General features: G+C 65.8%; 57 protein-coding genes and 1 tRNA gene. 38 read left to right on the top strand and 20 right to left on the bottom strand.

Going from position 1 to position 53620, the window contains the following annotated elements; all coding sequences use genetic code 11:
* From DK254_RS26440 to DK254_RS26400, 9 genes are all read left to right on the top strand, one after another.
* On the top strand, nt 1-797 hold a 797-nt coding region (locus DK254_RS26440), incomplete at its 5' end, for a MaoC family dehydratase (protein WP_109937306.1).
* A gap of 48 nt (nt 798-845) precedes the next feature.
* On the top strand, nt 846-1154 hold the full coding sequence (locus DK254_RS26435) for a MazG-like family protein (RefSeq protein ID WP_089390131.1): 309 nt from the start codon (nt 846-848) through the stop codon (nt 1152-1154).
* Nucleotides 1147-1899 (top strand): methyltransferase, encoded by a 753-nt coding sequence (locus tag DK254_RS26430; RefSeq protein ID WP_109936204.1) that lies wholly within the window; start codon nt 1147-1149, stop codon nt 1897-1899. The genes DK254_RS26435 and DK254_RS26430 overlap by 8 nt, the downstream gene beginning before the upstream one ends.
* A gap of 58 nt (nt 1900-1957) precedes the next feature.
* Nucleotides 1958-2548 carry a DUF4136 domain-containing protein gene (locus tag DK254_RS26425; RefSeq protein WP_109936203.1) on the top strand — a complete coding sequence of 197 codons (591 nt, stop codon included), beginning with the start codon at nt 1958-1960 and terminating at the stop codon, nt 2546-2548.
* 131 nt (nt 2549-2679) lie between these two features.
* Entirely contained in the window at nt 2680-3243 is a 564-nt protein-coding gene (locus DK254_RS26420; protein WP_109936202.1) for a DUF4136 domain-containing protein, read from the top strand.
* Nucleotides 3240-3725 (top strand): GNAT family N-acetyltransferase, encoded by a 486-nt coding sequence (locus tag DK254_RS26415; RefSeq protein ID WP_109936201.1) that lies wholly within the window; start codon nt 3240-3242, stop codon nt 3723-3725. Before DK254_RS26420 ends, DK254_RS26415 begins: the two co-directional genes overlap by 4 nt.
* Nucleotides 3712-4086, top strand: a complete 375-nt coding sequence (locus DK254_RS26410) for a DsrE family protein (protein WP_109936200.1) — start codon at nt 3712-3714, stop codon at nt 4084-4086. Before DK254_RS26415 ends, DK254_RS26410 begins: the two co-directional genes overlap by 14 nt.
* On the top strand, nt 4083-4547 hold the full coding sequence (locus tag DK254_RS26405; RefSeq protein ID WP_109936199.1) for a glycine cleavage system protein H: 465 nt from the start codon (nt 4083-4085) through the stop codon (nt 4545-4547). Before DK254_RS26410 ends, DK254_RS26405 begins: the two co-directional genes overlap by 4 nt.
* 71 nt (nt 4548-4618) lie before the next feature.
* The gene (locus DK254_RS26400) at nt 4619-4825 is read left to right on the top strand and encodes a hypothetical protein (RefSeq protein ID WP_109936198.1); all 207 of its coding nucleotides are present in this window, start codon (nt 4619-4621) and stop codon (nt 4823-4825) included.
* Between the two features lie 7 nt (nt 4826-4832).
* On the opposite strand, the gene DK254_RS26395 is transcribed toward DK254_RS26400, so the two are convergent.
* Nucleotides 4833-6458, bottom strand: a complete 1626-nt coding sequence (locus DK254_RS26395; RefSeq protein WP_109936197.1) for a methyl-accepting chemotaxis protein — start codon at nt 6456-6458, stop codon at nt 4833-4835.
* A gap of 191 nt (nt 6459-6649) precedes the next feature.
* Here DK254_RS26395 and DK254_RS26390 point away from each other — a divergent pair, with 191 nt between their 5' ends.
* The 4 genes from DK254_RS26390 to DK254_RS26380 all read left to right on the top strand — a co-directional run bounded on the left by DK254_RS26390 (nt 6650) and on the right by DK254_RS26380 (nt 8992).
* Complete coding sequence (locus tag DK254_RS26390) at nt 6650-7324, top strand: M15 family metallopeptidase (protein WP_109936196.1); 675 nt, start codon at nt 6650-6652, stop codon at nt 7322-7324.
* A 379-nt stretch (nt 7325-7703) separates the two neighbouring features.
* Nucleotides 7704-7868: a hypothetical protein gene (locus tag DK254_RS34220; protein ID WP_158546444.1), complete on the top strand. Its 165-nt coding sequence runs from the start codon at nt 7704-7706 to the stop codon at nt 7866-7868.
* 64 nt (nt 7869-7932) lie between these two features.
* On the top strand, nt 7933-8529 hold the full coding sequence (locus tag DK254_RS26385; protein WP_109936195.1) for a GrpB family protein: 597 nt from the start codon (nt 7933-7935) through the stop codon (nt 8527-8529).
* Between the two features lie 133 nt (nt 8530-8662).
* Entirely contained in the window at nt 8663-8992 is a 330-nt protein-coding gene (locus DK254_RS26380; protein ID WP_043268778.1) for an excalibur calcium-binding domain-containing protein, read from the top strand.
* Between the two features lie 180 nt (nt 8993-9172).
* On the opposite strand, the gene DK254_RS33925 is transcribed toward DK254_RS26380, so the two are convergent.
* Complete coding sequence (locus tag DK254_RS33925; protein WP_146219652.1) at nt 9173-9418, bottom strand: hypothetical protein; 246 nt, start codon at nt 9416-9418, stop codon at nt 9173-9175.
* Between the two features lie 72 nt (nt 9419-9490).
* Entirely contained in the window at nt 9491-9760 is a 270-nt protein-coding gene (locus DK254_RS34935; protein ID WP_109936194.1) for a hypothetical protein, read from the bottom strand.
* A 137-nt stretch (nt 9761-9897) separates the two neighbouring features.
* On the opposite strand from DK254_RS34935, the gene DK254_RS26370 reads away from it, so the two are divergent.
* The 11 genes from DK254_RS26370 to DK254_RS26320 all read left to right on the top strand — a co-directional run bounded on the left by DK254_RS26370 (nt 9898) and on the right by DK254_RS26320 (nt 19723).
* Nucleotides 9898-10113 carry a hypothetical protein gene (locus DK254_RS26370; protein ID WP_064584545.1) on the top strand — a complete coding sequence of 72 codons (216 nt, stop codon included), beginning with the start codon at nt 9898-9900 and terminating at the stop codon, nt 10111-10113.
* 271 nt (nt 10114-10384) lie between these two features.
* Nucleotides 10385-10612, top strand: a complete 228-nt coding sequence (locus DK254_RS26365) for a hypothetical protein (RefSeq protein WP_146219651.1) — start codon at nt 10385-10387, stop codon at nt 10610-10612.
* Nucleotides 10613-10645: 33 nt separating this feature from the next.
* Nucleotides 10646-10972: a hypothetical protein gene (locus tag DK254_RS26360; RefSeq protein WP_146219650.1), complete on the top strand. Its 327-nt coding sequence runs from the start codon at nt 10646-10648 to the stop codon at nt 10970-10972.
* 492 nt (nt 10973-11464) lie between these two features.
* Nucleotides 11465-11797: a hypothetical protein gene (locus DK254_RS26355; protein ID WP_109936191.1), complete on the top strand. Its 333-nt coding sequence runs from the start codon at nt 11465-11467 to the stop codon at nt 11795-11797.
* An 830-nt stretch (nt 11798-12627) separates the two neighbouring features.
* Entirely contained in the window at nt 12628-12948 is a 321-nt protein-coding gene (locus tag DK254_RS34930; RefSeq protein ID WP_256595961.1) for a hypothetical protein, read from the top strand.
* A 15-nt stretch (nt 12949-12963) separates the two neighbouring features.
* Nucleotides 12964-14439, top strand: a complete 1476-nt coding sequence (locus DK254_RS33920) for a hypothetical protein (protein WP_146219649.1) — start codon at nt 12964-12966, stop codon at nt 14437-14439.
* Nucleotides 14440-14441: 2 nt separating this feature from the next.
* Nucleotides 14442-14813, top strand: coding sequence for a DUF5455 family protein (locus DK254_RS26340; RefSeq protein ID WP_109936189.1), 372 nt, complete (start codon nt 14442-14444; stop codon nt 14811-14813).
* 8 nt (nt 14814-14821) lie between these two features.
* The gene (locus DK254_RS26335) at nt 14822-15910 is read left to right on the top strand and encodes a zonular occludens toxin domain-containing protein (RefSeq protein WP_109936188.1); all 1089 of its coding nucleotides are present in this window, start codon (nt 14822-14824) and stop codon (nt 15908-15910) included.
* Nucleotides 15911-15919: 9 nt separating this feature from the next.
* Complete coding sequence (locus DK254_RS26330) at nt 15920-17305, top strand: type II secretion system protein GspD (RefSeq protein WP_109936187.1); 1386 nt, start codon at nt 15920-15922, stop codon at nt 17303-17305.
* A 94-nt stretch (nt 17306-17399) separates the two neighbouring features.
* The gene (locus DK254_RS26325; protein WP_109936186.1) at nt 17400-18683 is read left to right on the top strand and encodes a hypothetical protein; all 1284 of its coding nucleotides are present in this window, start codon (nt 17400-17402) and stop codon (nt 18681-18683) included.
* Nucleotides 18683-19723: a tyrosine-type recombinase/integrase gene (locus tag DK254_RS26320; protein WP_109936185.1), complete on the top strand. Its 1041-nt coding sequence runs from the start codon at nt 18683-18685 to the stop codon at nt 19721-19723. The genes DK254_RS26325 and DK254_RS26320 overlap by 1 nt, the downstream gene beginning before the upstream one ends.
* Nucleotides 19724-19750: 27 nt before the next feature.
* Here DK254_RS26320 and DK254_RS34215 read toward each other — a convergent pair.
* From DK254_RS34215 to DK254_RS26280, 8 genes are all read right to left on the bottom strand, one after another.
* A tRNA-Sec gene (locus DK254_RS34215) sits at nt 19751-19846 on the bottom strand.
* Between the two features lie 93 nt (nt 19847-19939).
* The gene (gene selB, locus DK254_RS26315) at nt 19940-21856 is read right to left on the bottom strand and encodes a selenocysteine-specific translation elongation factor (RefSeq protein ID WP_109936184.1); all 1917 of its coding nucleotides are present in this window, start codon (nt 21854-21856) and stop codon (nt 19940-19942) included.
* On the bottom strand, nt 21853-23259 hold the full coding sequence (selA, locus tag DK254_RS26310) for an L-seryl-tRNA(Sec) selenium transferase (RefSeq protein WP_109936183.1): 1407 nt from the start codon (nt 23257-23259) through the stop codon (nt 21853-21855). The genes selB and selA overlap by 4 nt, the downstream gene beginning before the upstream one ends.
* Before the next feature lie 109 nt (nt 23260-23368).
* Nucleotides 23369-24301: a formate dehydrogenase accessory protein FdhE gene (gene fdhE / locus DK254_RS26305; RefSeq protein WP_109936182.1), complete on the bottom strand. Its 933-nt coding sequence runs from the start codon at nt 24299-24301 to the stop codon at nt 23369-23371.
* 189 nt (nt 24302-24490) lie between these two features.
* Nucleotides 24491-25117, bottom strand: coding sequence for a formate dehydrogenase subunit gamma (locus tag DK254_RS26300; protein ID WP_109936181.1), 627 nt, complete (start codon nt 25115-25117; stop codon nt 24491-24493).
* Nucleotides 25118-25169: 52 nt separating this feature from the next.
* On the bottom strand, nt 25170-26102 hold the full coding sequence (fdxH, locus tag DK254_RS26295) for a formate dehydrogenase subunit beta (protein ID WP_109936180.1): 933 nt from the start codon (nt 26100-26102) through the stop codon (nt 25170-25172).
* Nucleotides 26099-29194 (bottom strand): formate dehydrogenase-N subunit alpha, encoded by a 3096-nt coding sequence (gene fdnG, locus DK254_RS26290; protein WP_146219648.1) that lies wholly within the window; start codon nt 29192-29194, stop codon nt 26099-26101. Before fdnG ends, fdxH begins: the two co-directional genes overlap by 4 nt.
* Nucleotides 29195-29364: 170 nt before the next feature.
* On the bottom strand, nt 29365-29559 hold the full coding sequence (locus DK254_RS26280) for a hypothetical protein (RefSeq protein WP_109936177.1): 195 nt from the start codon (nt 29557-29559) through the stop codon (nt 29365-29367).
* A 198-nt stretch (nt 29560-29757) separates the two neighbouring features.
* On the opposite strand from DK254_RS26280, the gene DK254_RS26275 reads away from it, so the two are divergent.
* Nucleotides 29758-31785: an NADPH-dependent 2,4-dienoyl-CoA reductase gene (locus DK254_RS26275; RefSeq protein WP_109936176.1), complete on the top strand. Its 2028-nt coding sequence runs from the start codon at nt 29758-29760 to the stop codon at nt 31783-31785.
* Between the two features lie 381 nt (nt 31786-32166).
* On the opposite strand, the gene DK254_RS26270 is transcribed toward DK254_RS26275, so the two are convergent.
* The gene (locus DK254_RS26270) at nt 32167-32601 is read right to left on the bottom strand and encodes a polyketide cyclase (protein WP_109936175.1); all 435 of its coding nucleotides are present in this window, start codon (nt 32599-32601) and stop codon (nt 32167-32169) included.
* A gap of 89 nt (nt 32602-32690) precedes the next feature.
* Between DK254_RS26270 and DK254_RS26265 the strand changes: the two genes are divergently transcribed.
* From DK254_RS26265 to DK254_RS26250, 4 genes are all read left to right on the top strand, one after another.
* Nucleotides 32691-33140: a DMT family transporter gene (locus tag DK254_RS26265; protein ID WP_109936174.1), complete on the top strand. Its 450-nt coding sequence runs from the start codon at nt 32691-32693 to the stop codon at nt 33138-33140.
* Nucleotides 33141-33221: 81 nt separating this feature from the next.
* Nucleotides 33222-33623: a YkgJ family cysteine cluster protein gene (locus tag DK254_RS26260; protein ID WP_109937304.1), complete on the top strand. Its 402-nt coding sequence runs from the start codon at nt 33222-33224 to the stop codon at nt 33621-33623.
* 52 nt (nt 33624-33675) lie between these two features.
* The gene (locus tag DK254_RS26255; RefSeq protein ID WP_109936173.1) at nt 33676-35025 is read left to right on the top strand and encodes an MATE family efflux transporter; all 1350 of its coding nucleotides are present in this window, start codon (nt 33676-33678) and stop codon (nt 35023-35025) included.
* Between the two features lie 114 nt (nt 35026-35139).
* Complete coding sequence (locus DK254_RS26250; RefSeq protein WP_109936172.1) at nt 35140-35598, top strand: DUF2214 family protein; 459 nt, start codon at nt 35140-35142, stop codon at nt 35596-35598.
* Here DK254_RS26250 and DK254_RS26245 read toward each other — a convergent pair.
* Complete coding sequence (locus DK254_RS26245) at nt 35595-36428, bottom strand: arylamine N-acetyltransferase (RefSeq protein WP_109936171.1); 834 nt, start codon at nt 36426-36428, stop codon at nt 35595-35597. The genes DK254_RS26250 and DK254_RS26245 overlap by 4 nt on opposite strands.
* Nucleotides 36425-37183: an NAD-dependent epimerase/dehydratase family protein gene (locus DK254_RS26240; protein WP_109936170.1), complete on the bottom strand. Its 759-nt coding sequence runs from the start codon at nt 37181-37183 to the stop codon at nt 36425-36427. The genes DK254_RS26245 and DK254_RS26240 overlap by 4 nt, the downstream gene beginning before the upstream one ends.
* Nucleotides 37184-37367: 184 nt before the next feature.
* On the opposite strand from DK254_RS26240, the gene DK254_RS26235 reads away from it, so the two are divergent.
* Nucleotides 37368-37928, top strand: a complete 561-nt coding sequence (locus tag DK254_RS26235) for an NADPH-dependent FMN reductase (protein ID WP_109936169.1) — start codon at nt 37368-37370, stop codon at nt 37926-37928.
* A gap of 382 nt (nt 37929-38310) precedes the next feature.
* Here DK254_RS26235 and DK254_RS26230 read toward each other — a convergent pair whose 3' ends face one another.
* Together DK254_RS26230 and cbpA are read right to left on the bottom strand one after the other, a co-directional pair.
* On the bottom strand, nt 38311-38613 hold the full coding sequence (locus tag DK254_RS26230) for a chaperone modulator CbpM (protein ID WP_109936168.1): 303 nt from the start codon (nt 38611-38613) through the stop codon (nt 38311-38313).
* Nucleotides 38610-39560, bottom strand: a complete 951-nt coding sequence (gene cbpA, locus DK254_RS26225; protein WP_109936167.1) for a curved DNA-binding protein — start codon at nt 39558-39560, stop codon at nt 38610-38612. The genes DK254_RS26230 and cbpA overlap by 4 nt, the downstream gene beginning before the upstream one ends.
* A 124-nt stretch (nt 39561-39684) precedes the next feature.
* On the opposite strand from cbpA, the gene DK254_RS26220 reads away from it, so the two are divergent.
* Complete coding sequence (locus tag DK254_RS26220; protein ID WP_109936166.1) at nt 39685-41103, top strand: PLP-dependent aminotransferase family protein; 1419 nt, start codon at nt 39685-39687, stop codon at nt 41101-41103.
* A 240-nt stretch (nt 41104-41343) separates the two neighbouring features.
* Here DK254_RS26220 and speA read toward each other — a convergent pair whose 3' ends face one another.
* From speA to DK254_RS26200, 4 genes are all read right to left on the bottom strand, one after another.
* Complete coding sequence (gene speA / locus DK254_RS26215) at nt 41344-43257, bottom strand: arginine decarboxylase (protein WP_109936165.1); 1914 nt, start codon at nt 43255-43257, stop codon at nt 41344-41346.
* Between the two features lie 232 nt (nt 43258-43489).
* Nucleotides 43490-43861, bottom strand: coding sequence for a translation initiation factor Sui1 (locus tag DK254_RS26210; RefSeq protein ID WP_109936164.1), 372 nt, complete (start codon nt 43859-43861; stop codon nt 43490-43492).
* Nucleotides 43862-44174: 313 nt separating this feature from the next.
* Nucleotides 44175-44711, bottom strand: coding sequence for an NUDIX hydrolase (locus DK254_RS26205; protein ID WP_109936163.1), 537 nt, complete (start codon nt 44709-44711; stop codon nt 44175-44177).
* Nucleotides 44711-45778: a DUF2333 family protein gene (locus tag DK254_RS26200; RefSeq protein WP_109936162.1), complete on the bottom strand. Its 1068-nt coding sequence runs from the start codon at nt 45776-45778 to the stop codon at nt 44711-44713. The genes DK254_RS26205 and DK254_RS26200 overlap by 1 nt, the downstream gene beginning before the upstream one ends.
* Before the next feature lie 249 nt (nt 45779-46027).
* On the opposite strand from DK254_RS26200, the gene DK254_RS26195 reads away from it, so the two are divergent.
* The 7 genes from DK254_RS26195 to DK254_RS26165 all read left to right on the top strand — a co-directional run.
* On the top strand, nt 46028-47641 hold the full coding sequence (locus DK254_RS26195) for a PleD family two-component system response regulator (RefSeq protein ID WP_109936161.1): 1614 nt from the start codon (nt 46028-46030) through the stop codon (nt 47639-47641).
* A 456-nt stretch (nt 47642-48097) separates the two neighbouring features.
* The gene (gene dsbD, locus DK254_RS26190) at nt 48098-49954 is read left to right on the top strand and encodes a protein-disulfide reductase DsbD (RefSeq protein ID WP_109936160.1); all 1857 of its coding nucleotides are present in this window, start codon (nt 48098-48100) and stop codon (nt 49952-49954) included.
* A gap of 141 nt (nt 49955-50095) precedes the next feature.
* Nucleotides 50096-50539 (top strand): type II 3-dehydroquinate dehydratase, encoded by a 444-nt coding sequence (aroQ, locus tag DK254_RS26185; RefSeq protein WP_009613296.1) that lies wholly within the window; start codon nt 50096-50098, stop codon nt 50537-50539.
* A 25-nt stretch (nt 50540-50564) separates the two neighbouring features.
* On the top strand, nt 50565-51029 hold the full coding sequence (accB, locus tag DK254_RS26180) for an acetyl-CoA carboxylase biotin carboxyl carrier protein (RefSeq protein ID WP_109936159.1): 465 nt from the start codon (nt 50565-50567) through the stop codon (nt 51027-51029).
* Nucleotides 51030-51046: 17 nt separating this feature from the next.
* Nucleotides 51047-52396, top strand: coding sequence for an acetyl-CoA carboxylase biotin carboxylase subunit (gene accC, locus DK254_RS26175; RefSeq protein WP_109936158.1), 1350 nt, complete (start codon nt 51047-51049; stop codon nt 52394-52396).
* Nucleotides 52397-52549: 153 nt separating this feature from the next.
* Nucleotides 52550-53428 (top strand): 50S ribosomal protein L11 methyltransferase, encoded by an 879-nt coding sequence (prmA, locus tag DK254_RS26170; protein ID WP_109936157.1) that lies wholly within the window; start codon nt 52550-52552, stop codon nt 53426-53428.
* 75 nt (nt 53429-53503) lie between these two features.
* On the top strand, nt 53504-53620 hold a 117-nt coding region (locus tag DK254_RS26165; RefSeq protein ID WP_146219680.1), incomplete at its 3' end, for an MJ0042-type zinc finger domain-containing protein.

Below are 53620 nucleotides of genomic sequence, written 5' to 3'. Positions count from 1 at the left end.
CCGCCGTACACCGCGGCCTGCGCGGCCGCAGCCTGCCCACCCGCGGCGTGCGCGCGCCGGTGATGGTCGATGCCCGGCACCTGGAGCGCTATCGCCAGGTGTGCGGCTTCAGGAACGACCACCTGCTGCCGCCGACCTACCCGCACATCCTCGCCTTCGGCCTGCAGATGGGCCTGCTCACCGACGCCCGCTTCCCCTTCCCGCTGCTGGGCCTGGTGCACCTGGAGAACCGTATCAGCGTATTGCGCCCGCTCGGCGGCCTGGGCCCGTTCCAGGCCAGCGTGCGGGTGGCCGACCTGCAGCCCCACGACAAGGGTGTGACCTTCAGCCTCATCACCCAACTGCACGACCAGCTCGGCCTGCTGTGGGAAGGCGACAGCCGCATCCTGTTCCGCGGCATGCGCCTGGAAGGCACGCCGCCGGAACGCCAGGAGCCACCCGAACTGCCGCTGGAGCAGATCGACCACTGGCTGTGCCCGGCGGACATCGGCCGGCGCTACGCCCGGGTGGCCGGCGACTACAACCCCATCCACCTGTCGGCGGCCAGCGCCAGGCTGTTCGGCTTCCCCCGCGCCATCGCCCACGGCCTGTGGAACAAGGCGCGCAGCCTGGCGGCCCTGGGCGAACGCCTGCCGGCGGCCGGCTACCAGGTGGAGGTGCGCTTCCAGAAGCCGGTGCTGCTGCCCTCCAGCGTCACCCTGCTGGCCAGCGAGGTGGCCCCGGCCGGGCAGTTCGCCCTGCGCGGCGAGGACGGCCTGCCGCACATGGCCGGCGCCTGGAAACCGCTCGACGCTTGATGCGGCGCCGCCGAAGCCGGAAGCTATGGGGCTCTCAAGGAGCCCCCGATGAACCTCGACGAACTCACCGCGCGCCTGCACGCGATCCGCGACCACAACCACTGGAAGCGCTTCCACAGCCCGAAGAACCTGGCCATGGCCGCCAGCGTGGAAATGGCCGAGCTGGTGGAAATCTTCCAGTGGCTGAGCGAGGACGAGTCGCGCCGCCTGCCGGCCGACAAGCTCGCCCACGCCGGCCAGGAGGTCGGCGACATCGTCCTCTACCTGCTGCTGCTCTGCGCCGAACTGGGCCTGGACATGGACCAGGTGGTGCGCGCCAAGCTGGCCGACAGCGAAAGGCGCTTCGTGCATGGCTGACCGGCATTTCGACGAACTGGCCACGCGCTTCGCCGAGAAGATCTACGGCGGCGCCAAGGGCGCCATCCGCCTGGCCGTGCTGCAGGCCGACCTGGCCGAAGCGCTGCCCGAGCACCCGCTGCGCGTGCTCGACATAGGCGCGGGCCTGGGCCACATGGCGCTGTGGCTGGCCGAGCGCGGCCACCAGGTGACCCTCGCCGAACCCGCCGCGCCCATGCTCGAAGGCGCCCGCCAGCGCTTCGCCGAGGCCGGCCGCGCGGCCACCTTCATCGAGGCGCCCTGGCAGGAACTGCTAGGCCAGCTGGACGAGCCCTACGACCTGGTGCTGTGCCACGCCGTGCTGGAATGGCTGGCCGAGCCCCAGGCCATCCTCCCCGTGCTGCACCAGCTGACCGCCCGCGACGGCTGGCTGTCGCTGGCCTTCTACAACCGCGACGCGCTCATCTACCGCAACCTGCTCAAGGGCCACTTCCGCAAGCTGCGCAAGCAGCGCTTCGCCGGCGAGGGCCAGAGCCTGACGCCGCAGCAGCCGCTGGACCCGCGCGAGCTGGAAGCGGCCATGGCCGCCAGCTGGAACATCGAGGCGCGCAGCGGCGTGCGGGTGTTCCACGACTACATGCCGCAGGAGTTCCAGCACAAGGCCGAGCCCCTGGACCTGGTGGAAATGGAACTGGCCTACCGCCGCCACCCGGCCTTCGCCGGCCTGGGCCGCTACCTTCACTGGCTGTGCCGCCCGCGCGAATAGGTGCACAATCGCCGCATCACCGTCGTCGCCCGTGCCCCGGCGCGGGCGGGAGCCCCGCATGTCGCCACGCCTGATCCTGCTGCCGCTGCTCGCCGCACTCGCCGCCTGCCAAAGCCAGAACCCCTACACCAGCCAGTCGCTGCCGCCGCCCCCGGTGCCGGCCCAGGCCAGCGCTCCGGGCTTCGACCCCGGCGCCTACCCGGCCGCGCCACCGGACTACGGGCGCTACCGCTCGTGGAACTGGACCGGCGCGCCCAGCGGCGCCACCACCTATGGCAGCTCGCTGCAGGATGCGGTCAGCGAGGGCCTCGACCAGGTCGGCCTGCGCCCGGCGCGCCCCGGCGCCGCGCCGGACCTGCGGGTGAGCGCGCGGGTCAGCAGCGAGCAGCGCACCCGCCAGGTCACCGACTACTATGGCGGCGGCTACTACGGCGGCTGGAACGATCCCTGGTACGGCGCCTCCATCCCGGTGACGCGGACCTACGTGGTACAGGTCAACGTGGTGCGCATCGAACTGTACGACGCCCATGACAACCACCCCGTCTGGGACGCCTCGGCCGAATACGAGCCCAGCGGCAACCAGAGCGAGCAGGCCCGGGGGCTGCGCGAGGCGGTGCGCAAGGCATTGTCGGGCTACCCGCCGCACTGACCGGACACCGGCCGCGCCGTCCGGCTTTGTTGCCAGAAAACTGCGGAATAGGGCCGTTTCGAGACATTTCGGCACTTGCCTTTGCCGACACTCTGAGCTTCGATGAAGACTCTGTCTGGAGTATGCCGACCATGATCCGCCGCCTGCTGTTGCTGGGCCTGCTGCTGGGCCTCGCCGCCTGTGAGACCGTCAACCTCAACCGCGACTACGATTCCAGCCGCGACTTCGCCATGTACCGCAGCTGGGCCTGGGCGCAGCCGGCCTTCGAGTACCGCCCGGACGACCCGCGCATCAAGAGCGACCTCACCGAGCAGCGCATCCGCTCGGCGGTGGCCGACCAGCTCGACCAGCGCGGCCTGCGCCCGGCCCAGGCCGGCGCCGCGCCCGACGTGACGGTGCGCACCTACCTGATCGTCGACCAGCGCCAGGACCAGGTCACCACCTACACCGGTGGCTACTGGAACGGGTACTGGGGTGGCTACTGGGGCGGCCCGGCGATGGCCGAGTCGCGCACCGTGACCTACAAGGTCGCCACCATCCAGGTCGACCTGCTCGACGGCAAGGACGGCAAGCTGGTGTGGCGCGGCAGCGGCGAGCAGATCATGCGCAGCAGCCCGCCGACCCCGGCCGAGCGCGAGGCGGCCATCCGCGAGACCGTGCAGAAGGTCCTCGCCCAGTACCCGCCGCGCGGATGAGCCTGCAGCACCGCCCGGTGGAAGCCGGCGACCTGGCCGAGGTGGCCGGCTTCGTGCGTGACGCCGACGAGCTCTTCTACGCCTACCCCAAGGCGCAATGGCCGTTCAGCGTCGAGCAACTGGCCGCCGCCGTGGCCGAACGCCGCGCCAGCACCCTGGCCCTGCTCGACGGCCGCGCCGCCGGCTTCGCCAACTTCTACCAGAGCCTGCCGGGCGAATACTGCGCCCTGGGCAACATGATGGTCGCGCCCTGGGCCCGCGGGCACGGCGTGGCGCGCTACCTGATCGGCGTCATGGAAGGCCTCGCCCGGCGCGACTACGCTGCGCCGCTGATGAAGATCTCCTGCTTCAACGACAACGCCGGCGGCCTGCTGCTCTACGCCGGCCTGGGCTACCGCCCGGTGGGCATCGTCGAGCGCCAGGCGCCGGACGGCCGCCGCGTGGCCCTGGTGCAGATGGAGAAAGCCCTTGAACCCGCCTGACCCACAGCGCGTGCTGATCATCGTCAGCAGCGGCCCGAGCACCCCGGCGCGCTGCGCGGCGCCCTTCTACACCGCCACCCTGCTGGCCTGCATGGACGCCGAGGTGACCCTCTTCCTCAGCGGCGAGGGCGTGCAGCTGGCGCGCCAGGACGTGGTGGACAACCTCTACGCCGCCCCCGGCGGCGAGCCGCTCAGCCACTTCATCCAGCAGGCCAAGGAAGCCGGCGCGCGCTTGCTGATGTGCCGCGCCCCCGGCGTGCCCATCGACGAAAGCGCGCTGATCGACGAAGTCGACGAAATCGCCAGCGGCGGCGAGCTGGCGCGGATGATCCTCGAATACGACCGGGTGCTGACCCTGTGAAGCTGCACGACCTGGACTTCCCCGACGACCTGCTCTACGCCCCGGACTACAACCTGTGGCTGCGCGAGGAGCCCGACGGCGCCGTGACCCTCGGCCTGAGCGCCTACGGCTGCGCGCTCTACGGGCAGATATTCGCCTTCACCCCCAAGCGCGACGGCTGGCACGTCGAGCGCGACCGCAGCTTCGGCGTGGTCGAGTTCGCCAAGGCCGCCTCCTCGGCGCGCAGCCCGCTGGCCGGCACCCTGCTGGTGAGCAACGAGGAAGTGCAGCGCCGCCCCGGCCTGATCAACCTCGACTGCTACGGCGAAGGCTGGATGGTGCGCCTGCGCCCGGACGACTGGGCCGCCGCGCGCACCGGCTTCGTCAGCGGCCAGGCGGCGCTGGACGCCTTCGCCGAACGCATGCGCCTGGACGCCTTCGACCCCCGGGGCGACGACGTCCAGGCCCTGCGCCGCGACTGAGCTTAAGCAAGCCATAAGCATCGCCGGCCTAGCCTGGGCGATCGCAAGCTCCCCCACAGAAGGAGTCCGCCATGCCCCGGCTTCCCGCCCTCGTTCTCGCTCTACTCGCTCTCTCCGGCTGTGCCGGGCAGAGCAGCTACAACCTCGGCGCCATCGAGTCGCCGGTGAAGGAATCCTTCGGCCTCGACGACCTCGAACGCCAGCCCATGATGGGCGTGCAGTTCCAGCAGCAGGGCGGCTTCTCGTCCCAGCAGCAGCGCCTGCTGATGGGCCCGTGAGCGCGCCCTAGTCCACCCGGAAGCCCGCCAGCTGCTGCTGTTGCTCCACCGCCAGGCGGGCCAGCTCCAGGCTCGCGGCGGCGCTCTGTCCGGCGTTCTCCACCACGCTCTGGATGCTGTCGTTGAGCTGGGTGATGTTCTGGCTGATCTCGTGGGCCACCGCGGTCTGCTCCTCGGTGGCGGTGGAAATCTGCGCGTTGCCGTCGGCGATGCGGTCGATGGCGTTGGCGATGTGCCGCAGCGCCTCGCCGGACTCGCGCGAATGCCGCACGCTCTCCCCGGCCCGCTCGCGGGACTCCTGCATCACCCCCACGGCCTGGCGCGCGCCGTTCTGCAGCGCGTCGATCATGCCGCGGATCGACTCGGTGGCCTTCTGCGTATTGCTCGCCAGGCTGCGCACCTCGTCGGCCACCACGGCGAAACCGCGCCCGGCCTCGCCGGCCCGCGCCGCCTCGATGGCGGCGTTGAGCGCCAGCAGGTTGGTCTGCTCGGCGATGCTCTGGATCACCCCCAGCACGCTGCCGATCTCGTCGCTCTGGCTGTGCAGGCGGTCGATCACCCCGGCGCTCTCCTGCACCGCCTGGGACAGCCGCTCGATGGCCCCCAGGTTGGCCTCCACCAGCTCGGTACCCTGGTGCGCCTCGCGGCGCACGTCCTCGGCCACCCGCGCCATGTCCAGGGCGTTCTCCGCCACCTGCTGCACCGCGGCGCTCATCTCGTGCACGGCGGTGGCGACCATGGCGGTCTGCTCGCCCTGGCCGTTGGCGGCATCGCTGACCTGGGCGCTGATGGCGCTCATCTGCTCCGAAGCGCTGGCCAGCTGCACGGAGGCGCCGCCCAGGTGGCGGATCAGCCGCTGGAAGTGCTCGAGCATGGTGTTGAAGGCCCGGGCGGTCTGCGCCAGCTCGTCACGGCCCACGGCCTCGGCGCGCAGGCTCAGGTCGGAATTGCGCTGCACCGTGGCGATCACCCGGCTCAGCTGCTCCAGCGGGCGGTTGATGGAACGGCTGACCAGCAGGCTGAACAGCAGCATGCCGACCAGCACCACCACGGCGATGACCACGAAGCTGTGCTTCATCGCCTGGTAGCGCGCGGTGGAGGCCTGGTTCAGCGCATCGCCCTCGCGGACCTGCAGTTGCGCCAGCTCCTCCAGCGCGTCCCCCAGCGGGTCGAAGGCCGCATACAGGCGCCGCACGAAGCTGCCGTCGCTCTCGCTGCGCAGGCTGCCGTCGGTCTGCCCCAGCAGCGCCTCCACCAGCTTGTCCACCTCGGCCATGCGCGCGCGGATGCCGGCCACCATCTGCCGCTCGGCATCGGTCATCTTGCTGCCCTGGACGATGCCCCAGGAATCCTCGATGCTCGTACGCGCCTCGCCGATGGCGCCACGCAGCGCCTCCACGTCGATCACCCCGGCGCGGTACTTGTGCAGCGCATCCACCATGTTCACCGCATAGGCGTTGGAAATCAGGTTGAGCCGGTTCACCGGCCGCATGCGGTCGCTGAACAGCTCGTCGAAGTCATCGTTGAGCTGGCCGGCGTTGTAGGCCGCCAGCGCCATCACCCCGGCCAGCACCAGCAGGGGCAGGAACGCCAGCGACAGCAGGCGGGTACGTACGCGGAACTGGTTGAGCATCGCATCTCTCCTGGGCTGCTCGAACTCGTGCGCGGACCACGCCACCGCGATCCGCTCGTCTCGGCGAATGGATCGGCCTTCCAGGGGAGAACTGGACCTGAGGGTTAAGTAGGAAACATCCCTCCATTTCGAGAGACGCTTCCCAGGAAAGGGCTGCTAGGGTGAAAGAAACCCCACGCCCGGGAGGCCGGATGCTCCGCCAAGCCCTCGCCCTGCTCCTGCTGCTGGCCAGCCTCGGCGCCAGCGCCGACCAGCCGGCGCAACCCGGCTTCGTCTACCTCGACCAGGTCCTGAAGAACGCCCGCTACGAAGCGCGCTACTACAGCGGCGACAACTTCGTCGGCACCCGCATCGACGGCTACGAGAGCCCGCGGGTGATCCTCACGAAAGAAGCGGCCACGGCCCTGGCCGACGTGGAACGCGACGTCGCCCTGAGCGGCCTGCAACTGAAACTCTTCGACGGCTACCGCCCGCAACGCGCCGTGGCCCACTTCCAGCGCTGGGCCGCGGACCTGGCCGACACCCGCACCAAGGAGCGCTATTACCCGCAACTGGACAAGGTGGCGCTGTTCCGCGACGGCTACATCGCCAGGAAGTCCGCCCACTGCCGCGGCAGTACCGTGGACCTGACACTGGTCGACGCCAGCACCGGCCAGGAACTGGACATGGGCAGCCACTTCGACTTCTTCGGCCCCATCTCCCACCACGGCACCGGCCTGATCACCGTGCAACAGACACGCAACCGCGAAACCCTGCGCAGCGCCATGCAACGCCACGGCTTCGAGCCCTACGCCAACGAGTGGTGGCACTACACGCTGAAGCAGGAGCCCTACCCGAACACCGCCTTCGACTTCCCCGTGAAATAGCCTGCCGGCTTTTCGTAGGAGCGAGCTTGCTCGCGAATGGAGCTTGCCGGCGAGCGTGGGAGGTGGGCTTTAGAGCGCCCTCTCCCTAACCCTCGGCTGCGCGCCCCGCCCTGAAGGGAGAGCGGACCGTTCGGCGTGCTTGACTGTTATGGAGTTAGCCGGCAGCACTAAAGGTTCTCAGCTGAAACCATTTGTTCTCTCGGCACGGACAAGCCCCCTCTCCCTTCAGGGAGAGGGCTGGGGAGAGGGCAAGACGTCAATCCCCGCACCAGGCTCCCAGGCGAAACACCGTTCGCGAGCAAGCTCGCTCCTACAAGAGCATGGCCAACCCGCCCACCTCAGGAATAGGCTCAGCCCAAACCTGCAAACGGGAAGGCCCATGAGTACCACCAACCCACACGCCAGCGACCAAAGGACGCAAGACTGCAATCGCTTGCGAAACCTCCTTCTGGCCGGCGCCGAATCCGCTCCCACAGGGCACGCCGATGCGGTCTTCTTCGAGCACCTGCGCAACCGAATCAAGGAACAGAGGAAGAAGCCCTAACAACGACGATGAACCTGCGCACCGGCCCGAACGTCGAACGACAGCCCCTCAGCCAGGACACCCCATGACCCAGCCCCCCACCTTCGACGGCCAATGCTGGAGCAACGCCGAAGCCGACCGCATCGAACTGGCCGAGGCCAACCCGGACTGGCCCCGGCGCTTCGCCGAGGAAGCCGACGCCATCGCCGGCGCCCTGGCCCTGCCCGGCCTGAAGATCGAGCACTTCGGCAGCACGGCGGTGCCCGGCCTGAAGGCCAAGCCGATCATCGACATCCTCCTGCTACCGCCGCCGGGGGCCGACTGGCAAAGCCTGGTCGCCCCGCTGGAAGCCCTCGGCTACCAGTACTGGCGCGACAACCCGGCGCCGCAGCGGATGTTCTTCGTCAAGGGCATGCCGCCGCAGGGCCAAGGCCGCACCCACCACGTCCACGTGATGAACCTGGCCGACGCCGACCGCCACCTGATCTTCCGCAACTGGCTGCGCAACCATCCGCAGGACGCGGCGGAATACCAACACCTCAAGGAACAACTGGCAGAACGCTTCCCCACCGACCGCGAGGCCTACACGCAAGGCAAGGACGAGTTGGTGGCCCGGATACTGGGCAAAGCCCTGCAAGAGGGCCGCGACTCAGGTGGATCGGTACAGGGAGCCAGGACGTAGGATGGGTTGAGCGCCAGCGATACCCATGCGGTCACGGTGATGGGTATCGCTACGCTCAACGCCATCCTACGCAGTGCAATGCCGGCAGGTTCGCCACTAAAATCCGCCCATCCCCCAGGACTCGGTGAACCTCATGAAGAAATGGATTCTGCTGATCGCCCTCGCCCTGCTCGCCTGGCAGTACATGGACAACCCGTCCTGGCAGAACCATTTCTCCCGCTCAAAGCCGGCTCCGATGAGCGTCGCGGAAGATACCGACGAACCGACCACCGACCTGATGCCGCCAGCGGCAAACACCACACCCGCCAGCCCTGCTCTCGATGTCCGCTGCGATGGCCGCAAATACTGCTCGCAAATGACCTCCTGCGCCGAAGCCAAGGCGTTTCTGCGCAGTTGCCCGGGAATGAAGATGGATGGGGACGGCGATGGGATTCCCTGCGAGGAGCAGTGGTGCAGGATGTAGCAGCCCGCCACAGGAAGGGCGCTGCCGGGGTTACAGGGGAAATGGCGGAAGGCAGTGGGAGTCGAACCCTATAAATGTCTTGGTTATCAATGCTCTATGCTGGGCTTTATAGGGTTTGCGGTGTTGTCTTGTTGTCTTTGTAGCCTATTGCTGGGCTACGTTTTCGACACTTTTTCGACACTATTTTTCGATGAAAATGCATCGTGTGTTGATGGCGGGTGCGCCAGGGTTGTTGTTGTCGCTTCTCAGGCCTTGTTGGTGTCGTACGTCGCTGCCTATGTTGATTAGCTCTATGGCGATTTTTTGACCAGCTTTTTCGCATGTCTGCTGGCTGTGAAAGCCAGGGAGGATGGTAGGGGAGACGTCTCTGATTTCTCCGATTGGGGCGACAAGGTTAAGTGTGACTATCAGTATCCATTCATTCATGGCCTTCTTCCTCTGTTGTTTCCTGTCCTAAACCTCGGGCGTACCAGCGCCTAGTCACTTCCTTGGTGATCGCTATCCCGCGTTTTGACTGGCCAAGTTTCGGTTTGCTTCGTCGTATTCAGGGCTTGTCTGTCCGCATTCCGGTGCTATTTGTCCGCTTGCTATCCATAGAGCGTAATGTGGGTAAATTTTGACCAGCACCTCTATTTCTTCGGTGCTGAGTCTCGCCTTTTTGTGGCGCAGGTTCTTCCATCGGCTGTAGTTGATATCGGATTGCCGCACTAGGTCGTCGAGTCCAACCTTATAAATTAAGGTTATTGCCCTATCCTGGATTGATTCCATAAGGTTCTAAAAAGACTCCAAGTTCAGTATTTACTCTCTTGGAATGCACTATTACTATGTCTCTACCGGTTCACTATTTACTCTCTATAGTTGAACCAAGCGCATTACCTATAGACCAACATAGTGCAGCAAAGCCCATGGAACTGGAACAGATAAAGGTTAAGGAACTGACAGCAGCCCCTCCCCTCCTGCCGTGGAAGGTTTTTTGCGCCTGGATTGGCATGGGTTCGGAGACTGAAACGGTGCGTGGCTGGATTCGCCAGGGCTATCTGCCGACTCGTCGTGTTGGGAAATACCTGATGGTCAATGTGGCTTTGCTGAATAAGCAGCTGCTGGAAGAGGAGGATTTCTGATGGATCGGAAGCATCTTGAACATTTCCTTGCAGAGCTTTCCTACGCATATAACTCCCGTAGTTTTGGCGTTTTAGGGCTGGTGGTTTATCGTTTCGAGGGTTATTGCGAGGCTCTGTACCAGTGCGATGTTATATCGCTTGAAGTTAAACAACGTCTTTTCCGGCTGTCTTCTTCTGTCTTAACTAAGTGTTCCGCTCCTTATCTTCCTGACCCGTTGAATGCTGGCCCTGTAATGCCGTCTTGGATTGCTTGTCAGCGGAGGGCTTCGGTGTGAATATTTTGAAATCCATGCTTGGCTTGGGATTTTGGTTTTTCATTCTTTTTGCCTCGATTGGTTCGTTTTTTAAGTTTACTGCTGACTTGTTTGACTCGGGTTTTTCGGCTTTTCTTTGCTACTTAATCTGGATTGCCGCTCTCTTTTTGTTGCTTATTCCGGTTGTTGTTTTCACGCTTAGGCAAATGACTCAAAGCAAGGCTTGGGATTTCCTGGGCGAATAGTCATGTATGCGCGCAAATATTCGGGGCGGTCTCATGCTGAAGATTGTGATTGCTCGGTTTGTTGGGTTAAGAGAATGGGCCCTAACCCTGTTCGTATACATGGCCCTTTCTGTCGCAAGCACCGTATTTATCTTCAAGATGGTGTTTGGCGACTTGTACGTGGACCTTGCTATTGCGGTGGTCGTAGTCGCTCTGATTGGCGTATCTCTAGAACTGAGGGATTTGATTCTAGGGCGTTCTATGCGGGAGATATCTTCCGTAGAGCCTAAAAGGGTTGTTCAGCTGTATTGCTTCTTTGTTGTCGTAGTTACGACTTACTTGGGGATTCCTCTTTATTTCTTTTTCTGGTGGTCATTATGAGCGCGATTATTCCCCCGCGCCGGGAAACTCCGGGCGACCCGCCCAAGAAGTTCCTGGTTCAAGTTAAAACTTCAGATTTTCTTCTTCTGCAACAAGAGGCGGCTAATCGTGGGACTGATCTTCTCAAGTTGGGTGGTTTCGTCCTTAGCGCTTGGCTTGCTGCTGGCTGTCCTGATTTCAGTAGTTAGTTTCGGCTGCCGGGCTATCTGGAACTATCAGGATAGCAAACATGAAGTGGGTGAACCGTTTCTGTTGTATCTGTGGCATTGCCGGCAAAGTCCGCACACTTTTGATCCGGGATATGCCGCAGCGCTTGTGTGGTCGATTAGGTGTCGGCGTTGTCGTCACCGTTATATGCCTTTGGCGCGAATGCTTCAAAGGGAGCGTCTCGAAAAGAAGGGATTTGAGTCTTTTCGTGATGAAGCGATACGGCTCGGATTTAAGTTTTAACGCCCAATCGGGCACTTCAAAAACCCCTAGGAGGTAATTCCTATGTTCGATCAAGTGATGAAACAAAACATGCTGGTGCTCGGTGTTGAGCGCACCACGGTGGAACGCTCGGTGTTCGTTTCGGCCTTCGTGGGTCGCCAGCCGGAAACGGAGCGCGTTGGGGACACTCGCGGTTACGCGATTTCGAAAATCGGCGTCGAACCGTCCGTTTTCGACAAGTTTCCGGCGGTGACTGAGCCGGTGGAGCTTCAGCTGCATATCCGCCTGGTCAAGGCTGCGGGCGGCAAGATGCAACCGCGCATTGTGGACGTGGAAGTCGTCAAGGCGGGGGCTGCTGCATCGCGTCCTGCTGCTAGCGACAAGGCTGGGGCCTAAGCATGTGCGCCGCCTGGGTTGCATCGTCTGACGTGGCGCCGCTTTCCGGCCGCGCCCCTCTGCCGATGTTCTTGGACGAAAATGGGGGCCGTGGCGGCCTAGCAGGTGTGGCCCGCGGCTCCATCGCGTGGCCCGTTTCCTGCGAGCCGCCGCGCTCTGCCCCCGCACCGTCTGACGATGCTCCCGGCGTCTGCGCGGCCTCGGCCGGCGCCGATCTTGCCGTTTATGTGCTCGCCAGCGGCGCCACTCTTGCCCCCGTCAAGGGCCGCGCCCCCGGCTCGTCGGAACAGCTTCATCGTTCCGGCGAACGGAGGCACGGGCGAAGCGAACCCTTGATGGCCCCCCGACAAAAAAGCCTGCGAGTCATAGGGGCGGGGGAAGCTCTATCCCCCCGCCCCTCTGACTCCCTGGCGAAGGGCGGGATGGTAAGGGCAGAGCCCTTACGACTTTGCTCTTTGATCTGCGTTCCAAGGGCGCAGCCTTTGGCCCCCGGCGGGCCATCAATAAAGAGTCTCCGGCGTAGCCGGGCAACTTCTATCGGTCTTTCAGCCGCCTGTGAAGGCAAGGGGGACGCGTAAATGTCCGCTTGGCTGGCCAATGTCACGTTGGGCGATCTGTTCGCCCTTCAACTTGTCCTCGGCCTCGTCCAGTGCGCGGCTTTGGGCCTCATTCATGGGCATCAGAGGTAACGGCTATGTCGCTCTCTTGGGATACGTATCTGTATATCGCTGGGCTCGCTGTGGGTTCTGTAGGTATTGGCATCGCCTACGGGCACTTCCGCCTTGGGTGGAAGGAACTGATTGATGCCGCATCGTAAGAGGAAAAACCTCATGAAACTGCAAAGCAAGCTGCCGGCCATGCCGGTTGGTGTGTCCAGCGAAGTGACTCCGGCCGGTAAAGCCGGGGGCCAAATTCTGGCCGCTTCCAGCGTCAAAACCCTCGCCATGCTCGGCGTTCTCTCCGCTGCATCGACGGCCGGAATGGCAAACGCGGCGATCACCATTCCGCCCGAGATCATGGATGTGTTCACCGATCTGGCGGTTGCCTTCGGCTCCCTGATGGCCGCCGGTGGCATCCTCTTCGGTGTGATCCGTGGCGGCGTCGCCCTCTTCAAGCTGGCGAGCCGGGTGTTCTCGGCCGCTGGCGCCTGACGGGTGGGCGGGTAGATGCGCGCGGCTATCCGCCTACTGGTTGCCCTCACGCTTCTGGCGTGGGGGCAATTTAGTTTTGCGACTGATTATTACTGGTATTGGGGGACTACCAGCATCACTATTTATAAGACTCCTCTTGCGGCCTGTACTGCCTTTTATGCAGGCAAGGGGTATTCCGATTATCGTGTTACTCCTGTTAGTGCCTCTAAATTTAAGTGCGAGGGTTATCATACCCAAAATAAGGATTGGTATTTTGATGCCTATATGAACCGCTATGGTGATTCATGCCCGGCTGGTTCAACTTATAACGCCTCTACTGGTGCTTGTGATGCACCTAAAGATTGCTCTGCTGCGGCAGGAAAAAAGATTTTTGCTGCTGCTGAGTGCGCTAAGGTTTCTGGTTCAAAGCTGTACTCTTGCCCAAGATCTTTTTCTAAGGATGGTTGTGAATATTTGCCTAGTGGCACGGGCAATATGCGTTGTCAGTCTGATGCTCTTGCCAATGGAAAGTTTCTTTGTGCCCCTACTTATATTGGCTCCGGTGCTGAAGCTGGTGAAGGGGTAGAAGAATGTACTGAGTCTACTTGCGTTACTACTCCGGGTACGGAGGGTTCTGGGGAGTCCCCTTCCGATGGCTGTATTTCTGCGGGTGGTAAGCAAGTATGTATTACTGATGAAGAGAAAGGTTGCGGAACTATAAATGGTCAATATGGATGTTTTGAGCAAGAGAAAAACTGCGGAACATTCAATGGTACTTTTCAGTGTGTTGATCAAAATAAGTCGCAAAACAACTGCGGCTATTTTAATGGCAAGCAAATTTGTTTTGATCCTAGTGATCCGACAAAGATAATTGATCCTTCCTCGCCGGATCATCCTGCCAATGGTGGTAATGCCGATGGCAATCAAAATAATGATCCCATGGCTCCTGGCGGCACGCCTGGCAGTTCGCCTCAGTCTGGTAGTTCTGGTGCCACTAATCAAGCCATAAATGATCTTGGCGAAAAGCTGGGCCCCAAAATCGATAAGACAAATAGTCTGCTAGAGACCATTATCGATAAGCTTTTCGGAACTGATTACGACAATTCCGGTGATGGCTCTGATTCTGAGGCTGAAGTTAAGGGTGGTAATGCCGGTGATGCAATTGCCGCCAAGCTTAAGTCCGAGGGCGATAGGGTCCAGCAAGAGCATGAGGGTGAAGTTCAGAGTAAGTTAGATGGTATTCCAACAACTGTTGACTCTTGGTTTGGTGGTGGAATTGATCTTGGCAATGCGCTTAATCGCATTTTCCCTTCTGCTTCCGGCTGCGGCATTTATTCAATCAACTTCGCGCTTGGCAAATATACCGTCAATATGTCGTTAGACACTTGTATTCTTAGCCGCATGAAATCGTTGCTTGAATGGCTTGTTTGGTGCTGGACGATTATTGCAGTTTGGAAGATTTTCTATTCTGGTCTTCGCCTTGAAGATGCGAAGGCGGCTAAGCAGGGCTGACTATGAACTGGATTATTGGCTTCCTTAAAAAGCTGTTTCCGCGCTTCTTCTCCCAGCTGACCAAGTGGGTAATCGGATTTGTATCTCCGCTGATTGCCCCTTTCCTTGAATATATCGCCAAGTTTTTTAGCAAGCTGGGCGTTATTGTTATGGTTATTGCTTCTATTGGGGCTGCTATTACTGCGTTTACTGTAGCATTGAACGCTATTGGCGCTGGTATCACTGCGCAAGCGCCTAATGACTTGATTGTCATTGGCCGGATGTTCCTTCCTAGCAATCTCTCCATTGCTATATCTACTATTCTGCTGGCCCGTTTGAAGTCGCTTATTTTTATGTGGGTCGTTCGAATTACTGAAAAATTCGAAAACGCATAGGTATTCCCATGGCTGTTTATATCGTCACCGGCAAGTTAGGTGCTGGGAAGACTCTTCTTGCCGTCATGAAGATACTTGAGTATCTCAAGAAGGGGCGCCGCGTGGCTGTAAATGTTGATGTTCGCATGAACAAGCTGTGTAAGCCGGGCAATAAAAGCTCTCGTCTTGTACGGCTTCCTGACCTTCCTACGGCTGATGATCTTGTGGGGCTTGGTATTGGCTGCGATGTTTATGATGAAGAAAAATTCGGCGGCATTTTTCTTGATGAAGCTGGTGTTTGGCTTAATTCCCGTGATTGGAACTCGGGTGGGCGCACTGACCTTTTAAAATTCTTTCTTTTTCTTCGTAAGCGCCGTTGGGACCTTTGGCTTATTGTTCAAAATATTAATGTAATTGATAAGCAAGTTCGCGAATCTATTGCTGAGCACGTTGTTTATATTAATCGTCTTGATCGGGTAAAAATTCCGTTCCTTAGTGCGCTGGGGCGTTTTTTGACTTTTGGTTTTTGGAATGGATGTTTGCCCAAAATGCACTATGCGATTGTTAAGTACGGTGCAAAGTTCAATTCAATTAAGGTTGATGAATGGTTTTATCGCGGTTCGGAGTATTACGATTTCTACGACACTACCCAAGAGTATGACAAGGAATATGACAAGGGTAGTTATTCGATGCTCCCTCCTGGCTATTGGCGTAGAAAGCTTCCGGTGGCTATTCGGAACCTGGGGTTCTATATGCGTACAACGAAAATCTTTTTCCGTCGCACTCGTGTAATTACGGGTTTCTTTATTGGTGCTGTTCTTGCCGCCTCTGTGACTTTCGCGGCTATGTATCGTCCTGCCGCAGCTATTTCTACGGCTGAAGATATTAAGCCTCAGGCTGCGCCTGTTCCGACAAAGAAACTTAAAGAAGAATTTGCAGATTACAAGATAGTTTCTTACCAGCGCTTTCCGGACGGTGTTCGTTATACTTTTGAGACCAAAGATGGCAAGCGCATTAACTCTAAGGATTTTGTCGTAAAGAACATTACTGTTAAAGATAGGGGGCCTTCTGAGGCGCTGCTAGTTCGTGACAGTGATTATCTTTCAATCTATCGCTAGGGCCTAATCATGATCTATATAGCAAGGGGGCTATTAGCTCTTGGGATGGTGTTTGCTCCGGTGGTCAATGCTACTGAGGCAATTGATATTTCAGAAGGCACCGTAATGGATTTGGTGGACTGGGCTTCTGCCCATCTTGGTAAGTCGTTGATCGTTGGCGCTGACTTGAAGTCGGCGCCTTTGTCTATTTATGCAAAGTATGATACGCCCCAGCAGCTTGAGGAATTGGTTGGTCAGGCGGTCCGCACGGCCGGTTTTTATTTTTCGAGTGACGCAAAAACCATTCAAGTTAGTTCGAAGGAAATGCCGACTCCGCTTTCATTTAAAACGGAGGTTATTCAGCTACAAAATCTTCAGTCTGATTTTGCTTTTGAATCCGTGCGTGATGTTTTGAACTCTCGCATGGCTGCCGATCAAGCTTCTAGCAAGGGCTCGATGCCTGGCCAGGCGCAGGCAATGGTTTCGCCCTCTCCTACGTCCAATGCGTTGATCGTTACGGCCACGGCGGATCAGCTTGATGTGGTGCGCCAGGTCGTCAAAGAAATTGATCGGCCTAGGAGGCAGGTGATGATTACTGCTGTCGTGGCTGAACTTTCCGATGATGATTTTCAGTCGTTGGGGCTTAATGTCACGGCCGCGAATAATCATTTGAGCCTTAGTGGTACTGCTTTCGGTAAGGTGGACTATTCGGACCTTGGTTTTAGCTTGACGTTTGACGGGCCGACGCTGGGAGCCTTCTTTCAAGCCGTTAAGTCAACTGGGCGTAGTCGCATTCTGTCTACTCCGCAGCTGCTTACGTTGAATCGTGAAGAGGCCAGCATAGTCGTTGGTCAAAATGTTCCTTTCATCACTGGTAGCACTACCTCTGGTGCTACGCCTGCTGATAACCCCTATCAAACGATCACTCGGCAGGATGTGGGCGTTACGCTGAAGGTTAAACCGTTTATTACTCCTTCTGGCTCTATTGAGCTGACTATTGAGCAGGATGCGTCCAGCGTCTCTAACGATAAAACGGCGGCTGACATCATTACCAATACCCGGCGTATATCGACAAAGGTTCAGCTGGCTAATGGTTCCGGGATCTTGCTTGGCGGTCTGCGTTCTGAGCAGACCGATAAGTCGACCTCGAGGGTGCCGGTCCTTTCGGATGTTCCTGTGCTGGGGCGTCTATTCCGCTTCGATTCTGAGCGTACTAAGGCTTCCAATCTGGTGGTCATGCTTTCGGCGCGGGTGTTCGATCCCGCTAAGCCCCTCTCTGACCTCTCTCAAGCCCCGTTTACGTCGCCGCAGGTAGCCGCCCAACTGGCGTTGCCTGTGCTGAGCATTGGCGATTCTGAGGCCTCCGGGCGAGCCGCTAGGGGGCAGCGTCGGGCGCAGCACGGGGATGCTCCCTAGCGGCCGCCCTTGGGGCCCAAAGACGCCCCTGTAGCACGTCTTATAAACAGTTTTTCAAGTGGTCATTACTGCACATTGTTGAAGGAAATGGGGAATGAAAAAGGCTAAGGATCAGGTACGCCTGGATGTGTTTACGGGTGAAGAGAGCACGCGGGGGCGGCTTTTTATTGATCCTTCTTCGGCTGCTCTTACTGATTTGTCAGCCGTTCGCATTCTTCGGTGTGGTGTGGATACGGTTCGTCAGCTTTACAAGGGGCTGATTCGTCCTCAGGTGCTGGCGCTTTTTGAAGAGCCCGGCATGGTGGAGTTTGCGGGCGAGTGGTGGCATGCCGGTCGTGTGGGGCGCGATTCGGGGTATCAGTGCAAGCTCCAGAATGCTGACCTTGGCTTGATTTTGTTGATCAAGAATTTTAATGAGAAAGCTGATGTGGTGGGCTCGCACCTCAAAATTGAGGTATCTCCACACGCGATTGACTCAAAGTCGCCTGAACAGCTTCAGGCGTGGCTTGATGGGTTTGCTGCTCAGGTGCTTGATCAGTGCGAGGTGAATCAGTGTGCGGTTCACATTGCGTTGGATGTGCAGGGTTGGACGCCTCCTGTTGATTTCGTGGCGCGTCTGCATTGTCGTGCCAGGGCTCAGCGTGACCATTCGGGTATTCAGTCGGTTTGTTTTGATGAAAACGTGGCGACCTATGGGCGTGGCCAGTCGTTTCTATTTGGCTCGGTGTCGGGTATGCAATTGGCGATTTATAACAAGACGCTACAGGCACGTGCCATCGACAAGCTGGACTATTGGGAATCGGTTTGGCGTCGTTCGGATAATCCCTTTGATGCGGGTGACAGCTCCAACTATGACCCGGAAAAGCCGGTCTACCGTATCGAAGCGCGTTTTCATCACTCGGTGGTTCGTCAGTTCGCTGATGGTTCGGTGTCGCGTCAGACTGGCGAGTGCATTGGTACGCATTCTTTCAGCACGTTGGCTAGGCATCTGCAAGGGCTTTGGACCTATGCGCTTTCGTCGTTTCGCTTGCTGTCCCGGCCGGGAATGTATGACGCCTTTTGGACGTTGATTCGTGATGATGTGGTGGTTTCTGTCGAGGCTGATTCGCTGCTTGAGGACACGGTTTACAGGCGTTACTACAAGACTGCTCGGGGCTTTTCAGGCAAGAACGTGGAGTTATTTCTGGGAAATTTTCTTTCTATTGTGGCGCGTGATCGTATCGGGGCGCAGCGTGCGTTTCAGCAGCTGAAGCAATGGGATTGCTGGTCTGTGATTCGGGATCACTATGCGTCGAAGGGCAAAGAAGAGCATCAGATTTACAAGCATATTGCTGAGTTGTTGCGCGAACGGACGGTGCGTTGGGGGAGGGCCGTCTAGTGACTATCAGTAAGCTCGGGGATGGTCGTTGGTTGGCTGACGTTGAGCCTATTAAGGGCCGTCGGTTTCGCAAGAAATTTAAAACAAAGGGTGAGGCGCAGCGTTTTGAGTCGATGGTTCGGTCTCAGGTTGCGCTTAATCCTGCTTGGAACCCTAAGCCTAAGGATCGTCGCAGGCTGTTGGTGCTGATTGAACGTTGGAAGCTGCTTCATGGGCATGCTTTGGTCGATGTGGAGCGTACTGATCTTGTGTTGCGTCGCATGGCTGAGGCGTTGGGTGATCCGGTGGCTTCGGAGCTTACTGGTGCTCAATACACGGCTTACCGTGCTTCTCGTTTGGCGGCTGGGATCAGTGGTAAGACGGTCAACATTCAGCTTGGGTATCTCAAGTCGATGTTTAGCGTTTTGTTGCACCTGGGGGAGATTGAATTTTCATGTCCTCTCGCCAAGGTTAAGCCGCTGAAGCTGCAAGAGCGTGAGCTTTCTTTCCTGTCGAAGGCTGACATTGCCAAGGTTTTTTACTCGCTGCGGCATCATTGCAAGACTCCGCATGTCGAGATGGTGGCGACGATTTGTTTAGCTACTGGCTGTCGTTGGGGTGAGGCACAATCGTTGGTTCCTGAGCGTGTGCGGGCCGGTGCTGTCCATTTCGTCAATACTAAGTCGAAGCGTCGTCGTTCGGTTCCGATACCTGTAGAGCTTGAGGCTCGGATTCATGCTCACTTCAAGGTCTATGGCTTGTTTTCAAACTGCCGGGATAGCTTTGACTATGCGGTAAAGGTGTCTGGGGTGTCGTTGCCGGCTGGCCAGAAAACTCACGTTCTGCGGCATACTTTCGCCAGCCATTACATGATGAATGGCGGCAACATCCTGACTCTGCAGCGGGTGCTAGGGCACGCTTCGCTTAACATGACGATGCGCTATGCGCACCTTGCGCCTGATCATTTGCAGGATGTGTTGACGCTTGGACCGATCAGGGATTTTCGACACTTTTTCGACACTGGTGCCGAATTGCCAAAGCTTGCTGAGCTGGAAGCCTAGAGCTATGCGGGCTACGGGGTGTGGAAGTGGCGGAAGGCAGTGAGAGTCGAACCCACCCAGGAACGGCTGCCGTCCCCCACCGGGTTTGAAGCCCGGCCACGCCACCGGGCGTGATTGCCTTCCGTGTTGGCTTGCGCCTTTTGCGCCAGAGAGTGGCGCCTGGATGTTGCCATCTTTGTGTCGATGCTGGCCACAGCCCGTGGCCCTTCATACCTCCTAATTCCCCATTGCCTGCAGCGCCAACGCCGAATCCTCCCGAACCCTCCGCTCATTGCCAAATCGCCGGGTAAAGCCGATGCGGTCGAAGTACTCCAGCAACTGGATGCTGCGCTTGCGCCCTATGCCAATGCGGTCGCGGAAGGCGGCGGCGCGGATCAGGTCTTGTTCGGTGCGTAGCTGCAGGGCTTGTTGGGCCAGTTGGCGGATCGTTTCGTCGGGGTAGAACAGGTCTTTCACCACCTGGTGCAGTTGGCCCAGGCGGGCAAGTTTGCGCAGCAGCAGGCGCATGGCGGCTTCGTCGACTTGCAGTTCGCGGGCCAGGTCGCGGGTCCAGGGGGGGTCGTAGGCGCCGGCGAGCAGCAGCGGCCAGGTGCGTTGGCGCAGGGCTTCGTCTTCGGTGCCGAGTTGTACGCGGTGGTCCGGCAGGTGCAGCCAGGGGCCGCTGCTTTCCACGGCCTGGCTGGCCAGGGCCTGTTCCAGCAGGGCGATGAAGACTGGGCGTTCCAGCTGCGCGAAGGCGTAGCGGCGCAGGCGGTCGCGGTCGGGGCCGAGTTCGTCGGGCTGTTCGGCGTGGAAGCGGGCCAGGGCTTGCAGCAACTGTTCGCCGAGGGCGCGCCAGCGTTCGCCGGTGAACAGGCGGGGGCCGCCGCGGGTGGTGATTTCCACCAGTTCGGCGGGCAGCCGCCAGCTTTCGCGGGGGCGGTTGAACTGGCGCGCCAGCAGCTTGGGGTCGAGGCCGTTGTCGGCGTGTTCGAGCAGCACCGGCAGGGCCTGTTCCAGGCTTTCGCCACGCAGGGCCTGGAGTTGCGCCAGGCGTTCGGGGCTGCGGCGGTTGCGGGCCGGGGCGAAGGGGTCGAGCACGCGGCCGCCGCCGAGGGTGCGTTGGGCGGACTGGTCGCGCAGCACCAGGCGGTCGCCGTGCACGGTTTGCACGGGAGCATTGAGTACGAGTTGGGCGAAGGCGCGTTCGCCCGGCGCCAGGCGTTCGTCTTCCAGCAGGGCGACGCGGCCGGTGATGTCCTGGGCGCCCAGGTGCACGTGCAGCGGCGTCCAGTGGGCCAGGGCGCGGGGTTCGCCGGGGAGCAGCTGCAGGTCGATGTCGATGCGGGTGGTGGGCGCGTGCAGTTCCGGCGCCAGCAGCCAGTCGCCGCGTTTCACCTGGTCCGGGCCAAGGCGGTCGCCGGCGAGGTTGACCGCCACCCGCTGGCCGGCATGGGCCTGTTCGGCGGCGCGGTTCTGCGCGTGCAGGCCGCGCACGCGCACCGGGCGGCCGGCGTTGCCGAGGAGGAGTTCGTCGCCCACCTTCAGGCTGCCGGAGAAGGCCGTGCCGGTGACCACCAGGCCGGCGCCGCTGACGCTGAAGGCGCGGTCCACGGCCAGGCGGAAGCCGCCTTGGCTGGAGCGCTCATGGACCTCGCGGGCGGCCTTGGCCAGGGCCTGGCGCAGGGCGTCCACACCTTCCCCGGTGACGCTGGAAACCGGGTAGATCGGCGCGTCGGCCAGCGGCCCCGCAGCCAGCAGGCTTTCCACTTCGGCACGGGCCTCGGCCAGGCGCTGCGGGCTGACGCGGTCGGCCTTGTTCAGCGCCACCAGGGCGCGGGGGATGCCAAGCAGTTCGACGATGGCCAGGTGCTCGCGGGTCTGTGGCATCACGCCGTCGTCGGCGGCCACCACCAGCAGCACCAGGTCGATGCCGCTGGCGCCGGCCAGCATGTTGTGGACGAAGCGCTCGTGGCCGGGCACGTCGATGAAGCCGGTGAGGCTGCCGTCGCCCAGGTCGGCGTAGACGTAGCCCAGGTCGATGGTGATGCCGCGCTCGCGCTCGGCCGGGCGGCGGTCGCCCTCCACGCCGGTGAGCACGCGCAGCAGGGCGGTCTTGCCGTGGTCGATGTGGCCGGCGGTTCCGACGATCAAGCCGCGCCCTCCGCCAGCAGGGGCAGTTGGGCGAGGAAGGCGGCCTCGTCGTCGAGCTGGCGCAGGTCGAGCCACAGGGCGTCGTCGTCGATGCGCCCGAGCACCGGGATGGGCAGGCCGCGCAGGCGTTCTTCCAGCTCGCGCAGGGCGCGGCCACGCAGGCGTTTGTTGCTCTGCGGGCGCAGCGCCAGGGCGGCGCTGGGCAGGCGTGCCACCGGCTGGGCGCCGCTGCCGATCATGCCCAGGGCGGCTTCCGCGGCCACCGCCCAGCCTGCGCCCAGTTGCGCGGCGAGCAGCGGCGCCAGGCGCGTGGCCTGGGCCTGGATGTCGGCCTGGGGCCGGCTGAGCAGGCGCAGGGTGGTGAGGCGTTCGGCCAGGCGGTCGGGGTCGCGGTACAGGCCGAGCACGGCCTCCAGCGCGGCGAGGGTCAGCTTGTCGACGCGCAGGGCGCGCTTGAGCGGGTTCTTCTTGATCCGCCCGATGAGTTCCCTGCTGCCGAGGATGAGCCCGGCCTGGGGGCCGCCGAGCAGTTTGTCGCCGCTGAAGGTGACGATGTCGGCGCCGTCCTTCAGGGCTTCCTGCACCGTCGGTTCCTTGGGCAGGCCCCAGCGGGTCAGGTCGACCAGGGTGCCGCTGCCCAGGTCTTCCAGCAGCGGCAGGCCGTGGGCGTGGGCGATGCCGGCGAGGTCGCGGGTGGCGACGCTGGCAGTGAAGCCCTGCACGCTGTAGTTGCTGGTGTGCACGCGCATCAGCAGGCCGCTGCGCGGGCCGATGGCGGCTTCGTAGTCCTTGGCGTGGGTACGGTTGGTGGTGCCGACCTCCACCAGCTTCACGCCGGCGCGGGCCATGATGTCGGGGATGCGGAAGGCGCCGCCGATCTCGATCAGCTCGCCGCGGGAGATGATGCCTTCCTTGCGCGCGCCCAGGCTGTTGAGCGCCAGCAGCACGGCGGCGGCGTTGTTGTTGACCACGGTGACCGCCTCGGCGCCGGTGAGCTCGCGGATCAGCCCGGTGATGAGGTCGTCGCGGTCGCCGCGCTTGCCGCTGGCCAGGTCGAACTCCAGGTTCAGCGGGTAGCGCGCGGCCAGGGTGATGGCTTCGATGGCCTCGTCCGGCAGCAGGGCGCGGCCGAGATTGGTGTGCAGCACGGTGCCGGTGAGGTTGAACACCCGGCGCACGCGGCTGGCGTGGTGCGCGGCCAGGCGTTCGCCGGCGCGGCCGGCGAGCACCGCTTCGCTCAGTTCGATGGCGGCGAGCTGGCCGTGGCGGGCCGGCTCGCGCAGTTCGTCGAGCAGGTCGCGCAGGGTGCCGAGCAGGGCTTCGCGGCCGTAGCGCTGTTGCAGGGGGGCGCAGGCCGGGCTGCGCAGCAGGCGGTCGATGGAGGGCAGGCGGGCGGAGGTCATGCGCGGTCCTGTCTGTCGTCACGGGGCGATTTGGGTGGGCGGCGGGCGATGGGTATCGTCGCAGGCTCCTCCACCCATCCTACGGGTGGGGGCCTGGTTGCAGTCTAGGTCAGTCGGAGCCGCCCGGGGACAACAGCAGGTTGGGCGCGCTGCGCAGGTAGCCCTCCTCGGCCAGGCGCACGTCCAGGGCCAGGCTGGCGAGGTCGTCGGCCTGGGGCTCGGCGGCCTCGTCGTGCTCCAGGTAGCACTGCTTGAGGTAGCTCTGGCAGTTGGGGCAGACCTCTGCGCGCAGCGGGGCGCGGATGACCTCGCGGCTGTCGTGCTGCTCCGACAGGTAGAACAGCCCCTTGCTCTGCCGGCAGTGGCTGCACTTGATGCGCACGTAGTGCCACTGGCAGGAGCACAGCGAGCAGGCCAGGTAGCGCAGGCCGTTGTACTTGCCGCGGTTGTGGATGACGCCGGCCACCGGCGGCGAGCCGCAGGCCGGGCAGAGGGTCTGTTCCTCGCGCTCGCTGAGCAGGCCTTCGGGCAGGCGCAGCAGCCAGTGGCTGAAGGCGACCTGCAGGGTGGCGCCGAGGAAGGGCACCAGGGCCGCCGGCAGCAGGTCGAACTGGCCGTTGAGCAGCGCCAGGGCCCAGGCCTTGCGCTGGCCGGCGTCGGCCTTGCGCAGCTGTTGCAGGGCGTTGGCGATGGGGCTGGCCGGGGTGGTGGCGAAGGCCTCCAGCAGCGGCTCGAGCAGGGCCAGCCAGGCGCCTTCGCGCACCAGCACCTCGAAGCCCAGCGGCGGCATGCCGTGTTCGACGCTGCGGCGCAGGGCGGCCTCGTCGGGCATGGGCAGCGTGGGTGGGGCGTCGAGCAGGTTCTGCTGGATGTCGCACAGCTCGGCCAGCAGGCTCAGGTAGTCGCCCAGGGGGTGGCCTTCGGCGAGCTGGCGCAGGCGCTGGCCGCGCTGGGCGAAGAGTTGCGCCGGGGGCAGCCTGAGGAACGGGGGGATGTTGGCGGCGGCTTCGATCTGGCCGGGTTCGAGGATTTGGCCTGGCACGCAGGACTCCTTTGCGATGGGCTTTGGAGAGGGGTTGAAGATCGTGCCCTGGGCTGGCGTGGGTTCCCTCTCCCTAGCCCTCTCCCTGAAGGGAGAGGGGATTGTTCGGTGCATGGGTTGGATTACTGTGCTCGTCCCATTGATGGGTATCGCTGCGCTCAACGCCATCCTGCGGGTGGTGCGGGGCGGTCAGTGGCCCTCGCCCTTGTCCACGCTCTTCAGCCAGGCGGCGTGGTGCTTGCGCGCCCAGGCGCGGCTGACCCAACCATAGAGCATCGCGCCCATGGAGCCCTTGACCCAGATGCCGGCGTAGATGTGCACGATGATGCTGCTGACCAGCACGAAGGCGGCGAAGGCGTGCAGCAGCGCGGCCAGGCGGATGACATCGATGCCGAACCAGGCGCTGAAGTACTGGCGCCAGATCACGAAGCCGGTCACCAGCAGCACCAGCATGCACAGCAGCAGGGTCCAGAACAGCAGTTTCTGCCCGGCGTTGTAGCGGCCCACCGCGGGGAGGTTCTCCTCGTGGTTGCCGACCACGTCGCGCCACTGCTTCAGCCATTGCACGTCGCTGCGGTCGAGCAGGTTGTGGTGGGCGAAGCGCAGCACCAGGCCAAGGAAGAACACGAACATCGCCAGCCCCAGGAAGGGGTGCAGGATGCGCGTCCAGGGCCCGCCGCCGAACAGCTGGCTGAGCCAGAACAGCGCCGGGTGGAACAGCGCCAGCCCCGACAGGCCGGCGAGGATGAAGAAGATCGCCACCAGCCAGTGGTTGCTGCGCTCGTTGGCGGTATAGCGTTGGATGTATTTTTTCATGCTGCTCTCCCGGCCGCGCTCCCGGGGGAGCGCGGCGGTTCGTCATGGCCGCTCAGCGCGGGTCACGCGGGTCATAGCTGTGTACCGAGGGGTCGACCTTGTGCACCGGCGCTTCCGGCCCAGGCCCCGGCTCCTCGTCCTCTTCCGTGCGGTTGGGGCCGATGCGGGTGTAGTGGAAGAACCCGGCAAGCACCACCGCGCCCATGGCCAGCAGGCCCAGCGGCTTGGTGATGCCCTTCCACAGGCTGACCATCGGGCTGATGGCCGGCTTGTCGGGCAGGCCGGCGTACAGCGAGGGCTGGTCGTTGTGGTGCAGCACGTACATCACGTGGGTGCCGCCCACCCCTTCGGGGTCGTACAGGCCGGCGTGCTCGAAGCCGCGCGACTTGAGGTCCTCGATGCGTTCGGCGGCGTGCTCCTTCATGGCGTCCTTGGTGCCGAAGACGATGGCCCCGGTCGGGCAGGTCTTCACGCAGGCCGGTTCCATGCCCACGCTGACGCGGTCGGAACACAGGGTGCACTTGTACGCCTTGTGGTCCTTCTGCGAGATGCGCGGGATGTTGAACGGGCAGCCGGTGATGCAGTAGCCGCAGCCGATGCAGTGGTCCTGGTTGAAGTCGACGATGCCGTTGGCGTACTTCACGATCGCCCCCGGGCTCGGGCAGGCCTTCAGGCAGCCCGGCTCGGCGCAGTGCATGCAGCCGTCCTTGCGGATCAGCCATTCGAGGTTGCCGTTGGGGTTCTCGTGCTCGGTGAAGCGCATCACCGTCCAGGAGTCAGCCGTCAGGTCCAGCGGGTTGTCGTACACCCCGTGGTTGTGGCCCACCTCGTCGCGCAGCTCGTTCCATTCCGAGCAGGCCACCTGGCAGGCCTTGCAGCCGATGCACTTGGACACGTCGATGAGCTTGGCCACCTCCTGCTGGTTGCGCACCGAGGGCATCGGCGTGGTGGTGGCCGAACGGGCATGGATGTCCTGGGTGCTCATGCCTCACCTCCGCTGATTTTCTCGACGTTGACCAGGAACGACTTGAACTCCGGCGTCTGCGTGTTGCCGTCGCCGACGAAGGGCGTCAGGGTGTTGGTCAGGTAGCCGTTGCGCGCCACCCCGGCGAAGCCCCAGTGCAGCGGGATGCCGACGTGGTGCACGGTCTTGCCGTCGACCTGCAGCGGGCGGATGCGCTTGGTCACCACCGCCACGGCCTTGATGTAGCCGCGGTTGGAGGAGACCTTCACGCGGTCGCCGGCCGCTATCCCCAGCTGCTTGGCCAGCGCCTCGCCGATCTCGACGAACTGTTCCGGCTGGGTGATCGCATTCAGGCGGCAGTGCTTGGTCCAGAAGTGGAAGTGTTCGGTGAGGCGGTAGGTGGTGGCCGCATAGGGGAACTCGTCGGCCTTGCCGAAGACTTCCATGTCGTTCTTGAACACCCGCGCGGCCGGGTTGCTGGTGGCCTTGGGGTTGTCCTTGTGCAGCGGGTTGATGCCGATGGGCGTCTCGAACGGCTCGTAGTGCTCGGGGAAGGGCCCCTCGGCCATCTTGTCCACGGCGAAGAAGCGCGCCACCCCCTCGGGGTTCATGATGAAGGGGTTCATGCCCGCTTCCGGCGGCACGTCGGCCTTGTAGTCGGGCACGTCGGTGCCGCCCCAGGCCGTGCCGTTCCACCACACCAGGCGTTTCTTGAGCGGGTCCCACGGCTTGCCGGAAAGGTCGGCCGAGGCGCGGTTGTAGAGGATGCGCCGGTTGGCCGGCCAGGCCCAGGCCCAGCCGAGGGTCTGGCCCATGGCGTAGGGGTCGGCGTTGTCGCGGCGGGCCATCTGGTTGCCCTGGGCCGTCCAGGAACCGGCGAAGATCCAGCAGCCGCTGGCGGTGCTGCCGTCGTCGCGCAGCAGCGCGAAGCCGGGCAACTGCTCGCCGGCCTTGGCCAGGACCATGCCGTTCTTCGGGTCCACCAGGTCGGCCAGGGCCTTGCCGTTGAACTCCTTGGCCAGCTCTTCGGGGCTCGGGTCGTCCGGCCGCAGGTAGGGCCAGTCGAGGCCGAGGATGGCATCGGGGAACTTGCCGCCCTCCTTCGCGTACAGCGTGCGCAGGCGATGGTACAGCCCGGCCATGATGGCGATGTCCGGGCGCGCCTGGCCCGGCGGCTCGCCGCCCTTCCAGTGCCACTGCAGCCAGCGCCCGGAGTTGACGATGGAGCCGTCCTCCTCGGCGAAGCAGGTGGTGGGCAGGCGGATCACCGTGGTCTGGATGGCCTGGGTGTCGACGTTGTTGAAGTCGCCGGCGTGGCGCCAGAACTCGGAGGTCTCGGTGGCCAGCGGGTCCATGATCACCAGCCACTTGAGCTTGGCCAGCGCGGCGCCGACCTTGCCCTTGTTGGGGAAGGAGGCGATGGGGTTGAAGCCCTGGCAGAAGTACCCGTTGACCTTGCCCTGGTACATCATGTCGAACACCCGCAGCACGTCGTAGCCGGCGCCGGGCATGTCGAGCTTGGGCAGCCAGTCGTAGCACCAGTTGTTCTCGGCCGTGGCGGCCTTGCCGAACCAGGACTTCATCAGGCTGACGTGGAACTTGCCGTAGTTCTGCCAGTAGGACAGCTGCCCCGGGCGCAGCGGCTTGGCGGTGCGCTTGGCGATGTAGGCGGCGTAGTCCTGCTCGGCGTCCATGGCCAGGGTGAGGTAGCCGGGCAGCGAGTTGGACAGCAGCCCCAGGTCGGTCAGGCCCTGGATGTTGGAGTGGCCGCGCAGCGCGTTCATGCCGCCGCCGGGCATGCCGATGTTGCCCAGCAGCAGCTGCACCATGGCGCCGGTGCGGATCATCTGCGCGCCCACCGAGTGCTGCGTCCAGCCCAGGGCGTACATGATGGTCATGACCTTGTCCGGCCGCGAGGTCTCGGCGATCTCGGCCCAGACCTTGAGCATCATGTCCTTGGGCGTGCCGCAGATGTTGCTGACCACGTCCGGCGTGTAGCGGCTGTAGTGCTGGCGCAGCAGGTTGAACACGCAGCGCGGGTGCTGCAGCGTGGGGTCGACCTTGGCGAAGCCGTCCTCGCCGCGCTCGTAGTTCCACGAGGACTTGTCCGGGTAGCTGCGCTTCTCGGCGTCGTAGCCGTTGAACAGGCCGTCCTCGAAGCCGAAGCCTTCCTGCACGATGAAGGCCGCGTCGGTGTAGTGCTCGACGTATTCCTTCTGGTACTTGCCGTTTTCGATCAGGTAGCTGATCAGCCCGCCGAGGAAGGCGATGTCCGTCCCCGTGCGGATGGGCGCGTAGTAGTCGGCCACCGAGGCCGAGCGGGTGAAGCGCGGGTCCACCACCAGCAGGCGCGCCTTGTTGTGCGCCTTGGCTTCGGTCACCCACTTGAAGCCGCAGGGGTGCGCCTCGGCCGCGTTGCCGCCCATGATGAGGATCAGATCGGCATTCTTGATGTCGGTCCAGTGGTTGGTCATGGCTCCACGGCCAAACGTCGGGGCAAGACTTGCCACCGTCGGGCCGTGTCAGACACGCGCTTGGTTATCGAACCCCAGGATGCCGAGGGAGCGCACCACCTTGTGGGTGATGTAGCCGGCTTCGTTGGAAGACGCCGAGGCGGCCAGGAAGCCGGTGGTCAGCCAGCGGTTCACCGTCTGGCCCTGGGCGTTCTTCTCGATGAAGTTGGCGTCGCGGTCGTCCTTCATCAGCCGGGCGATGCGGTCCAGCGCCTCGTCCCATTCGATGCGCTTCCATTCACTGGAACCCGGCTCGCGGATCTGCGGGTACTTCAGGCGGTTGGGGCTGTGGACGAAGTCGAGCAGGCCCGCGCCCTTCGGGCAGAGGGTGCCGCGGTTGACCGGATGGTCGCCGTCGCCCTCGATGTGGATGATGTTCTGGGTGACGTTCTTGGCCGCATCCCCCTGGCTGTACATGAGGATGCCGCAGCCTACCGAGCAGTAGGTGCAGGTGTTGCGGGTCTCGGTGGTGCGTTCGAGCTTGAAGTGGCGAATCTGTTCGGCGAAGGCTTCCGGTGGCGCCATGCCGAGGGCCGCAAGGCTGGATCCTCCAAGGCCGACGGCGGCGACCTTGAAGAATTGCCGACGGTTCATGTCCATCGTGCGTCTCCTGATCAGGCAAAGGGCGCCCAGTACCTGGCCAGGCGCCTCTGATTAAAAGATAGCCAACCTGACGCATTGCGCCAGGCAGCGCCAGCAGGCGCGGCCGAGCACTCTGCCTGAAAAGGCCGAGCCGCTTCCCTGACCCACGTCAGCCCGCGCAGGCCTGCTCAGCGGAAATAAAGCAGTACCTGCAAATCGGTACGCGAGGGGTAGGAACAGATCAATTGGCCGTCGTCGCCCAGGCAGGAGGGCTGCAGGTCCTGGTTGACGGTCTCGTGCAGGCCCAGCAGGAGCAGGCCCAGCAGCGCGGCGAGCAGGTAGTGGCGGTAGTGCCGCAGGTGCTTTCTTCTTGTGCCGTTCATGACAACCTCCCGCGGAAGCCGGTCAAGGAACCGGGGATGGCGAAAGCTGCCTTCCCGCTCTTTCCAGTGTGTGCCCGCCACGCCGGCTGTCAAGCGCGGCGGCTTGGCCCAAATGCCCGGCGCGGCCGTCAGCCGGGCCGTTCACCGGCGCCGCGCAACTTCCTATGGTGCCGTCATCGCCCTGCCGATGAGGCCAGCATGCACGCCACCGACGCCAGCCCCTACCCCCACCTGCTCGCCCCGCTGCAGATCGGCCCGCTGCACCTGCGCAACCGCGTGGTGATGGGCTCCATGCACACCGGCCTGGAGGACCGCCTGTGGGACTTCGGCAAGCTCGCCGCCTACTACCGCGAGCGCGCCCGCGGCGGCGTGGGGCTGATCGTCACCGGCGGCTTCGCGCCCAACCGCGAGGGCTGGCTGCTGCCGCTGGGCAGCGACCTCACCAGCAGCCTGCAGGTGCCGGCGCACCGCCGCCTGACCCGGGCGGTGCACGCCGAGGGCGGGCGCATCCTGCTGCAGATCCTCCACGCCGGGCGCTACGGCTACCACCCGCTGGTGGTCTCGGCCTCGGCGCTCAAGTCGCCGATCAGCTGGTTCGCCCCGCGCGAGCTGTCCGAGCGCGGCATCGCCCGCACCATCGCCGCCTTCAGCCGCTGCGCGCGCCTGGCCCGCGCCGCCGGCTACGACGGCGTGGAGATCATGGGCAGCGAAGGCTACCTGCTGAACCAGTTCCTCTGCCCGCGCGGCAACCGCCGCCGCGACCGCTGGGGCGGCAGCCTGGAGAACCGCACGCGCCTGCCGCTGGAGATCGTCCGGCGCATCCGCCGCGCGCTGGGCGAGCGCTTCGTCATCGGCTTCCGCCTGTCGCTGCTCGACCTGGTGGAAGGCGGCAACACCTGGGACGAGGTGCGCCAGGTGGCGTTGGCGCTGCAGGAGGCCGGCGTCGATGTGCTCAACAGCGGCTTCGGCTGGCACGAGTCGCGGGTGCCGACCATCGTCACCTCGGTGCCGCGGGCGGCCTTCGCCGAGGTGACCGCGCGCCTGCGCCGCGAACTGCGCATCCCGCTGATCGCCAGCAACCGCATCAACACCCCGGAAGTGGCCGAGGCGCTGCTCGCCAGCGGCCAGGCCGACCTGGTCTCCCTGGCCCGGCCGCTGCTGGCCGACCCGCAGTTCGTGCAGAAGGCCGCCGCCGGCCAGCCCGGGCGCATCAACACCTGCATCGCCTGCAACCAGGCCTGCCTCGACCATGCCTTCGCCAACCGCCGCGCCAGTTGCCTGGTCAACCCGCGCGCCGCCCACGAGACCGAGCTGCGCTACCGCAAGGTGCGCCAGCCCAAGCGCATCGCCGTGATAGGCGCGGGGCCGGCCGGGCTCTCGGCGGCCTGCGTGGCGGCCGAGCGCGGCCACCGCGTCAGCCTGTTCGAGGCCAGCGGCGAGATCGGCGGGCAGTTCAACCTGGCCAGGCGCATCCCCGGCAAGGAAGAGTTCGGCGAAACCCTGCGCTACTTCGCCGGGCGCCTGGCCGAGCTGGGCGTGGACCTGCAACTGAACCGGCGCATCGCCCGCGGCGAGCTGCAGGGGCAGTTCGACGAGGTGATAGTCGCCACCGGCATCCGCCCGCGGGCACTGAAGCTGCCGGGCATCGGCCATCCCAGGGTGCTCGGCTACCTGGACGTGCTGAAGGGCGCGCCGGTGGGCAGGCGGGTGGCGCTGATCGGCGCCGGCGGCATCGGCTTCGACGTCGCCAGCTACCTGCTCGCCGAGGGCGAAGGCCCGCAGCCGCTGGGCCAGTGGCTGGGCGAATGGGGCATCGACCTGGACAACAGCACCCCCGGCGGCCTGCGCCAACCCACCCCGGCCGAGCCGAAGCGCCAGCTGTGGCTGCTGCAGCGCAAGCCGGGCACGCCCGGCGCCGGCCTGGGCAAGACCAGCGGCTGGGTGCACCGCGCCCACCTGAAACACCACCAGGTGCGGATGCTGGGCGGCGTGGAATACCTGCGCATCGACGACGCCGGCCTGCACATCCGCGTGGAAGGCCGCGAGCAGTGCCTGGAGGTGGACAACGTGGTGATCTGCGCCGGCCAGGAACCGCTGCTGGAACTGCAACCCACCCAGGCCGCGGAGAACCTACGCCACCACATCATCGGCGGCGCCCGCCTGGCGCGGGAGCTGGACGCCAAGCGGGCGATACGCGAGGGGGCGGAGTTGGCGGCGCGGTTGTGAGGGGGTGTGTTTCGTTGGGGGGCTTGGTGCGGTTCCGAAGAGCGCCCTCTCCCTAACCCTCTCCCTGAAGGGAGAGGGGACCGTTCGGCGTGCTTGATTAGTCCTGAGTCAGCCGAAAACACCTCCATGTTTCCCGGTTAAAACCTTATTCCCCGCCGGCACGGACAAGCCCCCTCTCCCTTCAGGGAGAGGGCTGGGGAGAGGGAACGTGCTCAAACCCAGCTCAAGAGCAACCGGAAAACCCCATTCGCGAGCAAGCTCGCTCCTACGAAAAGCAGCGACGCCTACAAGTGGCGTAGGGCGTATAACCGTTCGCGGTTATACGCCGCCTGACCTTGGCCCCAGGCATGCACGGCGTTCAACCTCGAAGCACCAACCCGGTCACGGCGACCACCCCATCGGCCAGGGTAGCTCCTCGGACTCCAGCAGCGCCTTGATCGCCCCCAGGTCCTTTTCCACCCACTGCGCGTCGCGCGCGAAGGTGGCGTCGTCCATCGCCGGCTGGCGCAGCAGGGTCAGCAGCAGTTCGCAGCCGTCGCCGTTGGCGATCAGGCGCAGGGGGATGTGCACCGGTGGCGCGTCGTCCGGCAGCACGTCGTGGTCCAGCACGCCGAACGGGTTGCGTGGCGAGAAGTGCACCCGCAGCGCCCCCTGCGGCGTCTGCGCCAGCCAGTGATCATCGTCCAGCGGCTCGATGGCGCTGCACAGGCCCGAGGCCCAGCGCGGGAAGTTGCGCGGTTCGGCGAGGAAGTCGTAGGCCACCTGCCAGGGGCGCTCGATGCGCACGGCCAGGGTGCGGGAAGCGAAGGTGCCCATGGTTTCTCTCCAGCGAGGCGGGAGCGTTGCTCCGGTCTGGTGCATACTAGCCGGCTGTTCTTTTCGCTTCGACTGCCAAGGAGTACCCCATGCCCACGCCGCCCTGGTGGATGTTCGTCCTGCCGCTGATCGCCGGCGCCTGCCTGCCGCTGCAGGCGGGCATCAACGGCCAGTTGGCCAAGCAGGTGTCCAGCGTGCTGGCCGCCGCGCTGATCTCCTTCTTCGTCGGCACCCTCGGCCTGCTGGTGCTGACCCTGGCCAACCGCGAGTTCCCCGCCCTGCAGGCGCTGCGCTCTTTGCACTGGTGGCACTGGTGCGGCGGCTTCCTCGGCATGTTCTTCATCTTCATCGCCGCCTTCGCCGCGCCGCGGGTGGGCGCCCTGCTGTTCATGGTGCTGGTGCTGGCCGGCCAGCTGGGCATGGCCATGAGCCTGGACCACTTCGGCTGGGCCGGCTTCAAGGAGAACCCGGTCAGCGCCATGAAGCTCGCCGGCCTGGCCGCCATCGGCGTGGGCATCTGGCTGATCCGCAAGGGCTGAGCGCCATTTCGTCGAAAGCGCGCGCAATCCGCCGTCGAGGTCACTATGATTGCGCGCCCCGCAACGCACCGTGCCGCCGCCATGAGAAAACCGCCGCTGATCGCCGACGCCGACCTCGACCGCCTGGAAACCTGGGCCAAGTACAGCTCGGGCCTGTGCCGCGACTGCCATGCCAGCTGCTGCACCATGCCGGTGGAAGTGCGCATCGGCGACCTCATCCGCCTGGGCGTGGTGGACGAGTTCGAGCGCGAGGAGCCGGCGAAGAACATCGCCAAGCGCCTGAGCAAGGAAGGCCTGATCGAGCGCTTCAACCAGAAGAGCGGCATCTTCACCCTCACCCGCAGCAGCAACGGCGATTGCCTGTACCTGGACCGCAAGACGCGCCTGTGCACCGTCTACGCCAAGCGCCCGGACACCTGCCGCAACCACCCGCAGGTGGGCCCGCGCCCGGGCTACTGCGCCTACCGCAAGAAGCAGGTGTAGGACCGCGGGCGCCGCGGCCCCGCTATACTGCGGCGCTGTTCCGGAGCCCTGCATGAACCCACTGAGCGACGCCTGGCGCGATCGCCCGACCCACCGGCGGGTCTGGGCGCTGGCCGCGCCGATGATCCTGTCCAACGTATCCGTGCCGCTGGTGACCCTGGTCGACAGCGCGGTCATCGGCCACCTGCCCCATGCCCACCAGCTGGGCGCCGTGGCCGTGGGCGGCAGCCTGTACACCCTGCTGGTGGGCGTGCTCGGCTTCCTGCGCATGGGCACCACCGGCTTCGCCGCCCAGGCCGCCGGGCGCGACGACGGCGGCGCGCTGCGGCGCATCCTCGGCCAGGGCCTGCTGCTGGCGATGGGCCTGGCCTTGCTGCTGGGCCTGCTGGCGGTGCCGCTGACGCCCGCGGCCATGGGCCTGATGAACGCCTCGCCGGAACTCGACGGCCTGGCCCGGCAGTTCTTCCACATCCGCCTGTTCGGCCTGCCCGCGGCCCTGGCCAGCTATGCGCTGATCGGCTGGCTGCTGGGCACGCAGAACGCCCGCGGGCCGCTGGCCATCCTGCTGACCACCAACCTGGTGAACATCGCCCTGGAACTGCTCTTCGTGCTCGGCCTGGGCTGGGGCGTGGCCGGCGCCGCGCAGGCCTCGGTGATCGCCGAGTGGAGCGGCGCACTGCTCGGCCTGTGGCTGGCCCGCGGCGCGCTGGGGCGCTTCCCCGGGGTGCCGGACTGGCGCCGTCTGCGCCGCTGGGCCAGCTGGGCGCCGCTGCTGATGGTCAACCGCGACATCTTCATCCGCAGCCTGGCGCTGCAGGGTGTGTTCTTCCTGGTGACCGTGCAGGGCGCGCGCCTGGGCGACGCCACGGTGGCGGCCAACGCCCTGCTGCTCAACGGCCTGATGATCACCTCCTACGCCCTCGACGGCCTGGCCCACGCGGTGGAGGCCCTGTGCGGCCATGCCATCGGCAGCGGCGACCGCCGCACGCTGCGCCGCTCGCTGGTGGTCGCCTGCGGCTGGTCGCTGCTGGCCAGCCTGGCCTTCGTGCTGTTCTTCGGCAGCGCCGGGCACCTGTTCATCGCCCTGCAGAGCGACATCCCCGAGGTGCGCGCGGTGGCCGACCAGTACCTGCCCTACCTCGCCGTGCTGCCGCTGATCGGCATGTGGAGCTACCTGCTCGACGGCCTGTTCATCGGCGCCACCCGCGCCCGCGAGATGCGCAACGCCATGCTCCTGGCCTGCGCCGTGAGCCTGCCGCTGGGCTGGCTGCTGCAGCCGCTGGGCAACCACGGGCTGTGGCTGGCGTTCCTGTGCTTCATGCTGCTGCGCGGGCTGATCCTGGCCCTCTACGCCTGGCGGCTGACGCGCCGCAACGCCTGGGTGGGCGTGCCCTCCACCTGACTGGCAGGCGCCGCCGCCGCGCTCTACAGTGCGAGGCGGCGCATTCGCGATCGCGCCTATGACAACGAAGCCGTGGCCGCGACCACGGCCCATGCCTGACAAGGACCCCACGACATGGCCTCAGCCCTGGTTGCCTACCTGCACTTCGTCTCCATCTTCGTGATGTTCGCCCTGCTGGTGCTGGAGCACCGCCTGTTCCAGCTGCCGCTGGACGCCAAGCGCGCCCGCAGCCTGGTGATCATCGACCTGGCCTACGGCGCCAGCGCCGGCGTCGTGCTGCTCAGCGGCATCGCCCGCACCCTGTGGTTCGCCAAGGGCCTGGACTACTACCTGCACAACGCCGCCTTCCATGCCCTGGTCGGCCTGTTCGTGCTGGTGGCGCTGCTGTCCATCTACCCGACCATGACCTTCCTCAACTGGCGCAACGCGCTCAAGGCCGGCCAGGCCCCGCAGGTCGGCGAGGCCCAGGGCCGGCGGGTGACCCTGGTGATCCGCATCGAGCTGCTGGCGATGCTGATCCTGCCGCTGCTGGCCAGCCTGATGGCCCACGGCATCGGCATGACCGGTAGCTAGAGCAGCCGCGCCAGGCGCTCGCGCAGCGCCTCGCCGGTGGCCGGCGGCAGGCGCAGATGGAAGCGCCCGCGCAGCACCTCGATCAGCTCGTCGACGTCGAGGATGCGCCGCTGCTCGGCGTTGCCCCGGGCATCGCGCCAGCCGAACTGGCCGTCGAGCAGGGTCAGGCGCATGCCGCCCTCGCTGAGCGCCACCCGCAGGCTCTTGCGGAACACACTGTCGGGATGGGTCGAGGTGTACCAGTTGCGCGGCAGGTAATCGACCCAGTACTGCGGTTGCAAGGTGAAGCGGTACAGCGCCTGCCAGCCGCTGGCGGTGTGCAGCGCCAGCTCCAGTTCGTCGCCGTCGTGGGGCGCGATGCGCCAGCCGCCGGGCAGTTCCTCGCCGATCACCAGCGGCAGCGGCCGTGACGGGTTGGCGCCGCCGAAGCCGACGTCCGCCAGGTAGGGCCCCTCCTCCAGCTCGATGCGCAGCAGCAGGTGGCTCTGCTGGGTGCGCTCGACCTCCGCCGGCATGCCCCAGCGCACCCGCGCCACCAGCAGGCTGACGCGGTAGCCGAGGCTGACCAGCAGGCGCGCGAACAGGCTGTTCAGCTCGAAGCAGTAGCCGCCGCGGCCGCCCTCGACGACCTTGGCGAAAACCGCCTCCGGCTCGATGGCGACGGGCCGCTCCAGCAGCACGTCGAGGTTCTCGAAGGGCAGGTGGTGCAGCGCGGCGTCGACCAGGCGCTCGAGCGTCTCCAGGGTCGCGGCCGGCGCCTGCGGCGGCAGGCCCAGGCGCGCCAGGCAGGCCTGCAACTGCTGCGGCGCGAAGGGGGTGAGCGGGGTCATGGGGTTTCTCCTTGGGTCATGGCGTGGGCCTCCAGGCGAAAGCCCGGTTGCCAGCCGAGCCGGTGGCGCGCCAGTGCGGTGCTGACTTCGCCGTCCTGCTCGGCCAGGTTGTAGCACCCGGGTGCGCCCCACTCCAGCGCCAGCAACGCGGCGCGGGCGGCGTCGTCGACGTGCAGGGCCAGGCGCGGGTCGGGTTCGTCGAAGCCGGTGCCCGGGCCGTACAGGCGCCCGTAGCGCAGCACCAGGCCTTCCAGGGGCGCGGCGCCGAGCACGGCGTTCTCCAGCGCGGCGACGCCGCCGACGCTGATGGCGCGGGGGCCATCGGCCGCCAGGTCCAGCGGCTGCCGCTCGTGGTGCGGCAAGGGCCCCGGCGCATAGGCCCAGGCGATGCTCTGCGCCACCAGGCGCCGGGCCCCGGCGGCGCGGGCCGCGGCCACCAGGTTGGCGGTGCCTTCGCGGCGCACCCGGGCGTTGCGCGGCGTGGCCTCGGCCATGCGCGCCGGGTCCAGGCCTGGCGGCAGGTCGGTGAGCTGGTGCATCACCCACTGCGGGCGGAACTCCAGCATGGCACTCTCCAGCGCCGCGCCATCGAAGATGTCCAGCACCAAGGCCTCGGCGCCGGCCGCGCGCAGGGCCTCGGCCCGGGCCGGGTCACGGCTGCTCGCCAGCACCCGGTAGCCGCGCGCCAGCAGCAGGGGCAGCAGGCGCCTGCCCACGGCGCCGGTGGCGCCGGCGAAGAAGATTCTCGTGCACATGTCCGCATCTCGTCTGGGGGTGGATGGGGCCACTCTAGGTGCGCCATGGCACAGTCGACAGAGCCAAGAATCGATCAACAGACTGGGACATGCTCGCGCGACCGATCCGCGCAGCGCCCCCGCGAATGCCACATTTCTCGTCTATAACGAAGGTTCCCGACTCCCCTCGCAACAAGGAAACACCATGAGCAAAGTCTTCGACGTCGCCGTGCTGGTCGGCAGCCTGCGCAAGGAATCCCTCAACCGCAAGGTGGCCCTGGCCCTGGCCGAGCGGGCTCCGGCGAACCTGAAGCTGGAGATCGTCGAGATCGGCCAGCTGCCGCTGTACAACGAGGACCTGGACGGCGACAACGCCCCGGCCAGCTATGCGCCCTTCCGCGAGCGCATCCGCCGCGCCGACGCGGTGCTGTTCGTCACCCCGGAATACAACCGCTCGGTGCCGGGGGCGCTGAAGAACGCCATCGACGTGGGTTCGCGCCCCTATGGCAAGAGCGCCTGGGGCGGCAAGCCGGGCGGGGTGGTCAGCGTCTCGCCGGGGGCCATCGGCGGCTTCGGCGCCAACCACGCGCTGCGCCAGTCGCTGGTGTTCCTCGACGTGCCCTGCATGCAGCAGCCGGAAACCTACCTGGGCGGCGCCGGCAACTTCTTCGACGCCGCCGGCAAGGCCAACGACCAGGTCGGGCCCTTCCTGCAGACCATCATCGACAGCTATGCCCGCTGGGTGGAGAAGATCGCCGGGGCCTGAATCGCGAATTGTAGGGGCCCTGCCCGCGATTCGCGCGCAGGGCGCGCTCCTACATTTGAATGGCGCGGGTGGGGCAGCGTAGGAGCGGATCTCATCCGCGATCCGCGCCGATACGTCCGGCTATCGCAGACAAGGTCCGCTCCTACGGGGAAGAATACCGCGCCTCCCGGCAACCTGTAGGAGCGGGCCCTGCCCGCGATTCGCGCGTAGGGCGCGCTCCTACATTTGAATGGCGCGGGTGGGGCAGCGTAGGAGCGGATCTCATCCGCGATCCGCGCCGATACGTCCGGCTATCGCGGACAAGGTCCGCTCCTACGGGGAGGAATACCGCGCCTCCCGTTCCTACATGGGGAATGTGGGGCGGGGCGGCCTCCCCGCCCCTTCAATCTTCCTCGTAACGCGCCAGGCGCTGGCGCAGGCGGGCGTTGTCGGTGCGCAGTTGCTCCACCTCGTCGAGCAGGCGCAAGGCCAGGGCGATGCCCGGCCAGTCCACCTCGAACTCGCGCTGCAGGCGTACCGCGCGGCGCACCAGGGTCAGCGACTCGACGCTGAACAGCCAGGTGTCGCCACGCCGCTCCAGGGGCTCGACGATGCCCACCTCGACTATCTCCAGCAGCGTCTCGCGCGGCAACCGCGCGCCCTCGCAGAGCTCTTCCAGCTCCAGGCTCAGCAGTATCTCGCTCATGGCCGTTTACCCCACTGGCTGCGTGGATCGAAGGCCGCGCGGGCGGCCAGTTCTTCCCAGTGCTTGCGCGTCTCGCCCTCGGGCGCGCCCTTGGGCATCACCACCTTGAGCACCGCGTAGAGGTCGCCGGCGGCGTCCCCGCCCTTGCCGGCCAGGCCCTTGCCGCGGATGCGCAGGCGCTGGCCGTTCTGGCTGCCCGGCGGCACGCCCAGGGCGATGCGGCCGTTCAGCGTCGGCACCTCGATCTTCGCCCCCAGCGCCGCTTCCCAGGGCGCCAGCGGTACGCCGAGGACGAGGTCGCGGCCGTCGACGTCGAACAGCGGGTGCGGCGCCAGGCGGATGATCAGGTAGAGGTCGCCGGCCGGCGCGCCGCCCAGCCCCGCCGCGCCCTGCCCCTTCAGGCGGATGCGCTCGCCATCCACCACGCCGGGCGGGATGCGCACCTTCAGCGTCTTCTCCACGTCGGGCAGGCGCCGGCCCTGCTCGTCGTAGCTGGGCAGGCTGAAGCGGATCGGCTGCGGCTCGCCGGACTGGCTCTCCTCGAGGAACAGCGGCACCTCCAGCTCGATGTCGCGGCCGCGCCTTTCCCGCCGGCGATGGGCCTGCGGGCCGGCATGGGCACCGAAGATCGATTCGAAGAAGTCGGAGAAGTCCTGCTCCTGGAAATGCTCGGCGCCCTCGAAGCCGCCGGACGGCTGCCAGCCCGGCGGTGCCTCGAAATGGCCGCCCTGCTGGTACTGGCGCAACTGGTCGTACTCGGCGCGCTTCTCGGGGCTCTTGAGCACCTCGTAGGCCTCGGAGACTTCCTTGAAATGCGCTTCGGCGTCCGGTTCCTTGCTGACGTCGGGGTGGTACTTGCGCGCCAGTTTGCGGTAGGCGGTCTTGATCGCCTTCTCGTCGGCGTCCGGCGCCACGCCCAGCGCCGCGTAGTAATCCTTGAAATCCATCGCCTTGCTGCTCCCGGGTCTGGAACTGCAAGCCTAGCCGCTGGCGCGGCAGTCGTCCGCTCGCGACGGCTGATCCGCGTCATGGCATAGTCATTTATCCCCAATGCCCGCAGCGAACCAGGCCATGACCGAGCCCCTCGCCCTGCGCCTGGACCCAAGCCTGGCGCAGCCGATCTACCGCCAGCTCTACGAGCGCATCCGCGAGGCCATCGCCCGCGGCACCCTGCGCCCGGGCGAGCGGGTGCCGCCGGTGCGCGGCCTGGCCAGCGAGCTGGGCGTGGCCCGCGGCACCGTGGAACTGGCCTACCAGTTGCTGACCAGCGAAGGCTACCTGCTGGCCCGCGGCCCGGCGGGCACCGTGGTGTCGCCGCAACTGGCCGGGCGCAGCGCCGAACGCCCGGCGCGCCTGGCGCCCCAGGCCGAGCAGGTGTTCCCCGGGCTGATCGCCCACGGCCCGCAGGTGCTGCCGCTGCAGCTCGGCCTGCCGGCGCTGGACGCCTTCCCCCGCTCGCTCTGGTCGCGCCTGGCCGGGCGCCGCCTGCGCCATGGCACCAGTGTCGAGCTGGCCTACCCCGATCCCTGCGGCTACGCGCCACTGCGCGAGGCGCTGGCCGGTTACCTCAACGTGTCCCGCGGCATCGCCTGCGAGCCGGCGCAGGTGCTGATCTGCGCCGGCTACCAGGGCGCGCTGGACCTCATCAGCCGCACCTTGCTGCAGCCAGGCGATGCCGTCTGGCACGAGGACCCCGGCTACCCGCGCGGGCGCCAGCTGATGGCCGCGTCCGGCGCAGCACCGGTGGCGGTGCCGGTGGACGCCGACGGCCTGTGCGTGGAGGAAGGCCTGCGCCGTGCGCCGGACGCCCGCTTCGCCCTGGTCACCCCTTCGCAGCAGAGCCCCACCGGCGTGGCCCTGAGCCTGCCGCGGCGCCTGGCCTTGCTGGACTGGGCGGCCCAGGCCGGGGCCTGGATAGTCGAGGACGACTACGACAGCGAGTACCGCTACGCCGGCTTCCCGCTGCCGGCGCTGAAGAGCCTCGACCGCCAGGGCCGCGTGCTCTACGCCGGGACCTTCAGCAAGGTGCTGTTCCCGGCCCTGCGCCTGGGCTACCTGGTGGTGCCCGAAGCGCTGCTGGCGCGCTTCGTGCGCAGCCAGCAGACCTTCGCCAACGGCTGCGCCGAGCTGCAGCAGGCGACGCTGTGCGATTTCATCAGCGAGGGCCACTTCGCCCGCCACCTCAAGCGCACCCGCACGCTCTACGCGCAGCGCCGGCAGTTGCTGCGCAGCGCGCTGGAGCGGCGCCTGGGCGAACGCATGCGCTTCGCCGAGCTGCCCGGCGGCCTGCACCTGATCGGCCGCATCGACGGCGACGACAAGGCCATCGCCGCCCGCGCCCGGGAAGCCGGCCTGGGCTTACAGGCGTTGAACAATTGGTGCGTAGAGGCGAAGCGCGAACCGGCACTGGTGATGAGTTTCACCAATGTAAAAGACGAGCGGCAGGCAACCGAATTGGCCAGGCGCGTGGCGGGGGTAATGGAAACGTAGGGCGTATAACCGTTCGCGGTTATACGCCGCTACACCTCACTTATCCCACGCGCCACGGCTGGGCTGGACACCCCAGGCCAGACCCCAGGCCAGCCCGGAAGCGGCTCCGAGGTTGAATCCAGTGCGCGCCTATGGCCAAGGTCAATCGGCGGATAACCGCGAACGGTTATTCGCCCTACGAAATCGCGGACAGAGTCCGCTCCTACGCTGCCCCACCTACCGTTCCTACTAGGAACACCGTCAGGACGACAGGTACGCCGAGCGCGTCAGCCCCAGGCGCAGCGCGTCGAGGAACTGGGTGCGCTCGCGGGCGGTGAGCTTGGCCCCGGCCACCTTGTCGCGGTAGTGGGTCATCAGTTCCTCGGGCGACAGGTGCACGTAGCGCAGCATGTCCTCGATGGTGTCGTGGGTCTCGATGCCGGCGTGGTGGAAGCTGCCGTCGGCGTCCTGGTAGACGTTCACCGAGTCGGTGTCGCCGAACAGGTTGTGCATGTCGCCGAGGATTTCCTGGTAGGCGCCGACCAGGAACACGCCGATCAGGTAGTCCTCGCCTTCCTTCACGTCGTGCACCGGCAGGCTGGTCTCGATGCTCTGCTCGTCGACGTACTGGGTGATCTTGCCGTCGGAGTCGCAGGTCAGGTCCTGCAGCACCGCGCGGCGGTCCGGCTCCTCGCCCAGGCGGTGGATCGGCAGGATCGGCAGCACCTGGCCGATGGCCCAGGTGTCGGGCAGGCTCTGGAATACCGAGAAGTTGCAGATGTACTTGTCGGCGAGCTTGTCGTTGAGCTCGTCGAGCACCTGGCGGTGCGAGCGCTGGCGGGCCTTGAGCTGGTTGTGCAGGCGCCGGCAGATGGCGAAGTAGCACTGCTCGGCCAGGGCCTTCTGGGCCAGGCTGATCTTGCCCTCGGCGTACTGGCTGGCGGCGTCGCTCATGTAGTGGGTGGCGCGCCAGTAGGTCTCGGTGACCATCTCGGCGTCGGTCGGGCCCAGCAGGTCGGCCAGGTACTGGACGATCTCCGGCTGCTCGGCGCGGTCGGTGATCTTCGGCAGCTCGTCGTTGTGCCGCTCGACGTCGGTGACCTGGGTGATCAGCACCGCGTGGTGCGCGGTCAGCGCGCGGCCGCTCTCGGAGAAGATGTGCGGGTGCGGCAGGCCCTGGGCGTCGCAGAACTCCTTGAGCATGCCCACCACCACGCCGGCGTAGTCGTCGATGTCGTAGTTGATCGAGCTTGCGTTGCGCGAGTGGGTGCCGTCGTAGTCCACGCCCAGGCCGCCGCCGACGTCCACGTGGTCCACCGGCAGGCCGAGGGCGCGCAGTTCGCCGTAGTAGCGGATGGCTTCCTTGAAGCCGTGCTGGTAGTCGGCCAGGTTGGCGATCTGCGAGCCCATGTGGAAGTGCAGCAGGCGCACGCCCTGGTCCAGGCCGGCCTTGCGGAAGCGCTCGACCACCGACAGCAGCTGCGCGGCGGACAGGCCGAACTTGGCCTTCTCGCCGCCGGTGTCGGCCCACTTCGAGGACGCCAGCGAGGACAGCCGCACGCGCAGACCGACCTGCGGCAGCACGCCGACGTGCTCGGCCTCCTCGATCACCAGCTGCACCTCGGACTCCTTCTCGATGACGATGAAGACATTGTGCCCGAGCTTCTGCCCCATCAGCGCCAGCTTGATGAACTCGCGGTCCTTGTAGCCGTTGCAGACGATGGTCCCGCCCTTGGGCGCCAGCGCCAGCACCGCCATCAGCTCGGGCTTGGAACCGGCCTCAAGGCCAATGGAGACGTTCTGCGTGGCGATGATGCTTTCCACCACCGCTTCCTGCTGGTTGACCTTGATCGGGTACAGCGCGGTGTAGCGGCTGCCGTACTCCAGGCGCGCGATGTTGGCGTCGAAGGCGCCGGTCAGCTTGCGCACGCGGTCCTGCAGGATGTCCGGGAAGCGCACCAGCAGCGGCAGCGACAGGCCCGCCTCGCGCAACTGGCCGACCAGCGCGTGCAGGTCGATCGGCTGGGCGTCGGCACCCTGCGGGCGCACCTCGACGTTGCCGGCGTCGTTGATCGCGAAATAGCCGGCGCCCCAATGGCGGATACCGTAGATGCTGCGGCTGTCCGCCACCGTCCAGTTGCTGCCGTCGTCTTTGCGGGTCCGTCTTGCGGCCATGCGCGGGTGTCTCCTGAAAAGAAAGTCGAGCGCCCGGCGCGGGTAGCGCGCGGACGCAACAAGCCTATACGTCGGGTATGACGTTGCCGTGTTGACCGCCATCTCTGGCGGTAGTTTAGGAAAGCGTGGCGAACTCGCGAGCGCGGCGCATCTCCCATCTAGGGAACGGGCTGGCCGGCATGCCGGCGCCGTGCGCCGCTGCCTAACCCGTTCCCTGCAGGGGAGAGACGAATCAGCCGCCGGATTTCTTAGCCTTGAAGCCGCGCTTGGCCAACTCTTCGAGGAGCAGCTCGACGTGGTCGCCCTGGATCTCGATGATGCCGTCCTTCAGCGCGCCGCCGGTGCCGCAACGCTTCTTCAGCGCGCTGGCCAGTTCCTTGAGGGCATCTTCGGCCAGGGGCACGCCGCTGACCGTGGTCACGGTCTTGCCGCCGCGGCCCTTGGTCTCGCGGCGCACGCGGGCGATGCCATCGCCGGCCGGGACCACGGACTGCTTGCAGGTGCAGGCGCCAATGGGCTGCTTGCAGTCCGGGCAATGCCGGCCCGCATCGGTGGAGTAGACGAGCCCGCCGAGGGCGGACAGGGAGGATGCTTTCTTGACCACCGGGCGTTTTCCCCAGGATTGGCCTCTAAGGGCCAGGTCAACGAATGATCGGCTGGCGCCGACCGCGACGCCCCACTCAGGCAGGGGCTGCGCATTCCCGCCGGAGGACCCGGGCGGAAAGGTCGCGCAATTTACCAGCATTGGAGGCAAATGCTAAGAGTGGAAATGCGTCATTGATCGGCGGATTGGCGACATGCCCCCATGGCACCCTCAAAAAGCACCCTCACCCCGGCCCTCTCCCGCTTGCGGGGGAGGGCCGGGGTGAGGGGCTCTTCAGCTTTCCGCTTGCAGCCTGCCGCCTGCCGCCTGCCGCTCAAGAAGCCAAATAAAGCCTCAAAGCCTGCAAAGAGTCCGGACAGTACAAAGCCCCGGCACCAGCCTCCTCCAAAGCCACCCCCGGCGCGACGAAGCGCGCCTCCAGCACCTCTTCCGGCTGCAGCTTCAGCGGCCCGTCCCAGGTGGCGGAGAACACCGCGCACCACAACCGATTACCCGGCTCGTCGAAGAAGAAGGTGCCATGCTCGCGCAGCTCCACGCCGGCCACGCCCAGTTCTTCCTCCAGCTCGCGGCGGGCCGACAGGGCGTAGCTCTCGCTGGCCTGGACCATGCCGCCGGCGGCGGCGTCCCAGTAGCCCGGGTACACCGCCTTGCTCAGGCTGCGGCGGTGCACGCAGAGCTGCCCGGCGCCGTCGAACAGCAGGATGAAGGTGCCGCGGCCGATCAGCCCGCGCTCGCGCAGCTGGGCGCGCGGCAGCTCGCCCAGCAACTGGTCGCGCTCGTCCACCCAGGCGATCAGTTCCCGGTCCGAGGCCAGCCGGTGGGCGGCCTCGGCGGCGCTGACGAGGTCCATCAGCCCTGCGCCAGCAGCTGCCGCAGATCGATGATCGCGGCGTTGGCCCGGGAGATGTAGTTGGCCATCACCAGCGAGTGGTTGGCCAGCACGCCGAAGCCGCCGCCGTTGAGCACCATCGGGCTCCACAGCGGTTCCTGGGTGGCTTCCAGCTCGCGGATGATCTGCCGCACGCTGACGGTGGCGTTCTTCTTCGCCAGCACGTCGGCGAAGTCGACCTCGATGGCGCGCAGGATGTGCGACAGCGCCCAGGCCTGGCCGCGGGCCTCGTAGAACACGTTGTCGATCTGCAGCCAGGGGGTTTCCTGCAGTTCCTCGTCGACCTGCGGCGCCTGCCCGGGGGCCAGCGGCGCGGCGGCATTGATGTTGGTGTTGAGCTTGACCCGGCCGACGCTGGCCGAGAGCCGCTGGGACATCGAGCCCAGGCGGGTGGAGACGTCGCCCAGCCAGTTGTTCAGGCTGTCGGCGCGGGCATAGAACTGCGCGCTCGGCTGCTCGGCGGAAAGCCGCGCCAGGTAGCGGTCCAGGGACTTGATGCCCTCGGCGTACTCCGACTCGGAGGACGGCAGCGCCCAGCTTTTATTGTCGAAGTTGAAGCGCGGCTCGGCGCGGGCCAGGTCGGCGTCCTCGGTGGACTGCGACTGCGAGCGGGCGAAGTCCTTGCGCAGGGCGCGGGACAGATCGCGGGTCTGCACCAGCACGCCGTATTCCCAGCTGGGCATGTTGTCCAGCCACAGGCCCGGCGGGAAGATGTCGTTGGACAGGTAGCCGCCCGGCTTGTTCAGCACGGTGCTGACCACTTCCTTGAGGGTTTCCACGGTGGTGTAGCCCACCACCATCTGCCGCCCGGCGCGCTCGGCGGCCTGCTGGGCGTGTTGCTGCACGGGGAACAGGTCCGGCTCGCGGCTCCAGTACCAGCCGACCAGGCCGGCGACCACCAGGTAGGCGCCCAGCAGCCCGCCCACCACGCGCGCCAGCCAGGGCCCGCCGAAGTAGGCGCGCACATCGTCAACCCTGTCGTCGACGCGCTCGCGCACCGAGCCGCCGCGATTCTTCCAGTTCCACATGGCAAAGTCCTTGGTTCGACTAACGGAAAGAGGTTGGACCGCCAGCCTCGCCACAGGTGCCGGACGATGCCGCGATCCAGGCGCACTAGCATGCCGCAGTCGGCGCCCTAAGGGCAGCCTACCCTCTGCATGGCACGCGTGGCGATCCTTGACCGACATCACTGGAATTGCCAGCGGCAAATGGTAGCATGATGCCATCATCGCTCCGGCGACTCTCGCCACCGCGTCAGCCCCCACAAGAAGCGCGCCATGACCGAGCACGACGATCCGACCCGTGATCGCTTGAAACACCATTTCGCCCAGCGGGTGATCCACCAGGCCCGGCACGTGCTGGAGATCTGGCAGCAGCTGAGCCGCTCGGAATGGACCGCCAGCGGCATGCTCGACCTGCGCGAGGCCGCCCTGCGCCTGCAGCGCTACGCCGAACGCTTCGAGCAGGCCGAACACGCCCAGCTGGCCGCCGCCATCGGCGCCGGGCTGGACGCCGTGGCGGAAAACCGCGGGCGCCTGTCCAGCGAGCTGATCAACGAGTTCGCCCAGCTGATGCTGCGCCTGTCGCGCACCGGCCTGCGGCATGGCGACCAGCTCGAGCACACCCAGCTGCCGCCGCTGCGCAAGCCGGTCTACCTGGCCCTGCAGGACGCCGAGCGCGCCGAGCGCCTGGCCCAGCAGTTGGAGTTCTTCGGCGTCCACGCGCAGTTGTGCGAGAACGCCGCGGCCTTCCGCGCAGCCATGGCCGAGCGCCACCCGGCGGCGCTGCTGATGGAGGTCGACTTCGCTGGCGCAGGCCTCGGCCTGGCCCTGGCCGAGGAGGTGCAGGCGGGCCTGACGCACAAGCTGCCGGTGCTGTTCTTCAGCCACGAGGAAACCGACACCCCGACGCGCCTGGCCGCGGCCCGCGCCGGTGGCCAGGAGTTCTTCAGCGGCACCCTGGACGCCTCCGGGGTGCTGGAGAAGATCGAGCTGCTCACCCGCGTCGCCCACTACGACCCCTTCCGCGTGCTCATCGTCGACGACTCGCGGGCCCAGGCGGCGCACACCGAGATGGTCCTCAACGGCGCCGGCGTCGTCACCCGCGCGCTCACCGCGCCGCTGTCGGTGATGGCCGAGCTGGCCGAGTTCCAGCCCGACCTGATCATCCTCGACATGTACATGCCCGAATGCCTGGGCACCGAGCTGGCCAAGGTGATCCGCCAGCACGAGCGCCACGTCAGCGTGCCGATCATCTACCTGTCGGCCGAGGACGACCTGGACAAGCAGCTGGACGCCATGAGCGAGGGCGGCGACGACTTCCTCACCAAGCCGATCAAGCCGCGCCACCTGATCGCCACCGTGCGCAACCGCGCGGCGCGGGCGCGCAGCCTCAAGGCGCGCATGGTGCGCGACAGCCTCACCGGGCTGTACAACCACACCCACACCCTGCAGTTGCTGGAAGACGCCAGCTACCGCTCGCGCCGCGAGGGCCGCCCGCTGACCTTCGCCATGCTCGACATCGACCACTTCAAGAAGGTCAACGACAGCTACGGCCACCCCATGGGCGACCGGGTGATCAAGAGCCTGGCGCTGTTCCTCAAGCAGCGCCTGCGCAAGACCGACCACATCGGCCGCTACGGCGGCGAGGAATTCGCCGTGGTGCTGCCGGACACCGACAGCACGGCGGCGCACAAGGTGCTGGAGGAAATCCGCCAGCGCTTCGCCGAGATCCGCTACCCGGCCAAGCCCGCCGACCTGGCCTGCACCTTCAGCTGCGGCATCGCCCAGCTGGGCCGGGACGAGGACGTCACCGTCCTGGCCCGGCGCGCCGACGAGGCGCTGTACCGCGCCAAGCACGGCGGACGCAACCGCGTCGAGGTGTTCGCCTGATCCCGCGGATCGGCGGATAACGCCGTAGGCGTTATCCGCCCTACGCCGGGGGTGGGCTCGGCGTAGGGCGCATAACCGTTCGCGGTTATCCGCCGCTTGACCTTAGCCATGCCCCGCTCGGTGATGGGCACGAAGCGCCCTTGAAGAGCGCGCCAGACTCAACCACGACGCCCCGTGGGATGGGTTGAGCGAAGCGATACCCATCGCGACTCCGCCCCCCATCGGCCCACACGCACGGCTTTTAGTAGGAGCGAGCAAGCTCGCTCCTACTAAAAGCATTTCGACGCAGCCGGCAAGCACTTGCGCGCCCGATTGCCGCAGGCCCGGGAACCCCGGCGGCGCGCGCCGGTCGCAGTGCGGTCGCTCACGTCTTGTCACAGCCGGCCCCGCCGGGGTGGCCAGGGGCCGGGCGCATTCGGCTATCATGCCGCCACCCAGAAAGCCCGCGAGAGTTCCATGCGCCGCCTGCTGACCCTGCTCCTGTTCCTGGTCGCCCTGCCCGCCACGGCCGGCCTGTTCGACAAACCGGCCCCCGCCGCCCCCGGCTTCGGCGCCACGGCGCCGGCCGACGGCAAGTTCCTCCCGGTGGCCGAGGCCTTCCACCTGAGCGTCGAGGACAGCGACGCCCAGCAGGTGTTGCTGCGCTTCGTCAACGCCGAGGGCTACTACCTCTACCGCCACCGCATGAAGTTCCAGGTCGAGCCGGCCGAGGTCAGCCTCGGCGAGGTGCAGCTGCCGCCGGGCAAGGCCCACCACGACGACTACTTCGGCGACTCCCAGGTCTACTACGCCATCACCGACGTCAGGGTGCCGGTGAACAACCCGCGGAAGCTGCCCTACCGCCTCACCGTCACCTACCAGGGCTGTGCCGACAAGGGCCTGTGCTACGCCCCGGAAACCGCCCAGGTGCAGGTCTCCGCCAGCGGCGAGGCCAGCCTCGGCGCCAAGCCCGCCGCCGCGGCCAGGGCCGCCGTGGATTCCGGCGAGCCGGCGGTGGTCGACGACCTGCTGGCGCTGCTCAAGGGCGAAGGCAGCGGCAAGATCAAGAAGCTCGACCGCGGCCTGCTGATCGCCTTCCTCGCCGGCCTGACGCTGACCTTCACCCCCTGCGTGCTGCCGATGCTGCCGATTCTCTCCGGCGTGGTGCTGCGCGGGCGCCCGGGCGGCATGCGCGGCTTCACCCTGTCGCTGGCCTACGTGCTGCCGATGGCGGTGTGCTACGCCGTGCTCGGCGCGCTCATGGGGCTGTTCGGCGCCAGGCTCAACCTGCAGGCGATGCTGCAGTCGCCCTGGGTGCTGGTGCCCTTCGCGGCCTTCTTCGTGGCCTTCGCCATCGCCATGTTCGGCGTCTTCGAACTGCGCCTGCCGGGCTTCCTGCGCGAGCGCCTGGACCGCATGGCGGCCGACACCCGCGGCGGCTCCATCGCCGGCGCGGCCACCCTCGGCGTGCTTTCCAGCCTGCTGGTCTCGCCCTGCGTCTCGGCGCCCCTGGCCGGCCTGCTGCTGTACATCGGCAGCACCGGCGACGCCCTGGGCGGCGGCCTGCTGCTGTTCGCCCTGGGCCTGGGCATGGGCACCCCGCTGGTGATCTTCGGCGCCGGCGGCGGCGCCGTGCTGCCGAAATCCGGGGCCTGGATGACCGGCGTGCGCAACTTCTTCGGCGTGCTGCTGCTGGCGGTGGCCATCTGGCTGCTGGAGCGGGTGCTCTCCGGTCCGGTGAGCCTGGCCCTGTGGGGCGCCCTGGCCGGCGGCGTGGCCATCGCCCTGGGCACCCTGGAGCTGGTGAACAAGACGCCGCTGCAACGCGGCGCCCAGCTGCTGGGCCTGATGTTCCTGGTCTACGCCCTGGCGGCCTGGGCCGGCGCCCTGCGCGGCGAATCCGACCCGCTGCACCCGCTGGGCCGCTCCGAACCCTCCAGCCACGCCGGGCCGCCCAGCTCGACGCCCGGCCAGTGGCAGAACCTGACCACCCCGGCGCAGCTCGATGCCGCCCTGGCCGATGCCAGCGCCAATGGCCGCCCGGTGCTGCTGGACTGGTACGCCGACTGGTGCATCAGCTGCAAGATCATCGAGCGCCAGGTGCTGCCGGATGCCGACGTCCAGGCGCAACTGGCCGGCTACCGGCTGCTGCGCTTCGACATGACCGAGAGCACCGCCGAGCAGCGCGCCCTGCTCGACCGCTACAACCTGTTCGGCCCGCCGGCGCTGCTGCTGTTCGCCGCGGGCGGCCAGGAACACAGCGACCTGCGCATCGTCGGCGAGACCAACGCGGCCACCCTGGCCGCCCATCTGCGGCAGGCGGGCGCGCGCTAGAGCGCGCCTCATATTTCTGCAGCAATCATCAGGCAACATGCCGACATCTACTGCAAAACCGGCATGACTGGACAGTCACGACCGGTTTCCGGCATAGTCCCGGCCAATTTCCAATCCGCGCGACGAGAGAACAATAAGCCGATGGCCACCCTACTGGTCCTGCACGGGCCCAACCTGAACCTGCTCGGCACCCGCGAACCCGGCGTCTACGGCTCGGTCACCCTCGAGCAGATCAACCAGGACCTGGAGCGCCGCGCCCGCGAGGCCGGCCATCACCTGATGTACCTGCAGAGCAACGCCGAGTACGAACTGATCGAGCGCATCCACGCCGCCCGCGGCGAAGGCGTGGACTTCATCCTCATCAATCCGGCGGCTTTCACGCATACGAGTGTCGCCCTACGTGACGCGTTGCTCGCGGTGAGCATCCCATTCATCGAAGTGCACCTGTCCAACGTGCACAAACGTGAACCTTTCCGGCATCACTCCTACTTCTCCGACGTGGCGGTAGGGGTGATCTGCGGCCTGGGAGCCACAGGCTATCGCCTGGCCCTGGAATCCGCCCTCGAACAACTTGAACGCCCGTGACCATCACCTGGGAGTGCGAACGCTAATGGACATCCGTAAAGTCAAGAAACTGATCGAACTGCTCGAAGAATCCGGTATCGACGAGCTGGAAATCCGCGAAGGCGAAGAGTCGGTACGCATCAGCCGCCACAGCAAGGCCGCCGCCCAGCCGATCTACGCCGCCGCGCCGGCCTACGCTCCGGCTCCGGCCGCGGCGCCCGCCCCGGTCGCCGCCGCCCCGGCCGCCGAAGCCGCACCGGCCGCCGCCCAGCTGAACGGCAACGTCGTCCGCTCGCCGATGGTCGGTACCTTCTACCGTTCGCCGTCGCCGACCGCCGCGCCCTTCGTCGAAGTCGGCCAGAGCGTGAAGAAAGGCGACATCCTGTGCATCGTCGAAGCCATGAAGATGATGAACCACATCGAGGCTGAGACCAGCGGCGTCATCGGGCAGGTCCTGGTGGAAAGCGGCCAGCCGGTCGAATACGACCAGCCGCTGTTCACCATCGTCTAAGCCGCGGGGAACCTGCGATGTTGGATAAAGTACTGATCGCCAACCGCGGCGAAATTGCGCTGCGCATCCTGCGCGCCTGCAAGGAGCTGGGCATCAAGACGGTCGCGGTGCACTCCACCGCCGACCGCGAGCTGATGCACCTGTCCCTGGCCGACGAGGCCGTGTGCATCGGCCCGGCCCCGGCCGGGCAGTCCTACCTGCACATCCCGGCGATCATCGCCGCTGCCGAAGTCACCGGCGCCAACGGCATCCACCCGGGCTACGGCTTCCTCGCCGAGAACGCCGACTTCGCCGAACAGGTGGAGCGTTCCGGCTTCACCTTCATCGGCCCCAGCGCCGACGTGATCCGCCTGATGGGCGACAAGGTCTCGGCCAAGGACGCCATGAAGAAAGCCGGCGTGCCCACCGTGCCGGGCTCCGACGGCCCGCTGCCGGAAGACGAGGAGACCGCCCTGGCGATCGCCCGCGAGGTCGGCTACCCGGTGATCATCAAGGCCGCCGGTGGCGGTGGTGGTCGCGGCATGCGCGTGGTGCACAGCGAGGAAGACCTGATCAAGTCGGCCAAGCTGACCCGCACCGAGGCCGGCGCCGCCTTCGGCAACTCCATGGTCTACCTGGAGAAGTTCCTGACCAACCCGCGCCACGTGGAAGTCCAGGTACTCTCCGACGGCCAGGGCAACGCCATCCACTTGGGCGACCGCGACTGCTCGCTGCAACGCCGCCACCAGAAGGTCCTCGAAGAAGCGCCGGCACCGGGCATCGACGAGAAGGCCCGTGCGGAAGTCCTCGAGCGCTGCGTTCGCGCCTGCGTCGAGATCGGCTACCGTGGCGCCGGCACCTTCGAGTTCCTCTACGAGAACGGCCGCTTCTACTTCATCGAGATGAACACCCGCGTGCAGGTGGAGCATCCGGTGTCGGAGATGGTCACCGGCATCGACATCGTCAAGGAGATGCTGCGCATCGCCTCCGGCCAGAAGCTCTCGGTCCGCCAGGAAGACGTGGTGATCCGTGGCCACGCCCTGGAATGCCGGATCAACGCCGAGGACCCGCGCACCTTCATGCCCAGCCCCGGCAAGGTGAAGCACTTCCACGCCCCCGGCGGCAACGGCGTGCGCGTCGACTCGCACCTGTACAGCGGCTACACCGTACCGCCGAACTACGATTCGCTGGTCGGCAAGCTGATCACCTACGGCAAGGACCGCGACGAAGCCATGGCGCGCATGCGCAATGCCCTGGACGAGCTGATCGTCGACGGCATCAAGACCAACATCGACCTGCACAAGGACCTGGTCCGCGACAAGGAATTCTGCAAGGGCGGCGTGAACATCCATTACCTGGAGAAGAAGCTGGGTATGGACAAGCACTGATATCGGCTACAGGCTATAGGCTTCAGGCGACAGGCCGGTATGTCGCCCCCTGGGCCTGGAACGATTATCGACGGGAGCGACCAAGGTCGCTCCCTTTCTTTTTCCTGCGGCCTGCAGCCTGAAGCCTGCAGCCGCTCCCGAAGGGAGCCTTTCATGCCCTGGGTTCAAGTCCGCCTCGCCATCACCCCGGAGCAGGCGCCCACCTACGAGGACGCGCTGCTGGAAGTCGGCGCCGTCTCGGTGACCTTCATGGATGCCGAGGACCAGCCGATCTTCGAGCCGGACCTGGGCACCACCCCGCTGTGGACCCACACCCACCTGCTGGCCCTGTTCGAGGACGGCACCGACGAGGCCGCGCTGCTGGCGCACCTGCAGTTGCTGACCGGCGGCGAGCTGCCCCGGCACCAGGTCGAAGTGGTCGAGGACCAGGACTGGGAACGCAGCTGGATGGACAACTTCAAGCCGATGCGCTTCGGCCGCCGCCTGTGGATCGTGCCCAGCTGGCACGAGGCGCCGGAGCCGGACGCGGTGAACCTGCTGCTCGACCCGGGCCTGGCCTTCGGCACCGGCACCCACCCGACCACCGCGCTGTGCCTGGAGTGGCTGGACGGCCAGGAGCTGGCCGGCGACACCGTGCTGGACTTCGGCTGCGGCTCCGGCATCCTCGCCATCGCCGCGCTGCTGCTGGGCGCCAGGCAGGCGCTGGGCACCGACATCGACCCGCAGGCCCTGGAGGCCTCGCGCGACAACGCCACGCGCAACGGCATCGACCCGGCGCTGTTCCCGGTCTACCTGCCGGCCGACCTGCCCGCCGGGCAGGCCGATGTGGTGGTGGCGAACATTCTCGCCGGTCCCCTGGTCTCACTGGCAGGCCAGCTGACTTCCCTGGTCAAGCCGGGCGGCCGCCTGGCCCTGTCGGGCATCCTCGCCGAACAGGCCGAGGAAGTCCGCGCCGCCTACGCCGACGCCTTCGAGCTGGACCCCACCGCCGAGCGCGAGGGCTGGGTACGCATCAGCGGCCGCCGCCGCTGAACCGCGGTGGCGGCCAACTGCCCGCACGCCGAGGCTTGAGTTAGACTAAGCGACCGTTTATCGCCGGACCGCCGCATGAGCGACAGTTTCATCACACAGTGCCCGCATTGCCTCACCAGTTTCCGCGTCAACCAGGCGCAGCTGGGTGCGGCCAATGGCGCTGTGCGCTGCGGCGCCTGCCTCAAGGTGTTC

The organism is Pseudomonas sp. RW407 (assembly GCF_003176655.1).
Lineage (GTDB): Bacteria > Pseudomonadota > Gammaproteobacteria > Pseudomonadales > Pseudomonadaceae > Pseudomonas > Pseudomonas delhiensis.
This window is presented reverse-complemented; position numbering and strand designations above follow the sequence as displayed.

Coding starts and splice junctions, on each gene's coding strand:
- DK254_RS26195 (WP_109936161.1), top strand. CDS start 46,028: ATGACCGAGCACGACGATCCGACCCGTGATCGCTTGAAACACCATTTC.
- DK254_RS26435 (WP_089390131.1), top strand. CDS start 846: ATGAACCTCGACGAACTCACCGCGCGCCTGCACGCGATCCGCGACCAC.
- DK254_RS26370 (WP_064584545.1), top strand. CDS start 9,898: ATGGAACTGGAACAGATAAAGGTTAAGGAACTGACAGCAGCCCCTCCC.
- DK254_RS33920 (WP_146219649.1), top strand. CDS start 12,964: ATGCGCGCGGCTATCCGCCTACTGGTTGCCCTCACGCTTCTGGCGTGG.
- DK254_RS26250 (WP_109936172.1), top strand. CDS start 35,140: ATGGCCTCAGCCCTGGTTGCCTACCTGCACTTCGTCTCCATCTTCGTG.
- DK254_RS26255 (WP_109936173.1), top strand. CDS start 33,676: ATGAACCCACTGAGCGACGCCTGGCGCGATCGCCCGACCCACCGGCGG.
- DK254_RS33925 (WP_146219652.1), bottom strand. CDS start 9,418: ATGAATGAATGGATACTGATAGTCACACTTAACCTTGTCGCCCCAATC.
- DK254_RS26230 (WP_109936168.1), bottom strand. CDS start 38,613: ATGAGCGAGATACTGCTGAGCCTGGAGCTGGAAGAGCTCTGCGAGGGC.
- DK254_RS26325 (WP_109936186.1), top strand. CDS start 17,400: ATGAAAAAGGCTAAGGATCAGGTACGCCTGGATGTGTTTACGGGTGAA.
- DK254_RS26265 (WP_109936174.1), top strand. CDS start 32,691: ATGCCCACGCCGCCCTGGTGGATGTTCGTCCTGCCGCTGATCGCCGGC.
- DK254_RS26340 (WP_109936189.1), top strand. CDS start 14,442: ATGAACTGGATTATTGGCTTCCTTAAAAAGCTGTTTCCGCGCTTCTTC.
- DK254_RS26200 (WP_109936162.1), bottom strand. CDS start 45,778: ATGTGGAACTGGAAGAATCGCGGCGGCTCGGTGCGCGAGCGCGTCGAC.
- DK254_RS26430 (WP_109936204.1), top strand. CDS start 1,147: ATGGCTGACCGGCATTTCGACGAACTGGCCACGCGCTTCGCCGAGAAG.
- fdxH (WP_109936180.1), bottom strand. CDS start 26,102: ATGAGCACCCAGGACATCCATGCCCGTTCGGCCACCACCACGCCGATG.
- DK254_RS26330 (WP_109936187.1), top strand. CDS start 15,920: ATGATCTATATAGCAAGGGGGCTATTAGCTCTTGGGATGGTGTTTGCT.
- aroQ (WP_009613296.1), top strand. CDS start 50,096: ATGGCCACCCTACTGGTCCTGCACGGGCCCAACCTGAACCTGCTCGGC.
- prmA (WP_109936157.1), top strand. CDS start 52,550: ATGCCCTGGGTTCAAGTCCGCCTCGCCATCACCCCGGAGCAGGCGCCC.
- DK254_RS34930 (WP_256595961.1), top strand. CDS start 12,628: ATGAAACTGCAAAGCAAGCTGCCGGCCATGCCGGTTGGTGTGTCCAGC.
- accC (WP_109936158.1), top strand. CDS start 51,047: ATGTTGGATAAAGTACTGATCGCCAACCGCGGCGAAATTGCGCTGCGC.
- DK254_RS26385 (WP_109936195.1), top strand. CDS start 7,933: ATGACCCAGCCCCCCACCTTCGACGGCCAATGCTGGAGCAACGCCGAA.
- DK254_RS26245 (WP_109936171.1), bottom strand. CDS start 36,428: ATGACCCCGCTCACCCCCTTCGCGCCGCAGCAGTTGCAGGCCTGCCTG.
- selA (WP_109936183.1), bottom strand. CDS start 23,259: ATGACCTCCGCCCGCCTGCCCTCCATCGACCGCCTGCTGCGCAGCCCG.
- DK254_RS26335 (WP_109936188.1), top strand. CDS start 14,822: ATGGCTGTTTATATCGTCACCGGCAAGTTAGGTGCTGGGAAGACTCTT.
- accB (WP_109936159.1), top strand. CDS start 50,565: ATGGACATCCGTAAAGTCAAGAAACTGATCGAACTGCTCGAAGAATCC.
- dsbD (WP_109936160.1), top strand. CDS start 48,098: ATGCGCCGCCTGCTGACCCTGCTCCTGTTCCTGGTCGCCCTGCCCGCC.
- speA (WP_109936165.1), bottom strand. CDS start 43,257: ATGGCCGCAAGACGGACCCGCAAAGACGACGGCAGCAACTGGACGGTG.
- cbpA (WP_109936167.1), bottom strand. CDS start 39,560: ATGGATTTCAAGGATTACTACGCGGCGCTGGGCGTGGCGCCGGACGCC.
- DK254_RS26205 (WP_109936163.1), bottom strand. CDS start 44,711: ATGGACCTCGTCAGCGCCGCCGAGGCCGCCCACCGGCTGGCCTCGGAC.
- DK254_RS26360 (WP_146219650.1), top strand. CDS start 10,646: ATGCTGAAGATTGTGATTGCTCGGTTTGTTGGGTTAAGAGAATGGGCC.
- DK254_RS26420 (WP_109936202.1), top strand. CDS start 2,680: ATGATCCGCCGCCTGCTGTTGCTGGGCCTGCTGCTGGGCCTCGCCGCC.
- DK254_RS26300 (WP_109936181.1), bottom strand. CDS start 25,117: ATGAAAAAATACATCCAACGCTATACCGCCAACGAGCGCAGCAACCAC.
- DK254_RS26270 (WP_109936175.1), bottom strand. CDS start 32,601: ATGGGCACCTTCGCTTCCCGCACCCTGGCCGTGCGCATCGAGCGCCCC.
- DK254_RS34220 (WP_158546444.1), top strand. CDS start 7,704: ATGAGTACCACCAACCCACACGCCAGCGACCAAAGGACGCAAGACTGC.
- DK254_RS26380 (WP_043268778.1), top strand. CDS start 8,663: ATGAAGAAATGGATTCTGCTGATCGCCCTCGCCCTGCTCGCCTGGCAG.
- DK254_RS26260 (WP_109937304.1), top strand. CDS start 33,222: ATGAGAAAACCGCCGCTGATCGCCGACGCCGACCTCGACCGCCTGGAA.
- DK254_RS26235 (WP_109936169.1), top strand. CDS start 37,368: ATGAGCAAAGTCTTCGACGTCGCCGTGCTGGTCGGCAGCCTGCGCAAG.
- DK254_RS26355 (WP_109936191.1), top strand. CDS start 11,465: ATGTTCGATCAAGTGATGAAACAAAACATGCTGGTGCTCGGTGTTGAG.
- DK254_RS26400 (WP_109936198.1), top strand. CDS start 4,619: ATGCCCCGGCTTCCCGCCCTCGTTCTCGCTCTACTCGCTCTCTCCGGC.
- DK254_RS26425 (WP_109936203.1), top strand. CDS start 1,958: ATGTCGCCACGCCTGATCCTGCTGCCGCTGCTCGCCGCACTCGCCGCC.
- DK254_RS26275 (WP_109936176.1), top strand. CDS start 29,758: ATGCACGCCACCGACGCCAGCCCCTACCCCCACCTGCTCGCCCCGCTG.
- DK254_RS26415 (WP_109936201.1), top strand. CDS start 3,240: ATGAGCCTGCAGCACCGCCCGGTGGAAGCCGGCGACCTGGCCGAGGTG.
- DK254_RS34935 (WP_109936194.1), bottom strand. CDS start 9,760: ATGGAATCAATCCAGGATAGGGCAATAACCTTAATTTATAAGGTTGGA.
- DK254_RS26220 (WP_109936166.1), top strand. CDS start 39,685: ATGACCGAGCCCCTCGCCCTGCGCCTGGACCCAAGCCTGGCGCAGCCG.
- DK254_RS26395 (WP_109936197.1), bottom strand. CDS start 6,458: ATGCTCAACCAGTTCCGCGTACGTACCCGCCTGCTGTCGCTGGCGTTC.
- DK254_RS26280 (WP_109936177.1), bottom strand. CDS start 29,559: ATGAACGGCACAAGAAGAAAGCACCTGCGGCACTACCGCCACTACCTG.
- DK254_RS26390 (WP_109936196.1), top strand. CDS start 6,650: ATGCTCCGCCAAGCCCTCGCCCTGCTCCTGCTGCTGGCCAGCCTCGGC.
- DK254_RS26240 (WP_109936170.1), bottom strand. CDS start 37,183: ATGTGCACGAGAATCTTCTTCGCCGGCGCCACCGGCGCCGTGGGCAGG.